Annotated in this window: 44 protein-coding genes and 1 pseudogene; 32 read left to right on the plus strand and 13 right to left on the minus strand. The window is 68.4% G+C overall.

Annotated elements, in window-relative coordinates:
* Nucleotides 1–47: 47 nt before the first annotated feature.
* The 13 genes and pseudogenes from ACE3TL_RS07160 to ACE3TL_RS07220 form a co-directional block, all read left to right on the plus strand.
* A pseudogene (locus tag ACE3TL_RS07160) lies at nt 48–479 on the plus strand (aminotransferase class V-fold PLP-dependent enzyme); the annotation flags it as partial.
* Between the two features lie 12 nt (nt 480–491).
* Nucleotides 492–1,961 (plus strand): Fe-S cluster assembly protein SufB, encoded by a 1,470-nt coding sequence (gene sufB / locus ACE3TL_RS07165; RefSeq protein WP_374578033.1) that lies wholly within the window; start codon nt 492–494, stop codon nt 1,959–1,961.
* A gap of 26 nt (nt 1,962–1,987) precedes the next feature.
* On the plus strand, nt 1,988–2,362 hold the full coding sequence (locus ACE3TL_RS07170) for a hypothetical protein (RefSeq protein WP_374578034.1): 375 nt from the start codon (nt 1,988–1,990) through the stop codon (nt 2,360–2,362).
* Entirely contained in the window at nt 2,362–3,111 is a 750-nt protein-coding gene (sufC, locus tag ACE3TL_RS07175) for a Fe-S cluster assembly ATPase SufC (protein WP_374578035.1), read from the plus strand. Before ACE3TL_RS07170 ends, sufC begins: the two co-directional genes overlap by 1 nt.
* Complete coding sequence (gene sufD / locus ACE3TL_RS07180; RefSeq protein WP_374578036.1) at nt 3,108–4,139, plus strand: Fe-S cluster assembly protein SufD; 1,032 nt, start codon at nt 3,108–3,110, stop codon at nt 4,137–4,139. The genes sufC and sufD overlap by 4 nt, the downstream gene beginning before the upstream one ends.
* Nucleotides 4,139–5,353: an aminotransferase class V-fold PLP-dependent enzyme gene (locus tag ACE3TL_RS07185; RefSeq protein ID WP_374578037.1), complete on the plus strand. Its 1,215-nt coding sequence runs from the start codon at nt 4,139–4,141 to the stop codon at nt 5,351–5,353. The genes sufD and ACE3TL_RS07185 overlap by 1 nt, the downstream gene beginning before the upstream one ends.
* Before the next feature lie 11 nt (nt 5,354–5,364).
* Nucleotides 5,365–5,727: an SUF system Fe-S cluster assembly protein gene (locus ACE3TL_RS07190; protein WP_374534232.1), complete on the plus strand. Its 363-nt coding sequence runs from the start codon at nt 5,365–5,367 to the stop codon at nt 5,725–5,727.
* Between the two features lie 17 nt (nt 5,728–5,744).
* Nucleotides 5,745–6,143, plus strand: coding sequence for a HesB/IscA family protein (locus tag ACE3TL_RS07195; RefSeq protein ID WP_374578038.1), 399 nt, complete (start codon nt 5,745–5,747; stop codon nt 6,141–6,143).
* A 72-nt stretch (nt 6,144–6,215) separates the two neighbouring features.
* The gene (locus tag ACE3TL_RS07200) at nt 6,216–6,806 is read left to right on the plus strand and encodes a 2'-5' RNA ligase family protein (protein WP_374578039.1); all 591 of its coding nucleotides are present in this window, start codon (nt 6,216–6,218) and stop codon (nt 6,804–6,806) included.
* A gap of 147 nt (nt 6,807–6,953) precedes the next feature.
* Complete coding sequence (locus tag ACE3TL_RS07205) at nt 6,954–8,621, plus strand: hypothetical protein (protein WP_374578040.1); 1,668 nt, start codon at nt 6,954–6,956, stop codon at nt 8,619–8,621.
* A 26-nt stretch (nt 8,622–8,647) separates the two neighbouring features.
* Nucleotides 8,648–9,217 carry a hypothetical protein gene (locus tag ACE3TL_RS07210; RefSeq protein WP_374578041.1) on the plus strand — a complete coding sequence of 190 codons (570 nt, stop codon included), beginning with the start codon at nt 8,648–8,650 and terminating at the stop codon, nt 9,215–9,217.
* A complete protein-coding gene (locus tag ACE3TL_RS07215) occupies nt 9,217–10,236 on the plus strand; it encodes a glycosyltransferase family 2 protein (protein WP_374578042.1) in 1,020 nt (339 codons plus the stop codon). The genes ACE3TL_RS07210 and ACE3TL_RS07215 overlap by 1 nt, the downstream gene beginning before the upstream one ends.
* A gap of 3 nt (nt 10,237–10,239) precedes the next feature.
* Nucleotides 10,240–10,602 (plus strand): hypothetical protein, encoded by a 363-nt coding sequence (locus tag ACE3TL_RS07220; protein WP_374578043.1) that lies wholly within the window; start codon nt 10,240–10,242, stop codon nt 10,600–10,602.
* Here the strand turns inward: ACE3TL_RS07220 and ACE3TL_RS07225 are convergent.
* Entirely contained in the window at nt 10,599–11,072 is a 474-nt protein-coding gene (locus tag ACE3TL_RS07225; RefSeq protein ID WP_374578044.1) for an Lrp/AsnC family transcriptional regulator, read from the minus strand. The genes ACE3TL_RS07220 and ACE3TL_RS07225 overlap by 4 nt on opposite strands.
* A gap of 126 nt (nt 11,073–11,198) precedes the next feature.
* Between ACE3TL_RS07225 and alr the strand changes: the two genes are divergently transcribed.
* The 8 genes from alr to panB all read left to right on the plus strand — a co-directional run bounded on the left by alr (nt 11,199) and on the right by panB (nt 16,698).
* A complete protein-coding gene (alr, locus tag ACE3TL_RS07230) occupies nt 11,199–12,338 on the plus strand; it encodes an alanine racemase (RefSeq protein WP_374578045.1) in 1,140 nt (379 codons plus the stop codon).
* Nucleotides 12,335–13,588, plus strand: coding sequence for a D-amino acid dehydrogenase (locus tag ACE3TL_RS07235; protein WP_374578046.1), 1,254 nt, complete (start codon nt 12,335–12,337; stop codon nt 13,586–13,588). The genes alr and ACE3TL_RS07235 overlap by 4 nt, the downstream gene beginning before the upstream one ends.
* A gap of 34 nt (nt 13,589–13,622) precedes the next feature.
* A complete protein-coding gene (locus ACE3TL_RS07240; protein WP_374578047.1) occupies nt 13,623–13,970 on the plus strand; it encodes a RidA family protein in 348 nt (115 codons plus the stop codon).
* 96 nt (nt 13,971–14,066) lie between these two features.
* Nucleotides 14,067–14,414, plus strand: coding sequence for an ArsC family reductase (locus tag ACE3TL_RS07245; protein ID WP_374578048.1), 348 nt, complete (start codon nt 14,067–14,069; stop codon nt 14,412–14,414).
* 105 nt (nt 14,415–14,519) lie between these two features.
* Nucleotides 14,520–14,891 (plus strand): DUF6249 domain-containing protein, encoded by a 372-nt coding sequence (locus tag ACE3TL_RS07250; RefSeq protein WP_374578049.1) that lies wholly within the window; start codon nt 14,520–14,522, stop codon nt 14,889–14,891.
* 24 nt (nt 14,892–14,915) lie between these two features.
* Nucleotides 14,916–15,494 carry an RNA polymerase sigma factor gene (locus ACE3TL_RS07255; protein WP_374578050.1) on the plus strand — a complete coding sequence of 193 codons (579 nt, stop codon included), beginning with the start codon at nt 14,916–14,918 and terminating at the stop codon, nt 15,492–15,494.
* The gene (locus ACE3TL_RS07260) at nt 15,487–15,867 is read left to right on the plus strand and encodes a hypothetical protein (RefSeq protein ID WP_374578051.1); all 381 of its coding nucleotides are present in this window, start codon (nt 15,487–15,489) and stop codon (nt 15,865–15,867) included. The genes ACE3TL_RS07255 and ACE3TL_RS07260 overlap by 8 nt, the downstream gene beginning before the upstream one ends.
* 3 nt (nt 15,868–15,870) lie before the next feature.
* Nucleotides 15,871–16,698 carry a 3-methyl-2-oxobutanoate hydroxymethyltransferase gene (gene panB / locus ACE3TL_RS07265; RefSeq protein WP_374578052.1) on the plus strand — a complete coding sequence of 276 codons (828 nt, stop codon included), beginning with the start codon at nt 15,871–15,873 and terminating at the stop codon, nt 16,696–16,698.
* Here the strand turns inward: panB and ACE3TL_RS07270 are convergent.
* Nucleotides 16,695–16,955, minus strand: a complete 261-nt coding sequence (locus ACE3TL_RS07270; protein WP_374578053.1) for a helix-turn-helix domain-containing protein — start codon at nt 16,953–16,955, stop codon at nt 16,695–16,697. The two genes, panB and ACE3TL_RS07270, sit on opposite strands and share 4 nt — an antisense overlap.
* Before the next feature lie 86 nt (nt 16,956–17,041).
* Here ACE3TL_RS07270 and ACE3TL_RS07275 point away from each other — a divergent pair, with 86 nt between their 5' ends.
* The 5 genes from ACE3TL_RS07275 to der all read left to right on the plus strand — a co-directional run bounded on the left by ACE3TL_RS07275 (nt 17,042) and on the right by der (nt 22,873).
* The gene (locus tag ACE3TL_RS07275; RefSeq protein WP_374578054.1) at nt 17,042–18,301 is read left to right on the plus strand and encodes a dicarboxylate/amino acid:cation symporter; all 1,260 of its coding nucleotides are present in this window, start codon (nt 17,042–17,044) and stop codon (nt 18,299–18,301) included.
* Complete coding sequence (locus ACE3TL_RS07280) at nt 18,298–18,978, plus strand: TetR/AcrR family transcriptional regulator (protein WP_374578055.1); 681 nt, start codon at nt 18,298–18,300, stop codon at nt 18,976–18,978. Before ACE3TL_RS07275 ends, ACE3TL_RS07280 begins: the two co-directional genes overlap by 4 nt.
* Nucleotides 18,979–19,074: 96 nt before the next feature.
* Nucleotides 19,075–19,836, plus strand: coding sequence for a tetratricopeptide repeat protein (locus tag ACE3TL_RS07285; protein ID WP_374578056.1), 762 nt, complete (start codon nt 19,075–19,077; stop codon nt 19,834–19,836).
* Nucleotides 19,833–21,224 carry a PQQ-binding-like beta-propeller repeat protein gene (locus ACE3TL_RS07290; RefSeq protein ID WP_374578057.1) on the plus strand — a complete coding sequence of 464 codons (1,392 nt, stop codon included), beginning with the start codon at nt 19,833–19,835 and terminating at the stop codon, nt 21,222–21,224. The genes ACE3TL_RS07285 and ACE3TL_RS07290 overlap by 4 nt, the downstream gene beginning before the upstream one ends.
* Before the next feature lie 20 nt (nt 21,225–21,244).
* The gene (der, locus tag ACE3TL_RS07295) at nt 21,245–22,873 is read left to right on the plus strand and encodes a ribosome biogenesis GTPase Der (RefSeq protein WP_374578058.1); all 1,629 of its coding nucleotides are present in this window, start codon (nt 21,245–21,247) and stop codon (nt 22,871–22,873) included.
* Here the strand turns inward: der and ACE3TL_RS07300 are convergent.
* From ACE3TL_RS07300 to radA, 5 genes are read right to left on the minus strand one after another with little or no spacing between them, the layout of a single operon-like run.
* Nucleotides 22,827–23,576, minus strand: coding sequence for an SDR family NAD(P)-dependent oxidoreductase (locus ACE3TL_RS07300; protein WP_374578059.1), 750 nt, complete (start codon nt 23,574–23,576; stop codon nt 22,827–22,829). The two genes, der and ACE3TL_RS07300, sit on opposite strands and share 47 nt — an antisense overlap.
* The gene (locus ACE3TL_RS07305; RefSeq protein WP_374578060.1) at nt 23,569–24,561 is read right to left on the minus strand and encodes a bile acid:sodium symporter family protein; all 993 of its coding nucleotides are present in this window, start codon (nt 24,559–24,561) and stop codon (nt 23,569–23,571) included. The genes ACE3TL_RS07300 and ACE3TL_RS07305 overlap by 8 nt, the downstream gene beginning before the upstream one ends.
* Before the next feature lie 55 nt (nt 24,562–24,616).
* Nucleotides 24,617–26,110 carry an amidophosphoribosyltransferase gene (gene purF, locus ACE3TL_RS07310; RefSeq protein ID WP_374578061.1) on the minus strand — a complete coding sequence of 498 codons (1,494 nt, stop codon included), beginning with the start codon at nt 26,108–26,110 and terminating at the stop codon, nt 24,617–24,619.
* Entirely contained in the window at nt 26,107–26,727 is a 621-nt protein-coding gene (locus ACE3TL_RS07315; protein WP_374578062.1) for a CvpA family protein, read from the minus strand. Before ACE3TL_RS07315 ends, purF begins: the two co-directional genes overlap by 4 nt.
* A gap of 3 nt (nt 26,728–26,730) precedes the next feature.
* Nucleotides 26,731–28,095, minus strand: a complete 1,365-nt coding sequence (gene radA / locus ACE3TL_RS07320) for a DNA repair protein RadA (RefSeq protein WP_374533860.1) — start codon at nt 28,093–28,095, stop codon at nt 26,731–26,733.
* A 136-nt stretch (nt 28,096–28,231) separates the two neighbouring features.
* Between radA and ACE3TL_RS07325 the strand changes: the two genes are divergently transcribed.
* A complete protein-coding gene (locus ACE3TL_RS07325; RefSeq protein WP_374578063.1) occupies nt 28,232–29,398 on the plus strand; it encodes a Yip1 family protein in 1,167 nt (388 codons plus the stop codon).
* Between the two features lie 43 nt (nt 29,399–29,441).
* Here ACE3TL_RS07325 and ACE3TL_RS07330 read toward each other — a convergent pair whose 3' ends face one another.
* The 5 genes from ACE3TL_RS07330 to rpsF form a co-directional block, all read right to left on the minus strand.
* The gene (locus tag ACE3TL_RS07330; RefSeq protein ID WP_374578064.1) at nt 29,442–30,929 is read right to left on the minus strand and encodes a replicative DNA helicase; all 1,488 of its coding nucleotides are present in this window, start codon (nt 30,927–30,929) and stop codon (nt 29,442–29,444) included.
* 156 nt (nt 30,930–31,085) lie between these two features.
* Nucleotides 31,086–33,476 (minus strand): TonB-dependent receptor plug domain-containing protein, encoded by a 2,391-nt coding sequence (locus ACE3TL_RS07335; RefSeq protein ID WP_374578065.1) that lies wholly within the window; start codon nt 33,474–33,476, stop codon nt 31,086–31,088.
* Between the two features lie 248 nt (nt 33,477–33,724).
* Nucleotides 33,725–34,309: a 50S ribosomal protein L9 gene (gene rplI / locus ACE3TL_RS07340; protein ID WP_374578066.1), complete on the minus strand. Its 585-nt coding sequence runs from the start codon at nt 34,307–34,309 to the stop codon at nt 33,725–33,727.
* A gap of 13 nt (nt 34,310–34,322) precedes the next feature.
* On the minus strand, nt 34,323–34,601 hold the full coding sequence (gene rpsR, locus ACE3TL_RS07345; RefSeq protein ID WP_374578067.1) for a 30S ribosomal protein S18: 279 nt from the start codon (nt 34,599–34,601) through the stop codon (nt 34,323–34,325).
* Between the two features lie 17 nt (nt 34,602–34,618).
* Nucleotides 34,619–34,981, minus strand: a complete 363-nt coding sequence (gene rpsF, locus ACE3TL_RS07350; RefSeq protein WP_374533866.1) for a 30S ribosomal protein S6 — start codon at nt 34,979–34,981, stop codon at nt 34,619–34,621.
* Between the two features lie 241 nt (nt 34,982–35,222).
* On the opposite strand from rpsF, the gene ACE3TL_RS07355 reads away from it, so the two are divergent.
* Nucleotides 35,223–35,723, plus strand: coding sequence for a DUF2059 domain-containing protein (locus tag ACE3TL_RS07355; protein ID WP_374578068.1), 501 nt, complete (start codon nt 35,223–35,225; stop codon nt 35,721–35,723).
* Between the two features lie 6 nt (nt 35,724–35,729).
* Here ACE3TL_RS07355 and ACE3TL_RS07360 read toward each other — a convergent pair whose 3' ends face one another.
* Entirely contained in the window at nt 35,730–36,275 is a 546-nt protein-coding gene (locus ACE3TL_RS07360; RefSeq protein ID WP_374578069.1) for a peroxiredoxin, read from the minus strand.
* Between the two features lie 124 nt (nt 36,276–36,399).
* Here ACE3TL_RS07360 and ACE3TL_RS07365 point away from each other — a divergent pair, with 124 nt between their 5' ends.
* The 4 genes from ACE3TL_RS07365 to ACE3TL_RS07380 form a co-directional block, all read left to right on the plus strand.
* Nucleotides 36,400–37,371, plus strand: coding sequence for a phosphoribosylaminoimidazolesuccinocarboxamide synthase (locus ACE3TL_RS07365; RefSeq protein WP_374578070.1), 972 nt, complete (start codon nt 36,400–36,402; stop codon nt 37,369–37,371).
* Nucleotides 37,372–37,456: 85 nt separating this feature from the next.
* Entirely contained in the window at nt 37,457–38,248 is a 792-nt protein-coding gene (locus ACE3TL_RS07370) for a thioesterase family protein (protein WP_374578071.1), read from the plus strand.
* A gap of 39 nt (nt 38,249–38,287) precedes the next feature.
* On the plus strand, nt 38,288–38,935 hold the full coding sequence (locus ACE3TL_RS07375; protein WP_374578072.1) for an ABC transporter ATP-binding protein: 648 nt from the start codon (nt 38,288–38,290) through the stop codon (nt 38,933–38,935).
* The coding region (locus tag ACE3TL_RS07380; RefSeq protein ID WP_374578073.1) for an FtsX-like permease family protein at nt 38,928–41,468 on the plus strand (2,541 nt) is incomplete at its 3' end. The genes ACE3TL_RS07375 and ACE3TL_RS07380, both read left to right, overlap by 8 nt.

The raw sequence follows: 41,468 nt of genomic DNA on the forward strand, positions 1-41,468 counted from the left end.
TGCGCCGCCAGCTTGGCGGCGGGCAGTAGCGAGGCCGCCGCGCGGGCACCGAGAATGTCGCCGGGATCGCGGGTTTCGGCGCAGCCGCCCTGGCGGCGCTGAACGACCGCGACATCGATCCGGCGCCGCGCGATGCGGCGGCGTCGCGCCTCAAGGCCGCCGGTGCGGTGGTGATGGGCGAGGGCGCGCCGCGCCTGCCCAACACCCTCTGCGTCGCCAGCGCCGGCTGGGCTTCGGAACTGCAGGTGATGCAGATGGACCTGGCCGGGATCATGGTCAGCGCCGGCTCGGCCTGTTCGTCGGGCAAGGTGAAGGCCAGCCACGTGCTGGCGGCCATGGGGCAGGGCGACCTGGCCGCTTGCGCCATCCGGGTTTCGGGCGGCTGGGCGACCACGCCGGAAGATTGGGCGGCCTTCGCGGCCGCCTGGGAGCAAGTTCAGTCCCGTCACGCCGCGCGACATCGCGCGCCGGCGGCGTGAGGAGGTAAGCGTATGGCCGCCGTCAAGCAGACCGTCGAACACGTCGAGAGCCTGGAGAAGTACAAGCACGGCTTCGTCACCGACATCGACCAGGAGTTCGCGCCCAAGGGGCTGTCGGAGGAAATCGTCCGTTTCATCTCGGCCAAGAAGGACGAGCCGGAATGGATGCTGGCCTGGCGGCTGGACGCCTATGAGCGCTGGCTGGCCATGGACGAGCCGAGTTGGGCCAAGGTCCACTTCCCGCGCATCGACTATCAGGACGCCTATTACTACGCCGCGCCCAAGGCCAAGGAAGGCCCCAAGAGCCTGGACGAGGTCGATCCCGACATCCTGGCGACCTACGAGAAGCTGGGCATCCCGCTGCGCGAGCAGGAGGTGCTGGCCGGCGTGCAGGGCGCGCCGCGCTATGCGGTCGATGCGGTGTTCGACAGCGTCTCGGTGGTGACCACCTTCAAGAAGGAGCTGGCCCAGGCCGGGGTCATCTTCTGTTCGATGAGCGAGGCGATCCGCGAGCATCCCGAGCTGGTGCGCAAGTACCTGGGCTCTGTGGTGCCGGTGTCGGACAACTACTACGCCTGCCTCAATTCGGCGGTCTTTTCGGACGGCAGTTTCGTCTATGTGCCGCCGGGCGTGCGCTGTCCGATGGAGCTTTCGACCTATTTCCGCATCAACGCCGAGAATTCCGGTCAGTTCGAGCGCACCCTGATCATCGCCGACAAGGGCGCCTACGTCTCCTATCTGGAAGGCTGCACCGCGCCGATGCGCGATGAGAACCAGCTTCACGCCGCGGTGGTCGAACTGGTGGTGCTGGACGATGCGGAGATCAAATACTCCACGGTCCAGAACTGGTATCCGGGCGACCCGGAGACCGGCAAGGGCGGCATCTATAACTTCGTCACCAAGCGGGCCGACTGCCGCGGCGACCGCGCCAAGGTGTCGTGGACCCAGGTCGAGACCGGATCGGCGATCACCTGGAAATATCCGTCCTGCGTGCTGCGCGGGAACGGGAGCGTGGGCGAGTTCTATTCCATCGCCATCACCAACGGCCGCCAACAGGCCGACACCGGCACAAAGATGATCCATCTGGGCGCCGACACCCGCTCGCGGATCATCTCCAAGGGCATCAGCGCCGGGAAAAGCTCGAACACCTATCGCGGCCTGGTCTCGGCCCATCCCAAGGCCAAGGGCGCGCGCAACTTCACACAGTGCGACAGCCTGCTGATCGGCAAGACCTGCGCGGCCCATACCGTGCCCTATGTCGAGGCGCGCAACAGCCGGTGCGTGTTCGAACACGAGGCGACGACCACCAAGCTGTCGGAAGACCAGCTCTTCTACGCCATGCAGCGCGGGCTTTCGCAGGAGGAGGCCGTGCAGCTTCTGGTCAACGGCTTCGTCAAGGACGTGCTGCAGGAGTTGCCCATGGAATTCGCCGTGGAAGCCCAGAAACTCGTCGCCATTTCCCTTGAGGGCTCCGTCGGATGACCCTCGCAACGTCAGAGACCCGCTCCATGTCCCTTCGCCGCGCCTTCGAAGCCGAGCACGCCCGCCGCGACGCGGTCCGTCATGCCCGCGAGGAGGCCGAGCGCCGCCAGCAGGAGGAGGATCTGGCCCGGGCGACGCAATTGCATGAGGCGCTGGCCGAGGACGAGGGCTTTCTGCGTGAGAAAGGCCTGTCGCTCGGCCTGCGCCGCTACACGGTCAGCCTGAACCACGACGACTTCCTGATCGACGCCTATTTCGAGGCCGGAGCGATCAGCGTGCGCTCGGCCGACAAGCGCACCGCCACGACCAGCACCGCCGCACCCCGCAAACAGCAGGCCGTGAACACCGTCGAGGAAGCCCTCGAAGTGATGGCCCAATACCTGGCTGACGAGACCAACTGATGCTTTCGATTTCCAACCTGCACGCCGAGGTCGACGGCAACGAGATCCTCAAGGGCCTGAGCCTGGAGGTGCCGTCCGGCGAGGTCCACGCGATCATGGGGCCGAACGGCGCGGGCAAGTCGACGCTCTCCTACGTGCTGACCGGCCGGGAGGGCTATGACGTCACCGCCGGGACCGCGACCCTTGATGGCGAAGACCTGCTGAGCCTCGATCCGGCCGAGCGCGCCGCCAAGGGAGTGTTCCTCTCCTTCCAGTATCCGCTGGAGATTCCGGGGGTTCCGGCCCTCACCTTCATCCGCACGGCGATGAACGCCCAGCGCAAGGCGCGCGGCGAGCCGGAGGTGAGCGCGCCGGAGTTCCTGAAGCTCGCCAAGGCGACGGCCGCTGCGTTGAAGATCGATTTCGACATGCTCAAACGTGCGCTGAACGTCGGCTTCTCGGGCGGTGAGAAGAAACGGATGGAAATCTTTCAGATGGCGATGCTTTCGCCTCGTTTCCTTATCCTGGACGAGACCGATTCCGGCCTGGACATCGACGCTCTGAAGATCGTTTCGGACGGGGTGAACGCCCTGCGTAGTCCTGAGCGTTCGATGCTGGTCATCACCCACTACCAGCGGCTGCTCGACTACATCAAACCCGATCGGGTGCACGTGCTGTCGGCCGGGCGGATCGTGGATTCCGGCGGGCCGGAACTGGCGCTCGAACTGGAGCGCGAGGGCTACGACAAGTATGCGAGGATGGCCGCGTGAGCATCGCCTCCGCCCTGAAGGCCGGCGATCCGGCCCAGCTTCCGTCCAAGCGTGACGAGGACTGGCGCTGGACCGATTTGCGCGGCCTGCTGCGCGTGCTGCCGCCGCCGACGGGGCCGGTCGATCTGGCCGGGCTTCCCCGCGGGGCGTTCGACGGCCTGACGAGCGAAACCCATATCCTCGCCGGGGGGCGTGAAGCCGTCGAAATCGTCGTGCCGGCGCAGGACGAGGCGATGGTCGCCTTGCGAATCGTCTCGCGCGGCGAAGCGGCGTTTTCGGCCCGCGCCTCGATCCGTGTGGAGCGCGGCGCGAAGCTGCGCCTGTTCGAGACCTATGAAGGCGACTCCGCGGCCTATGTGACCCATGTGGGCCTGGAGATCGTCCTGGAAGAGGGCGCGGCGGTCGAGCGCATCGTCCTGGCCGCCGATGGCGGCGAGGGCGTGCTGGTGAGCCAGGCGCAGGTCACGCTGGGCGCGAGGGCCGAGTATGGCCAGACGGTCGTCACCTCCGGCGCGCGCCGCCAGCGGCTGGAGACCGCGGTCGACCATCCTGGCGCCGACGCCAGCGTGCGGCTCGACGGCGCCTATCTGCTGGCCGGCAAGCGCCATGCGGACCTTACCACCATCGTCCGCCACCTCGGCGTCGACGGAACCACCAGCCAACTCGCCAAGGGCGTGGTCCGCGATCAGGCCCGGGCCATCTTCCAGGGCCGCATCGTGGTGGAGGAGGGCGCCGACCGCACCGACGCGCGCATGGGCCACCACGCGCTGATCCTGTCGGACCAGGCCGAGGTCGACGCTCGCCCCGAGCTTTTGATCCACGCCGACGACGTCCAGTGCGCCCATGGCAATACCATCGGCCGTCTGGACGAGGAGGCCCTGTTCTACATGTGTCAGCGGGGCCTGCCCGAAGCCGAGGCCCGCGGCCTCCTGATCGACGCCTTCGTCGGCGAGGTCGCCGACCGAATCTGGAACGAGGCGGCTCGCGAGCCGATCCGCGCCTGGCTCGCCGAAAGGCTGGCCGGCTGATGGCCTTCGACGTCGAACAGGTCCGCGCCCAGTTCCCGATCCTCTCGCGCGAGGTGCACGGCAAGCCGCTGGTCTATCTGGACAGCGCCGCCAGCGCCCAGAAGCCGCGCGCGGTGATCGAGGCGATGACCCGGGCGATGGAGCATTCCTACGCCAACGTCCACCGCGGCCTGCACACCCTGGCCAACGAGACCACGGACGCCTATGAGGCGGCCCGCCGGTCGGTCGCGCGTCTCCTGAACGCCGAGGAAGGCGAGATCGTCTTCACCAAGGGCGGGACCGAGGCGATCAACCTCGTGGCCTCGGGCCTCGGCGCCTCGCTGGGCGAGGGCGACGAGATCGTGCTCACCGAGATGGAGCACCACGCCAATATCGTGCCCTGGCACTTCCTGCGCGAGCGCAAGGGCGTGGTCCTGAAGTTCGTTCCGGTGCTGGACGACGGTCGGCTGGACCTTGAGGCCCTGCCGGGGCTGCTGACCGAGCGGACCAGGATGGTCGCCGTCACCCACATGTCGAACGTGCTGGGCACGATCAATCCAGTGGCGCAGATCGCCAGGATCGTTCATGAGGCGGGCGCGCTGGTGCTGGTCGACGGCTGTCAGGGCGTGGTCCATCTGGACGTCGACGTGAAGGCGCTGGATGTCGATTTCTACGTCTTCTCGGCCCACAAGCTCTACGGCCCGACCGGCGTCGGCGCGCTCTACGGCAAGGCGGAGGCTCTGGCCGCCCTGCCGCCCTATCAGGGCGGGGGGGAGATGATCGGGGAGGTGCGGCTCGACGCCATCACCTACGCCGATCCGCCGCACAGGTTCGAGGCCGGTACGCCGCCAATCCTCGAGGCGATCGGCCTGGGCGCGGCGATCGAGTGGCTGAACACCATCGACCGCAAGGCCGCCGCCGAGCACGAGGCGCGCCTCTACGGGCGGGTGATGGACGGCCTGCAAGGCGCCAACTGGCTGCAGCCCATCGGCCAGGCGCCGGGCAAGGGCGCGATCCTGGCCTTCAACGTCGAAGGCGCCCATGCGCACGACGTCGCCCAGATCCTCGACCGCTACGGGGTGGCGGTGCGGGCCGGCAGCCATTGCGCCGAACCGCTGATGCGGCGTTTCGGCGTGACCGCCAGCGCCCGCGCGTCCTTCGCCCTATATAACACCGAAGGGGAGGCCGACGCCTTCGTCGACGCCCTGACCCGCACCCAGGCCTTTTTCGCTTGAGCATTTGACCCATGGACGACGCCGCTTCCATCGAGCCGACCGCAGCCACGCCGCTTTCGCAGGCCGAACTCGACTCGCTGACCGATCAGCTCATTGAGAAGCTGAAGACGGTGTTCGACCCCGAGATCCCGGTCGACATCTACGAGCTGGGCCTGATCTACAAGGTTGACGTCTCGGACGACAAGGATGTCGCCATCGACATGACCCTGACCGCGCCGGGCTGCCCGGTGGCCGGCGACATGCCGGGCTGGGTGCAGGATGCGGTGCGCGAGATCCCCGGCGTGCGCAACGTCACCGTCGAGCTGGTCTTCGATCCGCCATGGGATCCCTCGCGGATGTCCGACGAGGCGAAACTTCAACTGAACATGTTCTGACCCCATATGGAGCAGGCATGAGCGAGCTCAATCTCACCCCCGCGCCCCGGGCGCGCCGTCCTCGGCCCAAGGTCGTCACCCTGACCGACGCTGCGGCGATGCGTGTGCGCGAGATCATGGCCAAGGCCGAAAAGCCCTATGCGGGCCTGCGCGTCGGCGTGAAGAACGGCGGCTGCGCCGGTCAGGAATACGTCCTGGAATACGCCGAGGAGGCCGGGCCGCTGGACGAGGTGGTCGAGGACAAGGGCGTGACCATCCTGATCGAGCCCAAGGCCGTGCTGTTCCTGATCGGCACCGAGATCGACTACGTCACCTCCAAGCTCTCGGCCAAGTTCTCGTTCCGCAACCCGAACGAGACGGACGCCTGCGGCTGCGGCGAAAGCGTCACCATCCAGCCGGCTCAGGCGGAGTCCTAGGCCGCCGTTCCAGGCTTGGCGCTGCGAGGTCTGCGCGATAATGTTCCTTATTTGTTCTCATCGAGAGCGGATATGGACCAGCAACTCGATCTCGGCTTTCCCACGGCCGTCCGCGAAACCCATGCGGCGGCGCGTGCGGTCGCGTGTTTCGACATCGTGCCGAGCGCGGATGCAGGCGCTCGAATCCTCGACTGCGGAGCCTGGCTAGGGCGGCGTTGGGGACTGGATGGCGGTCTCTATTCCTTGGGTCGGCTGCATCTTTCGCTGTGGGGCCTGGGCCTGGAACCAGGAGAAGCGCAGGCGCTGGAGCAGATGCGGGCGGCGGCCGATATGGTGCGCCGCCCGCCCATCGAGATCGATCTGGTCAAGGCCATGCAGTTCGGCGGCGGCGCGCGGGTGCTGGGCTGCGGCTACGGCGCCAAGGCGGCGCTGAGCGGCCTGCACGACGCGCTGGTCGAGGCCGCCATCGAAGCTGGCCTGATCGCCGACCGCCGGCGCGACTTCGAGCCCCATGTCACCACGGCGCGCGACCAAGCCCCGATGCCGGAAACGATGCTGCCCTCACCGATCTGCTGGCGCGCCGAGGCCTTTGTCCTGGTGGTGAAACGTCGCGGCCGCCCCGCCCGCATGGTCGGACGCTGGCCGCTGCGTGGGACAAGATAGGAGCGATCAACGATCAAGTGTATGAAACACGCAACGATACATCGTGCGTGAGCAGGCGAGCCACTATAGATGGTAGAGGCTGTCTCGCTGCGGTGAGGGACCCGAGTCGCGGCGCGGACGGACGGAAGAGATAATCCGAGGTACGGCGTGTCGGATGCGAAGATTTCCAGGCTGGCGAGGCAGGCAAGCTTATGGCTCATTCTGGTCGCCGGGGCTGGAGTTCTTTTCTTTTATTTGAACCGCGTGTTCGCCGAGCTTCCGCTTTATGCAGGGGATGAAGGCGCCTATCTGATCCGAGCCCTTTATGCTCATCGTCTAGACATCGATCCTGGCCTCTATCCAGGCCTACAGACCGTCGAAAATCCAGTTTATTTCGCACTTGTCCGGCTGGTCGATCTTCTGTCGCTCAACGTACTGCCCTGGATGCGACTGTTGGGTATGGCCGCCTATGCCGGGGGGCTTGCGGCCCTCTACGCGATTGCGGTTCGCGAAGGAGGTAGGTCCGCAGCCAATGCCGTGCTGCTGGTGGCGGCGGCGTTTCCCTACTACCGCTTCGTCGTCACGGCCATGCCGGAAGGGCTCTATATCGGCGGCCTTTGTGCGATCGCCCTGATCGTTCACCGGGCCTGGCTCACCCGCCCGGTTCACGCGGCGTTCGCGGTTGGCGCGCTGAGCGCGGTGCTGGTGCTGATCAAACCGCATGGGGTGGCTGTGATGTTGGCGCTGCTGGCGCTCACGGTGATTGTGGGCATCTGGCGGCGTGAAGGCGCACGGCCGATCGCTTGGCGGCTGGCGCTCCTTGGGACCGCCTTTTTCCTTACCGGGACGCTTATCGAGCTTGCGGTCGGGAAGGAACTTGGCGATGCAATGCGTTTCTTCGCCGGCTCGCCGTACTACGCCAAGCAGATGAGCCATGAGGCGGCGCGGGACGCCCTGCCGCTGGCGACGCTATCGGCTGGCGCCATGATCTCGCTATGCGCGATGTTCGTCGGGACGCCGCTGGTCGCCTGGGTCGCCGACTTGCTGGAGCGTGACGCCGTGCGGCGGCGCCAACCCGACGCGGGGGACGTGGTGCTGTTGTTCGTGACCCTGTGTCTGATCGGCGCCTTGGCGATGGTGACGATCTTCACTTTCAAGATAGCCTATGTGGAAAGCGAGACGCGGCGGCTTTGGGGGCGCTATTTCGAGTTCTTCGTGCCCATGCTGTGGCTGCTGGCCGCGCGTCCGTTAGTGCAAAGGCTTCCGACCGTCCGCTGGATCGCAGCGCTGGTGGTCGCGTTGGGACTGGCTGCGTGGGCTGCGGCGATCATCGGCGGGCGCATGAACCTCCATCCCTGGGACGGGGCGGCGATCAACGCATTCTCGCCTGTGGCGTTGGCGCCCGCCGCAGTGCTGGCGAGCGTGGGCGTGGTTGTCGCCATGGCATTGTGCCCAGCCTGGAATCGAACCTGGGCGATCTACTTCGTCGTGATTGGGTTGCTGTCCACCTGGGCGGACGACGCTTGGGTCGGCGAGATCGCAGCACGCAACATCGCGCTGGAACACGAACTGCATATAGCCGATTCACTATCGGAGAGCCGAACTGGAGAATTGCTTGTAATTGCCGGCGACCAGAATGACGGACACGTGGCGTTTCTGCGCCTGCACGGCCGCCCGCGGGTTGAATTGACAGACCCGAGGAAGGTAGGCCCCAAGCTGATCGGCCAGGCCCGCATGGTGATCGCTTTCAGTGGGCGTGAGCCCGCGGGCCCCTGGCACCCGGTCTTCGACGGAGACGTGTTGTCCGTCTATTTGCCAGAAGCTGAACATCCATGAGGCGGCATGGCATATTGGCGGTGTTGTTGGCGATGAGCCTGTTGGCTGGCTGCGACAAACCCAACTACCCCATCGGACCGCGCAACTGGAAGACTGCGGACTGGGATGGCGAGAGCGCTCGGTTCCTGCTGGACGGGCGGCCCGCTTCGGTCGTGCGGAGCTGGGATTTTGCGCAAAGCGGCCAAGCGCAGGGGTTCGTACCCTCGAACGCGGCCATGACCGCCCAAGGCGGCCAGGGGCTGGTCATCGTGAACGGCGCTGATCCCGGCTTGCGGAGCCCCTCTGGCTTGGGGATCAAAGGGGGTGACGCTGCGATCCTCCTTGTCCGACTGACCCGCCGCACGCCGACGAAAATCTGGGATGGCGCCGTCTTCTATACGACGCCTCGACACGGCGAGAGCGAAGCCTTCGTCAATCGTTTAGCCGCCGCACCAGAGGCGGGCGTTCCTGTCGTTCTGGCCTATCCCATGACCTACACCCGATCTGGCCGTTCAGACTGGGGACGGGGGAAGATTGAGCAAATCCGGCTGGACCTCGAAGCCGATGGCGGCGAGACGGTCGTGCACCAGATCGCGCTCGTTCGGGAGCCCGGTTGATGTACGTGGCTTCTGACGCCAGTGAACCGCATCACTTGTTGCCGGACGCCCGCGTCTGGATCGTCGTGCCCTGTTACAAGGTTCGCGACCATATCCATCGGGTGATCGCCGCCGCTCCGTCCTGGATAGAGGGGATCGTCTGCGTAGACGACGCCTGTCCACAACACACCGCTGATCATATTGAGGCCGTGGTTCGTGACCCGCGGGTCGTTGTTGTGAGACTTTCGGAAAATCAGGGTGTGGGCGGCGCGGTCATGGCTGGCTATGCCGAGGCGGTCCGCCGGGGCGCGGGCATCCTGGTAAAGGTCGATGGGGACGACCAAATGGACCTCGCCTATCTGTCGCAACTCGTAGTGCCGATCATCCTGGGCGAAGCCGACTATACCAAGGGCAACCGCTTCTCGTCAGTCGGACACCTCGGAGGAATGCCGGGCGTGCGAGTCTTCGGCAATGCAGCGCTTTCGTTCGCGGCCAAGGCTTCGACCGGCTACTGGAATGTCTTCGATCCAACCAACGGCTTTACGGCGATTGAGGCGAGCGTGGCGCGGCTGCTGCTGCGAAAGCAGGTGGCGCGACGCTATTTCTTCGAGACTGACCTACTCTATCATCTCGGAACGCTACGCGCGGTGGTGCGGGACGTGCCCATTCCGGCTCGCTACGCCGATGAGATTTCCAGCTTGCGGGTGAGGGCGGTGGTCGGGTCGTTTGCGATGCGACATCTGCGCAATCTTATCCGGCGCGTGCTTGGGCAATACTTTGTTCGGGACTTCAATGTCGCGACCCTGGAAATGGTGTTCGGCCTCGCTCTGTTGTTATTCGGCGGCGGCTATGGGCTGCATTGGTTGGCGGTGCGTGAACCGGGCCAAGCAGCTTCGCCGGGAATCGTGATGACTGCGGCCCTTCCAGTCATTGTCGGCGTCCAGATGCTGCTTCAGTCCATCAACTTCGACGCGATGAACGTGCCGACTCGTCCTATCCACCCGTATTTGCGAACCCTCGAACGCATTGACGGGGAGTAGAGCATGTCCCTTCGCGACGCGTTATTATGCTCGATCTTTGCTTTGGCCCTGCCAATTGGCCAAGTGATGTTCAAGTGGGCGGCGATCTATAATGCGCGTCTGGAGGGCGTATTCCTGCTGCGCGTCGTTCAGAACTGGCCGCTGATTGGCGCCTTTGCCTGGTATGGGGCGACAGCGCTGTTCTGGTTCTACGTGCTGACTCGGGTGCCGTTGTCCCAAGCCTATATCTTCTCACTGGTCGGCTCGGCGTTGGTGCCCGTCGCCGCCTGGGTGCTGTTCAAAGAACCATTCTCCGCCGCGATGGGGGCGGGCTACGCCCTAATCCTGGTGGGCTTCCTGATCGTCGTGAGCCAAGTGCGAGCTTAGCCCCGCGCGCGCCGAGCCGGGCGTTGCTGGAGCACGTTGCGCATCGCCATGCTGGAGTGGATGCGGGCGACGCCGGGCAGGCGGGAGAGGATGTCGGTGTGGATGGCCTCGTAGGCCGAGGCGCTGGCCGCCGAGACGCGCAGGATATAGTCGGCGTCGCCGGTCATCAGGAAGCATTCCTCGATCTCCGGGTGCTCTCGCACGGCGGCTTCGAAGCGGCGGAGATATTCCTCGGTCTGCTTTTCCAGGGTGAGACGGACGATGGCGACGATCCGCTCGCCTTCCTCGGAGGCGGCGATGATGGCGGTGTAGCCGCGGATGATCCCGCGCTCCTCGAGAAGCCGGATGCGGCGCAGGCAGGCGGAGGGCGAGAGCCCGACCTCCTCGGCCAGTTCGCTGTTGGGCCGGCGGCCGTTCAGGCGCAGCAGGCGGATCAGGCTGCGGTCGATGTTGTCCAGGGCGGCGCTCATCTGTTGCCTGTTGCTAGATGAAGATGCTGCTTCCGGGTTTTCATCGCATTTATCGGCGAATTTTCGGCAAATAATTCGAATTATGTTCAAGTAGCATTGGTCGTGACGGCTGAGGTGGAGGAAGCCTTGCGATCGGACGCTTTTGACGCATACGCCGGCGCGCGCCTCACCATCGATCTCGACGCCATCGTCGCGAACTATCTGGCCATCGCCGCCCGGGTCGCCCCGGCGCGGGCTGCCGCTGTGGTGAAGGCGGACGCCTATGGGCTGGGCGCGGCCAAGGTCGCCGTGGCCCTGGCCGAGGCGGGATGCCGCGACTTCTTCGTGGCGGTGCTGGGCGAAGCGCTGGAATTGGGGCCGACCTTGCCGGCCGACGCGCGGCTCTATGTGCTCAATGGATTGCCGCCAGGCGCCGAGCGGGCTTGCGCGGAGGCCAGGTTGCGGCCGGTGCTGAATTCGCTGGCCCAGGCGCGGCGCTGGGCCGAGATGGCGCGCGCGGCGGGCCGGCCGCTGCCGGCTGCGGTCCAGGTGGACAGCGGCATGTCGCGCCTGGGGCTTTCCGCCGAGGACGTGGAGCAACTGGCGGCCGATCCGAGCTTTTTCGCAGCGGTGGACGTCGTCCTGGTGATGAGCCACCTGGCTTGTGCGGATACGCCCGATGCGCCGGCCAACGTCCGGCAGTTGAGCTGCTTCAACGCCCTGGCCGAGCGCCTGGCGCCGGACGCTCCGCGCTCGCTCGCCAATTCCGGGGGCAGCTTCGCCAGCGCGGCCTTTCATGGCGATCTCGTGCGGCTGGGCGTCGCGCTCTACGGCGGCGATCCGCTGGCGCAGGGCGGCGCCGGGCTTCGCGACGTGGTCACCCTGGAGGCGCGGGTCGTTCAGGTCCGCACCATTCCGGCCGGCGCGGGGGTCGGATACGGCCTGACCTATGTCGCGGGCGAGGCGCGCCGCATCGCCACGCTGGGCATGGGATACGCCGACGGTTGGCCAAGGCGCCTGGGCGGTAAGGCGGCGGCCTACTGGCGCGGCGTCCGCCTGCCCATCGTCGGGCGGATATCGATGGACAGCATCGGGCTGGACGTCACCGAACTGGCGGACGGCGAATTGGCCGAGGGCGATCTGGTCGAACTGATCGGCCCGCATCAGCCGCTGCAGGCCGTGGCCGACATGGCCGAGACCATCACCTACGAAATCCTCACCAGCCTGGGGCGGCGCTTCGAGCGCGTCTATCGCCCCTCGACCCATCGCGGAGGCCAAGCCCAATGAAGGTCGCAGTCCTGGGAGCCGGCGTGGTCGGCGTGACCAGCGCCTATTACCTGGCGCGGGCGGGGCATGAGGTGACGGTGATCGACCGCCAGCCCGGGCCGGCCCTGGAGACCAGTTTCGCCAACGCCGGTGAAATCTCTCCGGGCTATGCTTCGCCCTGGGCGGGGCCGGGTATTCCGCGGAAGGCGGTGCGCTGGCTGATGATGAAGCACGCGCCGCTGATCCTGAAGCCGAAGCTCGACCCGGCGACGGTGGGCTGGCTGTTGTCGACACTGCGCAACTGCACGCCGGTGCGCTACGCCGTCAACAAGAGCCGCATGGTGCGGCTGGCCGAATACAGCCGCGACCGCCTGATCGACCTGCGGCGCGAGACCGGGATCGCCTATGACGAACGCAGCCGCGGCACGCTGCAACTGTTCCGCAAGGCTTCCGACCTGGACGCGGTCGACAAGGATATCGAGGTGCTGGAGAGCTACGGCGTTCCCTACGAGGTGTTGGACCGCGCCGGCTGCATCGCGGCCGAACCCGGGCTGGCGCGCGCCGACGAGCCGTTCGTCGGCGGCCTGCGCCTGCCCCATGACGAGACCGGCGACTGCTTCAAGTTCACCGGCGCCTTGGCGGAGATGGCCAAGGCCCTGGGCGTCGAGTTCCGCTTCGAGACCCGGATCGAGGGATTGCGCGTTGAGGGCGCGGCGGTGGCGGGCGTTCGCACCAGCGAGGGCGAGATGAAGGCCGACGCCTATCTGGCGGCGCTGGGCAGCTATTCGCCGATGCTGCTGGCGCCGCTGGGCCTGCGTGTGCCGGTCTATCCGGTGAAGGGATATTCGATCACGGTTCCGATCGCGGAGGCCGACCACGCGCCGGTCTCGACCCTGCTGGACGAAAGCTACAAGGTCGCCATCACCCGGCTGGGGGACCGCATCCGGGTCGGCGGGATGGCGGAGATCTCCGGTTACAACAACCGCCTGGAGCCGCGCCGCCAGCGCACGCTGGAGCATTCGCTGCAGAGCCTGTTCCCCGACGCCGGGCGGGTGGGCGAGGCGACGTTCTGGTCGGGCCTGCGCCCGATGACCCCGGACGGCACGCCGATCGTCGGGGCGACGCCGCTGGCGAACCTCTTCACCAATACCGGACACGGTACGCTGGGCTGGACCATGGCATGCGGCTCGGGCCAGTTGATCGCCGACGTGATCGGCGGCAAAGCCCCGGCGATCGAGCATCGCGACCTGGCGATCGCCCGGTACGCATAGATTTCGACCCCCGACCCCAAGGAAGGAGCGCCGCATGGCGATTGAACGCATCGAATCGGGCCCGCGCATGAGCCAGGCCATCATCCACGGGAACACCGTCTATCTGGCGGGCCAGGTCGGGGCGCCTGGCCAGAGCGTGACCGTCCAGACCCAGGAAGTGCTGAAGCAGATCGAGCGACTGCTGGCGGCCGCCGGCAGCGACAAGTCGAAGATCCTGACCGCCACCATCTGGCTGGCGGACATGGCCGACTTCGGCGAGATGAACGCGGTGTGGGACGCCTGGGTGGGCGGCAAGGACGCGCCGGCCCGTGCGACCGGCGAAGCCAAGCTGGCGACGCCGGCCTACAAGGTGGAGATCATCGTGGTCGCCGCGCGCGACTGATCTTCGGATCGCATCCGGGGCGCCGCCGGCGACCGCTCGGAAAACGCCGCGTCCCGCGCTAAACGGGACGCGGCGCAACCGATCGGATTCGACCCCATGACCACCACCATCTACGGCATCAAGGCCTGCGACACGATGAAGAAGGCGCGGGCCTGGCTGGACGCGCATGGGGTCGACTACGCCTTTCATGACTACAAGGCCGAGGGGATCGACCGCGAGCGCCTGGAGCAGTGGGCCGCCAAGGTGGGCTGGGAGCTGCTGCTCAACAGGAATGGAACTACCTTCCGCAAGCTGCCGGACGCCGACAAGACCGGCCTCGACCAGGAAAAGGCCATCGGCCTGATGCTGGCCCAGCCGTCGATGATCAAACGGCCGGTGCTGGACATCGACGGCAAGCTGCTGGTCGGCTTCAAGCCCGACGCCTACGCTGCAGCGCTGGGCTGACCAACATGACGAACATTTCATCCCCGCAGTTGCATCCATAGAGCTCGGCCGGCGCCTCTTTCGTTTCAGAAGAGCCGCAGGGCTCACGCATCGAGGAGAGTTGTCGTGGAAGAGATTCTGATCCCGCTGGGGTTCTTCGCCATGATCACAGCCATCGTGATCGTGCCGCGTTACCTGAAGAGCCTGGAGCGCCAGCGGCTGCAGGACACCCTGCGCGCCTCGATCGAGAAGGGGGCCGAACTGCCGCCGGAGGTGGTGCAGGCGCTGACCAGCGATGCGAAGCCGCCGCCGTCGCCCTATCGCGACCTGCGCGCCGGGATCATCTGGCTCGGCGTCGCCGTGGGCTTTGCGGCGCTGGGTTTTGCGGTCTCGTTCGAGGAGCCGGACGCGCTCTATCCGCTGCTGGGCGTCGCGGCGTTTCCCGGCTTCATCGGCTTGGCGCTGGTGGCGCTCTCATTCATCTCGCGCGGCAAATAGGCGGCTCCGGGGAGGGGCAGGCCCATGTCGGGCGCACAACAGACACGGCTGGCGGGTTCGCACGACGTCGAACTGGCCGCCCTGGCCGCGGCGGGGGACCGCGCGGCGTTCGGCGAGCTGGTGCGGCGGCACGGCTCGGCGGTTCGCGGACTGCTGCGCCGGATGGGCGCGGCGCCGGCCGAGGCCGACGACGTGGCGCAGGACGCGTTCCTGATCGCCTTCGAGCGGATCGGCGAGTTTCGCGGGCAGGGCGCGTTCGCCGCCTGGGTCCGCAAGATCGGCGCGCGCCAGTACCTGCGCCGCCTGCAGAAGGAGCGGCGGATCGCCAGCCTGGCGAGCGCGGTGGAAGAGGGCGCGGAGGTCGCCGCCCCGCCGGACGCAGCCGGGCGCATAGATCTCGACGAGGCGCTGCGCGCGCTCGGGCCGGCCGAGCGCATCTGCGTCTCGATGTGCTACGGCGCGGGGCTTTCGCATGCCGAGGCCGCTGACGCCTTGAATCTGCCGCTTGGAACGGTCAAGTCCCATGTCAAACGTGGTCTGGAGAAGCTCAGAGCGCGATTGGCGCCCGCCGATCCGGAAGAGAGGAGGCGCGAGAATGGCTGAGCTCGATTTCGAGCGGCGTCTGGAGCGCCTGTTCGCCGAACCGCCCGCCTTCCCCGACGAGAGGACCTTCGCCGCCACGGTCGAACGCAAGCTCGACCGTGGCTGGAACATGCGTCGCTGGATCATTGGCGCAGCGGGCCTGGCCGGTGGGGTGATCGGGGCCAGCCAGCTCATCATGTCGAACTTCGTCCAGCGCCTGGAAGGCGCTTCGAGCGGCTCGACCCGGCTGCTGGAGGCGGGGATGCAGCAATTGGCGCCGCGGGCCGAGCTGCTCTCGGCGCTGCCTTCGGGCGGGACCGTGGTATGGGTCGCCGGCGGGATGGCGGTGCTGGCCGTCGGCTTCCTGATCACTCGCGTCCTTGAGGAGTTTTAAGTCATGTCGTCGCATCGCCAGGACGCCGTTCGGCGTATCGCCGCCCCGGACATCGCCGCCCGCAAGGGGGGTGTGCCTATCGTCTGCCTGACGGCCTACACCGCGCCGATGGCCGAGATCCTGGACGAGCATTGCGACCTGCTGCTGGTCGGCGATTCCGTGGGCATGGTGGTCCATGGCCTGCCCAATACGGTCGGAGTCACGCTGGAGATGATGATCCTGCACGGCCAGGCGGTGATGCGGACCGCCCGGCGCGCGATGGTCGTGGTCGACATGCCGTTCGGCTCCTACGAGGGTTCGCCCGAGACGGCCTATGAGAACGCCGCGCGCGTGATGAAGGAGACCGGCGCCCAGGCGGTGAAGGTCGAGAGCGGGCCGACCGTGGTCGCCACCATCGAATATCTGGTCAAGCGGGGCATCCCGGTGATGGGTCATGTCGGACTGCGGCCGCAGGCGGTGCTGGTCGACGGCGGCTTCAAGGCCAAGGGCAAGGCCGGCGAGGAGCGCGCGCGAATTCTCGAGGAGGCCAAGGCGACCGCCGCGGCGGGCGCCTTCGCGGTCGTGGTCGAGGGCGTGGCCGAGGGGTTGGCGCGCGAGATCACCGAGGCGATTTCCGTGCCGACCATCGGCATTGGCGCCTCGGCCGGTTGCGACGGGCAGATCCTCGTCACCGACGATATGCTCGGCCTGTTCGACTGGACGCCGAAGTTCGTCCGCCGCTACGGAGATCTGCGCGCGGAGATCGGCAAGGCGGTCGGCGGCTACGCCGAGGACGTCCGCGCCCGGCGTTTCCCCGGGCCGGCGGAAATCTACTTCGCCAAGGCGGGCTAGAGCCGGCGCAGGCGCGAGACGTCGAGCCTCGGTTCGAACAGGATGCGGGGCGAGACGTGCAGCGCGTCGGTCAGGGCGTGGACCTGGGCCGAATCCAGTCTGGCGCGTCCGCTCTCGGCCAGGGACAGTTCCGACGACGGCAGGTGCGCGCGGCGGGCGAGGTCGTCGACCTCCAGGCCGCGAGCCTGACGCACCGAGCGTAGCCTCTGGCCGATGACGGCGAGGTCCGCGCGCACTGGCGGCAGCGATATGATCATCGCCTTCCTCCCTTTTTTCAGGAGCTTAGGCTCCCTGCGCGCATCTGCAAGCGCTCTGGGGCGGAAAATGCTCTAGGGTCCGCGCGATGGCGAAGCTTCTCGACATGATCCGCGCGGCGGGCGCCCAGAACACCGTGCGCATCCTGATCGGCCTGGCCGCCGGCCTGGCGGTGGGCGCAGCGCTGGCCGGGCAGCCGGTCCTGGACCGCGTTCTGGCGGTCGCCGAGCCGGTCGGCGGGCTGTGGCTGGACGCCTTGCGCATGACCATCGTGCCGCTGGTCTTCTCGTTGCTCGTGGTCGGCGTTTCGGCGGCCGCGGGCACTGCTGCAGCCGGCGGCGTGGCGGCGCGTGCGCTCGGGCTCTTCGCCCTGCTGCTGACGGCGAGCGCGGTGTTCGCGGCGGTGGCGGTGAGCGGGGTGCTGTCACTCTGGCCCGCGCCGGCCGCGGCGGCGGCCGGCCTGCGCGAGGCCGCCGGCCATGCGACCCAGAAGGTTCCCGATTTCCCGACCATGGGGGCCTGGCTGCGGGCCTTCATCCCGACCAATCCGATCCAGGCGGCGGCCGAGACCAGCATGGCCCCCCTGGTGGTCTTCGCCCTGCTGTTCGGCCTGGCGGCGACGAAGATCCGGCCCGAGCTGCGGGCGAGCCTGGTCGGGGTCTTCCAGGCGGTGATGGACGCCATGCTGGTCCTCGTCCAATGGGTGCTGCTGGCCGCGCCGGTCGGAGTCTTCGCCCTGGCCCTGGTGGTCGGCGCCAAGGCGGGGCTGGGGGCGGCCGGCGCGCTGGGCCACTACATCCTCATCCTGTCGGGCGTCTGCATTTCGGTGGCGCTGCTCTCGTACCTGATCGCCTTGTTGGCCGGCGCGCCGTTGCTGGCCTTCGCGCGCGCCGCGGCCCCGGCCCAGGCGGTCGCGTTCTCGACCCAGTCCTCGATCGCCGCCCTGCCGGCCATGATCGCCGGAACCCGGGCGCTCGGCGCCTCGGAGGCGGTGGTCGGGGTGGTGCTGCCGCTGGCGGTCTCGCTGTTTCGCATCACCAGCCCGGCGGCGAACCTGGGCGTGGCCATCTATTGCGCCCACGTCTACGGGACGCCGCTCGGGGTTGCTCTCCTGGCCGCCGGCGTCGGGGTGGCCGCGGTCATCAGCCTGGCCTCGGTGGGCCTGCCGGGCCAGATCACCTTCTTCACCACCACCGGGCCGATCTGCCTGATCATGGGCGTTCCGCTGGAGCTGCTGCCGATCCTGCTGGCGGTGGAGACGATTCCCGACATCTTCCGCACGGTCGGCAATGTGACGGCGGACATGGCCGTCGCCAGCCTGGTCGGCGGTGCAGGAGACAAGCGATGACGCAGGCGGCCGGGCCGTCGAGGGGGCGGCGGCGAAAGGGCGAGGGGCTGGATCTGCGGCGCGCCATTCTGGACGCCGCCGAGCAACTGTTTTCGGCCCATGGCTTCTATGGCGTCACCACCCGGCAGGTGGCCGCCGAGGCCGGCGTCGACACCGCGCTCATCCACTACTACTTCGACTCCAAGCGCGGCCTGTTCGACGCGGTCTTCGCGCGGCGGGCGGAAATCCTCAACATCGAGCGCAGCGCCGCCCTGTCGGCCTACGAGGCTGCGAACGCCGGCGCGCTCTCGGCCCGCGGCGTGATCGCCGCCTTCATCGATCCGCTGGTGGAACGCGCCTTGCGCGGGGAGGCGGGATGGAAGAACTATTTCCGCCTCGTCGCCCTGGTGAACAACACGCCGGCCTGGGGCGGGGAGACCATGCACCGGTTCTTCGACCCGGTGGTGCACCAGTTCATCGACACCCTGCAACGGGCGCTGCCGGACGCCGAACTGCGCGATCTCTACTGGGGCTACCAGTTCCTGACCGGTTCGATGATGCTGGCCCTGTCGGAAACCGGCCGCATCGACCAGCTTTCGGAAGGCCTGTGCCGCTCGAACGACCTGGAGGCGGCGCGGACGCGACTATTCGACTATTGCGCCGCAGGCTTCGAGGCCATCGTGAAGCATCGTATGTAGACGCCGGCGCGACGGCTCCGGCGTTGCAGGCGCGCGCGGTGCGCTATAGGTTCCGCCGCTCTGAACCGTAACGCCTATTCGCGCGGAGTCCCCGACGTGGTCGATGTCTTTGATGAAGTCGAGGAGGAGCTTCGCTCCGAGCGCTACAAGTCGATCGCCTTCAGGATTCTGCCTTGGCTCGCCGGGATTCTGGTCATCGCCCTGGTCGCGGCCCTGGCCGTGTGGGGCTACCAGCACTTCCGCTCGCAGGCGGCGGCGGAAGCTTCCGAGAAGTACGCCCAGGCGATCGAGGCGTTCAACGGCGGCAAGCGGGACGATGCGATCCGTCTGTGGGGCGAGGTCGCGCAAGGCAAGTCCAAGGCCTACAAGTCGCTGGCCCTGCAGCACCTGGGCGGGCTGAAGCTGATCGACAACAAGCCGGCCGAGGCGGTGAAGCTGTTCGACGAGGCGGCCGAGGCCGCGCCGAGCGACATCATCGGCGACGTCGCCCGCCTCAAATCCGCCTTCGCCTTGCTGGACACGGCTCCGTACAAGGACCTGGAGGCCCGCCTGACCCCGCTGACCGCAGAAGGCCGCCCGTATCGGGCCGAGGCGCGCGAGGCGCTGGCGTTCGCCAAGCTGATGGCCGGCGACCTGGCCGGCGCGCGCAGCGACTTCGTGGTCATCAGCCTGATGGCCGACGCCGGGCAGGACGCGCGCCAGCGCGCCGAGGCGGCCAAGGCCCTCATCGATTCCGGCTCGGCCAAGGCCATTCCGGGCGCGGTGAAGGCGGCGTTGGCCCTGCCGCCGCCGGTCCAACTTCCGCCCGGCGCCGCCCCGCCGGCGGCCCCGCAACAGCCCGCTACCGGAGCCCAATGACCTCCATGCGCCGTACCCGCCTTTTCGCGCTCTTCGTGGCGGCCAGCGTGGCCGTGAGCGGCTGCTCCACGGTCGGTCGCTTGAACCCGTTCAACAAGGGCGACGATGGTCCGCAGGAGACCGCTTCGGAGGGCGAGCGCATCGCCATCGTGGCGGCCGACCAGACGCTCGAAGTCGCCGAAGCGCTGAAGGGCGCGGACTTCTTCCTGCCCACGCCCGAGCCGATGACCGCCTGGCCGTTGCCGGGCGGCACGCCCGAGCAGGCGGTCGGCCATCCCGAGGCTGGCGGCTCGCTGTCGATCGCCTGGAAGCGCGGATTCGGCCAGGGTTCGGGCCGCGGCGCGCATGTGACCGCGCCGCCGGTGGCGGCCAACGGCAAGATCTATGTGATGGACGGCGAGGCGACCGTCACCGCCTTCGACGCGCAGTCGGGCTCGCAGGTGTGGAAGGCCGACCTTCGCCCGCAGTCGCGGCGCGACAAGGAGGCGTTCGGCGGCGGCCTGGCGTTCGCGGACGGCAAGCTCTACGTGACGTCTGGCTACCGCTTCGCCGCGCAACTGAACGCCGACACCGGCGCGGTGCAGTGGCGCACCGTCACCGAACAGCCGATCCATGCGGCCCCGACCGTGGCCGCCGGGCGCGTGTTCGCCGTTTCGGTCGACAACGTCCTCCTGACCTTCGATGCGGGGACCGGCGCCGAGGGCTGGACCTATCAGGCGCTGTCGGAGCCGGCGCGCATCCTGGCCGCCTCCAGCCCGGCGGTGTCCGGCGACACCGTCGTCGCCTCGTTCGGGTCGGGCGAACTGGTGGCGCTGCGCGCCTCCAACGGCAACGACCTGTGGAGCGAGGCGCTGAGCCGCGCCAACCGCAACAACGCGCTGTCGGAAATCCGCGACATTCCCGGCCGCCCCGCGATCTATCAGGGCGACGTCTTCGCGGTCAGCCATTCGGGCGTGTTCTCGGCGACGGACCTGCGCACGGGCCAGGCGCGCTGGAGCCTGCCCGTCACCGGCATCACGACGCCGTGGCCGGCTGGCGACGTGGTCTATGTGGTCTCCAAGGCCGGCGAGGTGATCTGCGTCGCGCGCGAGAGCGGCCAGATCTACTGGATCACCGATCTGGGCAAGGACCGTGAGAAGAGGGGCGGCGGTTTCCTGGGCGTCGGCCGCAAGAACTTCAGCACCCGGCCGGTCTGGTCGAGCCCGCTGCTGGCTTCGAACCGCCTGATCCTGGCCGGATCGACCGGGGAACTGGTCACGCTCAACGCCAAGACCGGCGCGGTGGAGAAGACCATGAACCTGGGCGGGGCCGCCCTGATCGGGCCGATCGCCGTCAACGGGACGATCTATGTCGCCACCGATGAGGCGCAACTCATCGCTCTGCGCTAGGCTCGGGCGGACCTAAAGCCATGCCCATGCGTCTTGCCATCGTCGGTCGGCCCAATGTCGGGAAATCGACATTGTTCAATCGGCTGGCGGGCAAGAAGCTCGCCATCGTCGACGACCAGCCGGGCGTCACCCGCGACCGCAAGTTCGCGGTCGGCCGTATCGGCGACATCGACCTGGAGCTGATCGACACCGCCGGGTTCGAGAACGTCACCGACGACAGCCTTGAGGCGCGGATGCGCCAGCAGACCGAGACGGCCATCGAGGAGGCCGACGTCGCCCTGTTCGTGGTCGACGCCCGCGAAGGCGTCACCCCGATGGACAAGGTGTTCGCCGAGCTGCTGCGCAAGCACGACCGGCCGGTGGTGCTGGCCGCCAACAAGGCCGAGAGCAAGGCGTCCGAGGCGGGCGTGAACGAGGCCTTCGGCCTCGGCCTCGGCGAGCCGATCGCCATCTCCGCCGAGCACGGCGAGGGCATGGCCGATCTCTATCAGGCGCTGCTCGCCATCTGGCCCGAGATCGACGAGGAAGAGGACGAGAAGGGCGACAAGCCGATCCGCATCGCCATCGTCGGCCGCCCCAACGCCGGCAAGTCGACCCTGGTCAACAAGCTGATCGGCGAGGAGCGGCTGCTGACCGGGCCGGAGGCGGGCATCACCCGCGACGCCATTCCGGTCGACTGGACCTGGGAGGGCCGGCCCGTCCGGCTGGTCGACACCGCCGGCCTGCGCCGCAAGGCCAAGGTTCAGGAGAAGCTGGAGAAGCTCTCCACCGGCGACACCATCCGTGCAATCACCTTCGCCGAGGTGGTGATCCTGGTGATGGACGCGACCCATCCGTTCGAGATCCAGGACCTGCAGATCGCTGACCTGGTGGAGCGCGAGGGGCGGGGCCTCGTCTACTGCCTGACCAAGTGGGACCTGATCGAGAACCAGGGCGCGACCCTGAAGGAGATCACCGAGGAGGCCGGCCGGCTGCTGCCGCAGCTCCGCGGCTCGCCGGTGGTGGCGCTGTCGGCCGAGACCGGGCGGCACCTGGACCGGTTGATGCCGGCGGTGTTCAAGGTGCATGGCGACTGGTCGACCAAGGTCAAGACCCGCGACCTGAACGACTGGCTGCAGATGGCGCTGGAGCGGCATCCGCCGCCGGCGGTCAACGGTCGGCGCGTGAAGCCGAAGTACATGGCCCAGACCAAGGCGCGGCCGCCGACCTTCGTGATGTTCGCGAGCCGGGCCGACCAACTTCCCGACCACTATCGCCGCTATCTGATCAATTCGCTGCGCGAGAGCTTCGACCTGCCCGGCGTGCCGATGCGCCTGACGGTGAAGTCGAACAAGAACCCCTATGCCGAGGGCGAGGAGAAGGGCGGGCCGGCGCCCAGGTCGTCCGCGCCGACCTTCGCCCCCAAGCTCGGCAAGAAGGTCGCGACGCCCAAGGGCGTGGCGGCGGTGCGGGCCAAGGCGGCGGGCGGCGCTGCGGAAGCAGTCGAAAAGTCCGGCAAGCCCAAGGCCAAGCCGAAGACCCGGCAGGTCGCGCCGGGCAAGCCGAAGGTCGGGGCCGGCCCGACGCCGAAGGGCCGGGCCGCCAAGCTCAACCGCCCGGGCGTCAAGCCGAAGCGAGCGTCCCGGCCGACTTCCACGCGTCGAAGCTGATATTGCTCTTGGGCAGGCCGAGATCGGCCTGGGCCAGTTCGACGATCAGCGGGCCGATCTCCGACGGATGCGGCAAGGTCATGGGATCTTCGCCGGGCATGGCCTCGGCGCGCATCTTGGTGCGCATGGCGCCCGGGTCGATCAGGGCGGCGCGGACGGTGGTGTTCTCCAGCTCGTCGGCCCACGTGCGGACCAGGTGCTCCATGGCCGCCTTGGACGCGCCATAGGCCCCCCAGAACGCCTTGGGGCGCTCCACCCGTCCGGTGGTGATGAAGATGCCGCGCCCGGAGGCCGATTCGCGCAGAAGCCGCTCGGTGGAGCGGATCAGCCGGTAGGTGGCGGTGGCGTTGGCGGCGAGCACCCTGTCCCAGATCGGCGGGTCGATGTGCGAGACCGGGGTCAGGCCGCCGAGGATCGCCGCAGCGTGGACGAGGACGTCGAGGCGGCCGAACCGCTGGTGGATGGCTAGGCCCAGAGCGTCGATTCCATCGCCATTCGCCAGGTCGAGCGGGACCAGCGTCGCGGCCTTGCCGGTCGCGGTCTTGATCTCGTCGTCCAGCTCCTCCAGCGCGCCCTGGTTGCGGGCGGTCGCCACCACATGGGCCCCGGCGCGCGCGAGGGCCAGGGCGCATTCGCGGCCGATGCCGCGGCTGGCGCCGGTCACCAGGGCGATGCGGCCGTCGAGGGGAAGGGAGTCAGTCATGAACGGGCTCTTCAAGCGGGCGACGGCCATAGCGTTGCGCCAGGGCGGCGCAGACCATCAATTGGAACTGGTGATAGAGCATCACCGGCAAAAGCACGAACCCCACCGTGGCGGCGGGGAACAGGACGCCGGCCATGGGCACGCCGGCCGCCAGGCTCTTGTTGCAGCCGGCGAAGGCGATGGCGATCTCGTCTTCCTTGGAGAAGCCGCGGACCCGGGCGATCCAGATCATCAGGCCGAGCGTAAGGGCCAGCAGGACGAGGCAGATCAGGACGATGCGGGCGAGGTCGAAGGCCGACACCTTCGACCACATGCCGGCGGTGACCGCCCCGGAAAAGGCGTTGTAGACCACCAGCAGGATGGAGCCGCGGTCGACCAGGCCCAGGGTCTTGGCGTTCTTCTGGACCCAGTCTCCGATCCAGCGCCGCAGCACCTGGCCGGCGACGAAGGGCGCCAGCAGTTGCAGCAGGATGGCCTGCAGGGACGAGAAGGACAGCGCTCCCTCCGCGCCTAGCAGCAGGCCGACGAGTACGGGCGTCGCAACCATGCCCAAGAGGTTCGAGACCGAGGCGCCGCAGACCGCGGCGGCGACATTGCCGCGGCCGATGGCGGTGAAGCCGATCGCGGACTGGATCGTCGAGGGCAGGCAGGCGAGGTAGACGAGGCCGGGGGCCAGGGCGGCCGGCAGGAGCCAGGCCGGAAGCGCCGCGGCGCCCAGGCCCAATAGCGGCCAGAAGATGAAGGTGGTCGCCAGCACCAGGCCGTGCAGCCGCCAGTGCAGCAGCCCGCGGACCACCGCCTCCTGGCTGAGCTTGGCGCCGTGGATGAAGAAGACCAGCGCGATACCGGCCTTGGTCAGGTCGCCGACGATCGGCGCCGCCGCGCCGCGGGCCGGAAGCACCGAGGCGAGAACCACCATGCCGACGATGGCGGCGATGTACCAGTCGAGGCCCAGCGCCTTGAGCCAGGCTTTGAGAGCGCCCATCACGCCTCGACGCTTTCGGGGAGAGCCTTTCGGGGAAAGGCCCTGAGGGCCGGCGTCACGCGTCGACCAGGAACGAAAGCTGGCGGTCCGAACCGTCGTTCCGTCCTTCGGCGATTTCCCGGTCCAGGAGGCGGGTGGGATAGTCGCCGGTGAAATAGTGGTCGGTGAACTGCGGGTTGGCCGGGTCGCGCGGCGCGGCCTGCATGGCCTCGTAGAGGCCGTCGACCGACAGGTAGCCCATGGAGTCGACCTCCAGGATCTTGGCGATCTCCTCCACCGACTTGTTGGCGGCCAGCAGATGCTCGCGGTCGGGCATGTCGATGCCGTAGTAGTCCGGCCACTTGATCGGCGGCGAGGCCGAGCGGAGATGCACTTCCTTGGCGCCGGCCTCGCGAACCATGCGGACCACGCGCACGGAGTTGGTGCCGCGCACGATGGAATCGTCGATCAGCATCACCCGCTTGCCGGCCAGGACGTTGCGGTTCGGCGAGAGTTTCATGCGTACGCCCAGTTCACGTGCGCCCTGGGTCGGCTGGATGAAGGTGCGGCCGACATAGTGGTTGCGGATGATGCCCATTTCGAAGGGCACGCCGGTTTCCTGGGCGTAGCCAAGGGCCGCCGGAACGCCGGAGTCGGGCACCGGCACGACCACGTCCACCGGGACATGGCTTTCCTGGGCCAGGCGGCGGCCCATACGCTTGCGCACGTCATAGACGGAACGGCCGTTCACCACCGAGTCCGGCCGGGCGAAATAGACGTACTCGAAGATGCAGGGGCGGGCGCGCTCGGCCGGGAAGGGCTTGAGGCTGCGGATGCCCTTATGGTCGATGACCACCATCTCGCCATGCTCGACGTCGCGCACGAACCTGGCGCCGATCATGTCGAGGGCGCAGGTCTCCGAAGCCAGGACCGGCTTGCCGTCCAGGTCGCCCAGCACGAGCGGGCGGATGCCCAGCGGGTCGCGCACGCCGATCAGCTTCTTGTTGGTCAGGGCGACGAGGGCGTAGCCGCCTTCGATCCGGGAGAGGGCTTCGATGAACCGCTCGACGAACCTGGCCTTCCGCGATCGGGCCAGCAGGTGGAGGATCACTTCGGAGTCCGAGGTTGACTGGAAGATCGCGCCCTCGGCGACGAGCTGGTCGCGCAGGGTCAGGAAGTTGGTGAGGTTGCCATTGTGGGCCAGGGCGACGCCGCCGGCTTCCAGATCGGCGAACATCGGCTGGACGTTGCGGATGAAGCTGCCGCCGGAGGTGGAGTAGCGGGTGTGGCCGATGGCCGAATGGCCGGGCAGGCGCTCGACCAGGTCGGGACCGGCGAAGGCGTCGCCGACGTGGCCCATATGGCGCTCGGTATGGAACCGCTGGCCGTCGAAGACGGCGATGCCGCAGGCTTCCTGACCGCGATGCTGGAGGGCGTGCAGACCAAGGGCGGCGACCGCCGCCGCGGCGGGCGTATCGTAGACGCCGAAGACCCCGCACTCGAGACGCGGGGTGTCGTCGTCAGGGTCTCGGAAGGTGGGCTGGCGCCAGCGATCCTGGTCCAGATTCATCGGGATTTCTCCACCAGATCGTCGAGGCTGCGTATTTGCCGCGGGTCATAGCCTTGAGCGTCGCCGGAGTCACCCCGGTCCGTCGCCGAACCTTCACGAACCGCCTCGCCGATAGACGGCGTGAGCTTGCCAGCCATGTCCAAACCCTTGGGCGCGAAGGCCTTTAGCAACTGGGCCGCGGCGTTGGTCAGGGGGTAAAGCGCCGCACCCGTCATCCATTTGGGAACCCGGTCGGCAGGCGTCGCGGCCTGGAAGGCCAGCATCAGCGCGCCGAGGATCAACAGGGCGCGGACCAGGCCAAATCCAAGCCCGACGGAGCGGTCGAGCAGGCCCAGCACATGGGCGCCCTGCACCCCGCGCGCCATGGCCCCGCCGGTGATGCGTAATGTCGCATAGGTAAGGACGAAGACAACGAGGCCGGCGAGCGCGGTTCCCGCCCAGTCGGGGTCGATCAGGCCGCGTCCGATCGGACCGACCCAGCGCAGGCCGTAGATCGCCAGTATGGCGGCGAGGATGAACGACAGGGCGCGCACCATCTCGCGTGTCGCGCCGCTGAAGAAGCCGAAGGCGGCCGAGGTCAGCAGGACGGTCAGGACGATGATGTCGAACCAGGGCAAGACCTACTCCCACCGGGCCTCGCCGATGCGCCCTATGGCGTCGGCCAGCCTGGCGACGCCGGCGGGCTTCAGGACCGAGCCGTCGATGTCCTGCGGCCCCAGCACGCGCCGGAAGCCCAGCTTGGCCGCCTCCTTCATGCGCGACTCCATACGGCTGACCGGCCGGATGTCGCCCGAGAGGCTGATTTCCCCGAACACCACGCAGTCCTGGGGCAAGGCGACATCGAGGGCCGAGGAGGCAAGGGCCGCCGCCGCGGCCAGGTCCGCCGCCGGCTCGGTGACCCGCAGGCCGCCCGCGACGTTGAGATAGACGTCCCGGTCGCCTAGCGCCAGGCCGCAGCGCGCCTCCAGCACCGCCAGCACCATGGCCAGGCGCCCGGAGTCCCAGCCCACCACCGCCCGGCGCGGCGTGCCGTAGGCCGAGGGGGCGACGAGGGCCTGGAACTCGACCAGCACCGGCCGAGATCCCTCGATGCCGGCGAAGACCGCCGCGCCGGCCGCCCGCTCGCCCGAGGTGTCGAGGAACAGGGCCGAGGGGTTGCGCACCTCGGCCAGGCCGGCGTCGCCCATCTCGAACACGCCGATCTCGTCGGTGGCGCCGAAGCGGTTCTTCGCGCCGCGCAGGATGCGGAAGGGATAGCCGCGCTCGCCCTCGAAGGTCAGGACGGCGTCGACCATGTGCTCGACCACGCGCGGGCCGGCGATGGCGCCGTCCTTGGTGACGTGGCCCACCAGGATCATCGCTACCGACTGCTTTTTGGCCAGGCGCACCAGTTCGCCGGCCGCGGCGCGGACCTGGGTGACGGAGCCGGGCGCGGCCTCGTGCGCGTCGCTCCACATGGTCTGGATGGAGTCGATGACGACGAGGTCGAACTTCTCGCGCTTGAGGCTGTCGAGGATGTCGCGCAGCGAGGTTTCGGCCGCCAGCTTCACCGGCGCGTCGGCCAGGCCCATGCGCTGGGCGCGGCCGCGCACCTGCTCGACCGCCTCCTCGCCGGAGATGTAGGCGCAGCGGACGCCGCGCCGCGCCGCATTGGCCGCGACCTGCAGCAGCAGGGTCGACTTGCCGACCCCGGGGTCGCCCCCCAGCAGGATCGCCGAGCCGGGCACCACGCCGCCGCCGCAGACGCGGTCGAATTCCTCCACGCCGGTCGAGAGGCGCGGCGGGGCGGGGGTCTCGTCCTCCAGGCCCTGGAAGCTGAGGCCGCGGGCGCGCGAGGCGCGGCTGGGCGCCAGCGCGCCCGGCGGGCGGGCCTGCACCTCTTCGACCAGCGTGTTCCAGGCGTTGCAGGCCGGGCATTGCCCCGCCCACTTGCTCTGCACCGCGCCGCAGGACTGGCAGACATAGACGGCGCCGTCGCGGGCCATGCTCGCTCCTGATTCGTGGAAGGCCGCAGTCTAGCAGGCCCGGCGCGGCGCGGAGATTGGCGCAGCCGATCAACGTGGGATAGATTCACATATCGTCGATACGGCGGGATGGATTCTCAAAGGGCTGGAGATCTGGATGAGCACGGTGGAACCGGGGGCGGCGACGAGCGGTCTGGTGGATCGGGTCAAGTCGATACTGCTGAAGCCGTCGGCGACATGGGACCAGATCGCCGCCGAGCCGGTGACGGTCGGCGGCCTCTTCAAGGGCTATATCATCCCCCTGTCGCTGATCGCGCCGGTGGCCGGCCTGATCGGAAGCCTGGTCTTCGGCCATGGCGGCTTCGGCGTGACCTTCAAGCCGTCGATCCAGGGCGCGCTGATCTCCGCGGTCGTCGATTTCGCGATGGGATTGGTCGGGGTCTATGTGCTCAGCCTGATCATCGACGCCCTGGCGCCGACCTTCGGCGGCCAGAAGGACAGGCTGCAGGCGCTGAAGGTTGCGGCCTATTCGGGCACCGCCGCCTGGGTGGCCGGGATTTTCCTGATCTTCCCGCCGCTGATTTTCCTCATGGTGCTGGGGCTCTACAGCTTCTACCTGCTCTACAAGGGACTGCCGCGCCTGATGAAGACGCCGCAGGACAAGGCGACGGGCTATACGGCCGCGGTGGTGGTCGCGGCCATCGTGATCGGCGTGCTGGTCGGCATATTGACCAGCCCGCTGCAACGCATCGGCTTGGCCGACCGCGGTCCGGCGGCGGGCACGATCAGCGTCGGCGGCAAGTCGGTGGACCTGTCCGAGCTTGAAGCCCAGTCCAAGCGGTTGGAGGCGATCAGCAAGCAGATCGAGAGCGGCAAGGCGCCCGAGGCGATCGCGCCCGACGTGCTCAAGACGTTCCTGCCGGCCGCTGTCGCCGGCTATGACCGCACCGAGCTGACGACCAGCTCGGGCGGCGCCGGGGGCGTGAACGGGTCGCAGGCCGAGGGCGTCTACACCAAGGGAGAGGGCCGAATTCGCCTGACCGTGACGGATCTGGGCGCGGCCGGCGCGCTGGCCGGGCTGGTCAACGCCTTCAACGTCCAATCCTCCAGCGAGAGCGACGGCAAGTACGAGAAGATCGGCAAGGTCGACGGGCGGATGACCCAGGAATCCTACGACCGCGAGGCCAAACGCGGACAGTACAGCGTCCTGGTCGGCGAGCGTTTCATGGTCGCGGCCGAGGGCGAGGGCGCGAGCATGGACGACCTGAAGGCGGCGACCGCGGCCATCACCCCTGCGCGGCTGGAAGCGTTGGTCAAGGGCTAGAGGCCGAACCGCCGCCGCTCGCCGCCGCCTGCGCGGCGGGCGGTCAGTGCGGATCGTAATAGCCGTCGCGCGCCAGGTTGCCGAACTTGGTGATGTCCTCGTTGAAGGACAGCTTGACCGTGCCGATGGGACCGTGGCGCTGCTTGGCGATGATGATGTCGGCGGTGCCGCGCACCTTGTCCATCTCCTCCTGCCAGGTCAGGTGCTCGGGCGTGCCTTCGCGCGGCTCGGAGCGGCCGAGGTAATAGCTCTCGCGGTAGATGAACATCACCATGTCGGCGTCCTGCTCGATCGAGCCGGATTCCCGCAGGTCGGACAGTTGCGGCCGCTTGTCCTCGCGGCTTTCGACCTGGCGCGAGAGCTGCGAGAGCGCGATGACGGGAACGGCCAGTTCCTTGGCCAGCGCCTTCATCGACTGGGTGATCATCGAGACCTCCTGCACCCGGTTGTCGCTCTTGCCGTCGCCGCCGGTGACGAGTTGGAGGTAGTCGATGACGATCAGGTCGAGGCCGTGCGTGCGCTTCAGGCGACGGGCGCGGGCCGCCAGCTTGGCGATGGTGATGCCGCCGGTGGCGTCGATGAACAGCGGCGCATCCTGGATCTCCAGCGCCGCGTCGCGGATGCGGCCGAACTCCACCGCATCGATCTCGCCCTTGCGCAGCCGGTCGCCTGAAACGCCCGAGACCTCGGCGAGCAGGCGCATGGCGAGCTGGTCGGCGGACATTTCGAGCGAGAAGAACGCCACCACCCCGCCGCGGACGGTCTTGCGGCTGCCGTCGGGCTGCGGCTCCCAGGCGTAGTTCCGGGCGATGTCGAAGGCGACGTTACAGGCCAGCGAGGTCTTACCCATTGATGGGCGCGCAGCGAGGATGACGAGGTCGGACGGGTGCAGGCCGCCGAGCTTCCGGTCCAGGTCGATCAGGCCGGTGGAGACGCCGGCCAGGCCGCCGTCGCGGGCGTGAGCCTCGGCCGCCAGGGTGACGGCGCCGTGCACGGCTTCGGAAAAGGGCACGAAGCCCTGGTTGTTTCCGCCGCTCTCGGCCAGGGCGAAGAGCTGGGCCTCGGCGGACTCGATCTGGTCGCGGGCCGAGCGGTCGCCATCGCCCTGCTGGGCGGTCAGCGAGATCTCGCCACCGATGCGGATCAGGTCGCGGCGAAGGGCCAGGTCGTAGATGGCGCGGGTATAGTCCGGCGCGTTGGCGGCCGGCGGCGCGCGGTCGACCAGGTCGGCGAGATAGCGGATGCCGCCGAGTTCCTCGAAGGCCGGATCGCGGTTGAACTGCTCGGCCAGCAGGATGGGTTCGGCGAGCTGACCCTTGCGGACCGCGGTCTCGATGGCGGTGAACAGGCGCTGGTGAAACGGCTCGTAGAAGTGACGGGCCTGAAGGAAGTCGCCGATCCGCTCGAAGGCGGCGTTGTCGTAGAGCAGCGCGCCCAGCAGGGCCTGTTCGGCCTCGATATTCGCCGGCGCATGCGGGATGGCGGCGTCGTTCTGAGCGGGACGGAGGTCGAGGGCTGGGACAATGGCCATGGGTTTACAGATACCTAACCGCGGCCGTCCCGGTACGCGCCGAGACATCCCGCCCACAGGAAGATTCGGCGCCTGTGGACGGAAAGCCGAAACGACAGCGGCGCGGGACCCTATGGCCCCGCGCCGCGTCAGTTCCGGTCGTGAGTAGCGGTCAGCCTACCACTTCATGGCCAGGCGGCCGTAGACGAAGCGGCCGTTGAACCCGAACGGCGAGAACGACGAGAACGGCGCCGCCGAGGTCGTGTTCTGCGACGGGATGATCTGGCGCGGATAGACGTCGAAGACGTTGTCGGCGCCGACCGAGGCCGTCAGGCCGATCGGGAAGGTGTAGCGAGCTTCGAGGTCCACCAGGCCGCGGGCGCCCGTGCGGTTGTCGGAGCTGCCGTCGGCCGCCGTGCCCGGCGAGAGGACATCGCCGTAGAAGGTGGTGCGCACGGTGGCGCCCCAGGCTTCGCGGTTCCAGTCGCCTTGCAGGGTCAGCTTGTGCTTCGGCGTGCCGTCTTCGAAGCGCATGGTGGCCTGACGCGCGAAGAGCGAGGTCGGGGTCGGCAGGATCGAGGTCTTGGTGATCGGAGTCTTGGTCACCTCGACGTCGTTGTAGTTGCCGGCCGCTGTCAGGTCGAAGGTGCCGGCCTGGTCGTCGACGATGCGGTAGCGCGCCACCACGTCGACGCCGACGGTCTCGGTGTCGACGCCGTTGATGAAGAAGCGGGCCGCCGTCGCGCCGTAAGGCGCCAGCAGGTCATAGATGGTGCGGGCGTTGGTGCCGGGCGCCGCGGTCGGGCTGCCGGTCAGGGTCTCCGACAGGACGATGCGATCCTTCACGTCGATCTTGTAGCCGTCGACGGTCAGTTCGAACGCGCCGCGATGGAAGACGAAGCCCAGCGCGTAGTTGTTCGAGGTTTCAGCCTTGAGCGGTTCGGCGCCCAGGGCGCGAGCGACCGGGCTGGTCGCCGGATAGGTGCCGGTCTCGAACGGGACGTTGTCGATGTAGAGGATCGAGGTCGAGGTGAAGTATTGCTGCTGCAGCGCCGGGGCGCGGAAGCCGCTGGAGATCGCGCCGCGGATGGCGAAGTCCGGGGTGACTTCGTATCGGGCGGCCAGCTTGCCGGTGGTGGTGTCGCCGAAGTCCGAATAGTCCTCGTAGCGGACGGCCGCCGACAGGGTCAGCCGCTCGGTGACCTTGCCTTCCAGGTCCACATAGACGCCGACCGCGTCGCGATCCACGTCCACCTCGTTGGAGGGGGTGAAGCCGGTGAAGCCGCGCGAGCCGAAGGAGACGCCCGAGATCGGGCCGCGGGCGTAGGAAGCGACCTCGCCCTGGTTGATCTTGTAGGTTTCCTTGCGCGCTTCGAGGCCGAAGGCGACGTTCAGCGGGCCGGCGAGGCCGATGTCGAACTCGCGGCTGAAGTCGGCGCCGAACACCAGTTGGTCATAGGTCAGGCCGCCGGCCTGGAACGAGGTCGGGGAAGAGGCGCCATAGGACGGGTTGATCGTGTTCTGGACGCCGAAGTCGATGTCGTTCTTGCCGTAGACCAGGTTCACGTCGGCCTTGAAGCCGGCGATCTCGCCGCGCAGGCCGACGCCGGCGCTGGTGTCCTCGGTGTCGGTGGTGAGGTAGGGCAGGTAGCCGTTCGGATAGACCGAGGGGATATTCTGCTGGGCGTCGGTCGGCAGGCGGAAGGTCGCCGAGCTGGAGGCGTCGCGATGCTGATAGCCGTACCAGCCGTAGAGGTCCCAGTTCTCGCCCAGCGGCTTGCCGGCGTTGGCGTAGAAGGCGACGTCGTCGACGTCGGCGTCGCCGAAGCGCGAGGTGATGCGGTTCGGGGTGACGCGCTTGTCGATGTCGCTGCGGTTGGTGTGCTCGCGCGAGCGGTATTCGGCCGACAGCGTCAGGAAGCCGTCGCCGAGCAGGGGCAGGCCCTGCCAGCCGGAGACCGTGGTGGTCGCGCCGTCGGTGATGTCGTGGCCGCCGCCGTAATAGCCGTCGAAGCTGGTGACGTAGGAGCCGTAGGTGACCGACAGGCCGCCGCCGCTGGCCGCTTCACGCAGGCGCATGTTGATGACGCCGGCGATGGCGTCGGAGCCGTACTGCGCCGAGGCGCCGTCGCGCAGCACTTCGATGCGGTCGATGGCGGTCGAGGGGATGGCGTTCAGGTCCACGGCAGCCGAGCCGCGGCCGACCGAGCCGTTGGTGTTGACGAGGGCGGTGGCGTGACGGCGCGTGCCGTTGACCAGCACCAGGGTCTGGTCGGGGCCCTGGCCGCGCAGGGTGGCCGGGCGGATGGCGTCGGTGCCGTCGGTGTTGGACGGGCGCGGGAAGGTGATCGACGGGACCGAGGTCGCCAGGGCGGTGGCGAGTTCGGTGGTGCCGCGCTGCTGCAGCGCCTGGGTGGAGATCACGTCGACGGGCGCCAGGGTCTCGAGGCGCGAGCGGCCTTCGGTGCGGGTGCCGGTGACGACGAGTTCTTCGACCTCGGAGCCCGATTGAGCATAGGCCGAGCCGGCCATGAGACTCGCAGCCGAAGAGGCGGCGAGTAGAAGCACGCTATATTTCATTGGTTATCCCCAGTTGTTCCCGTGAGAGGCGGGAATGTGGTTTGTGGCCCTGGCGGTAGACTAGGAACGGCCGCGCATAGTTGAAATGACATATTTGTCACGGTGGCGCTGAAAATCGGCCACAGCTTGGGGCGCAGGCACCCGCAGCGGGGTGATCTCGCCAGGGCCGCGCAAACGAAAACGGCGCAGACCCGAAGGTCCGCGCCGCTCCGAAACAGTCTGGAATCGACTGGCGATCAGTGCTCGCCGAAGTCGCCTTCCTGTTGGCCCGCGCCGCCTTCCAGCATGTCCTGGGCGGCTTGCTCGTCGGCGAGACGGTCTTCCTCGAACTGCGAGGCGATGACGTTCTCACCGCGCGCCTGGCGCTCGGCCTCGTCCGCGCTGCGGGCGATGTTGATGTTGACGGTGATGGTCACTTCGGCGTGCAGGCGCACCTTCACCGGATGGACGCCGAGGGTCTTGATCGGCTTGTCCAGAACGACCATCGAGCGGTCGATCTTGCCGCCTTCGGCGTTGACCATGTCGGCCACGTCGCGGCCAGACACCGAACCGTAGAGCTGGCCGGTCTCGCCCGCCTGACGGATCAGGATGTAGGACGAACCATCAAGGGCTTCGCCGGCCTTGCCGGCGGCGTCCTTGGCCTTCTGGTTGCGGGCTTCGATCTCGGCGCGCTGGGCGTCGAAGATCTTCAGGTTGGCGGCGGTGGCGCGCAGGGCCTTCTGGCGGGGCAGGAGGTAGTTGCGGGCGTAGCCGTCCTTGACGGTGACCACGTCGCCCAGGCCGCCACGGCCTTCGACGCGTTCGAGCAGAACAACTTTCATGTGCCTGTCCCCCTTACTTCACGACGTAGGGCAGGAGGGCGAGGAAGCGGGCGCGCTTGATGGCCTTGGCCAGTTCGCGTTGCTTCTTGGCCGACACCGCGGTGATGCGCGAGGGCACGATCTTGCCGCGCTCGGAGACGTAGCGCTGCAGCAGCTTCACGTCCTTGTAGTCGATCTTCGGCGCGTTGGCGCCCGAGAACGGGCAAACCTTGCGGCGGCGGAAGAACGGACGGCGGGCGCCGGCGGCCGGAGCAGCAGCGGCGGCCGGGGCGGCGGAGGTTTCGTCAGTCATGGTGATCCCTCCCTTTCTCAGGATTGGAAGTCGTCGCGGCGCGGTTCGCGTTCGCGATCGCGGCGGGCGAGAATCGGCGAGAGCTCGAGGTCCAGCTCGTCGACGCGAACGGTCAGGGTGCGCAGCACGTCTTCGTTCAGCGAAAGCTGGCGCTCCATCTCCTTCACCGCCGCCGGCGGGGCGTCGATGGCGAGCAGGGAGTAGTGGCCCTTGCGGTTCTTCTTGATGCGGTAGGTGAGGTTGCGAAGGCCCCAGTACTCGATCTTCGCGACGGCGCCGCCGCCTTCTTCGATCAGAGCCTTGATTTGGTCGTTGAGGGCTTCGGCCTGTTGCGGCGAGATGTCCTGCCGCGAAATGACAACGTGCTCGTAGAGCGCCATGGTTCCTTTTCCCGTTGGGAGGGCGGCGCGTCCAGCGCCGGGGAGCGCCGGAAACGATGGCTCTTGAGGCGCGGCGACCGGGTGTTTCCCGATCCTTTCGCGTTCCGGCCCAAGACCGCCTTCCGTGAAGAGGCGCGCTAGTACGGGAAAAGCGCTTGCAGGGCAAGGCTTTTCCGCCATTGCCGGCTTGCGCCGTGACGGTGCAGGTTGGAGGTGCAGACCGCAATCGGAGGCATGACGCATGCTGAAGCGAATGGCGAACGGAATTCTGGTTGGGGCCGCGGCTCTGCTGGTCGTGGGGGCGGCGAGCGCCCAGACACCGCCCACGGCCCGCCAACTGGAGCTGGCGCAACGCTATGTCGCGGCCATGCAGATGGAAAAGACGGTCGGCGCCACGACCGACGCGCTGCTGCCGGCGATGATGGGAACGGGCGTCGACAAGCTGCCGGAGGCCAAGCGCGCGGAGTTCATGGCGATCATGCGCGAAACCACCCGGGACATGGTCCTGGCCCTCTCGGCGCGAATGGCGCCGATCCTGGCCGAGACCTTCACCGAGAAGGAGTTGGAGGACGTCGTGGCCTTCTACGAGGGCCCCAGCGGGCGGGCCTTCGTCGAGAAGGCCCCGCTGCTCACGGCCAAGATGGCGCCGATCATGCGCGAACTTGCGCCGCAGATGCAGCAGCAACTCCTCGAACGGCTTTGCAAGGACGGCGGTTGCCCGCCGGGCGCGCAGGCCAAGTAGGCGCTGCTATCTGGGATGCTTGGCGCGCCAGGCCTTCACCGCGCCCAGCGTCTCGCTCACGTGCTCGTTGGCCTTCATGTCCGAATAGGCGTGGATGATCTCGCCGGTCGGCGCGACCACATAGGAGGTGCGGCTCGACCAGCCGGGCTTCACGGCCAGGCTGGCGTCATAGGTCGCGGCGATCTTGGCGCCCGGGTCGGCGGCGACCGGAAACTTGCCCGAGCACTTCTCGGTGTCGGCCGAGAAGGAGGCCAGCTTGTCGAGATTGCCGGCGGTCACGCCGATCACCGTCGCGCCCTGAGCCTTGAACTGGTCGATCGATTCGGCGAACAGGCGGGCCTCGAGATTGCAGCCGGCGGTTTCCGCGGCCGGGAAGAAATAGAGGACCACCGGTCCCTTCTTGCGGGCCTCGCTCATCGAAAAGGTCATCGCCTTGCCGGCCTGGAAGCCGGGGGCGGTGAAGTCGGGGGCCTTGGCGCCTTCCTTCAGGGCCGCCAGGGCGGGGGTGGCGGCGAGCGTCGCGAGGGCGGCGGCGAGGGCGAGACGGCGCATGCAGGTTCCTCCGGGAAACCTGCCGAATATAGGCGCGATGGGCGGGCTTGTCTCGGACCTGGGGCTGGTCTGGGCGGCGGAATAGGTTAGAGAACCGTCTTTAGGTCTCCATGCGGAACTCTCAATGGACAAGGCGGCCCTGACGCGAAACGCCCATCGCGTTTTGCGCGATGCGATCATCCCCGAATTGCCGAACCCCTACTACGGCAAGGTGCGGGACAATTACGACCTGCCGGACGGACGGCGGATCATCATCGCCAGCGACCGGATCAGCGCCTTCGACCGCATCCTGGCGGCGATTCCGTTCAAGGGCCAGGTGCTGACCCAGACGGCGCGCTACTGGTTCGAGCGCACGGCCGGCATCTGCCCCAATCATGTCCTGGAATATCCCGATCCGAACGTGGTGGTCGGCCGGCGGCTCGACATCCTGCCGGTCGAGATCGTGGTGCGCGACTATCTGGCCGGCACGACGGGGACCTCTATCCTGACCCTCTACAAGAAGGGCCAGCGCGAGATGTACGGCCACAGCCTGCCGGACGGCATGACCGACAACCAGAAACTGCCGCATCCGATCATCACTCCGACGTCCAAGGCGTTCGATGGCGGGCACGACGAACCCCTGACGCCCCGCCAGATCGTGGACCAGGGCCTGCTGAGCGCCGACCAGTGGGAAACCCTGTCGAAATACGCCCTGGCGCTGTTCGCCCGTGGCCAGGAACTCGCCGCCGAGCGGGGCCTGATCCTGGTCGACACCAAGTACGAGTTCGGGACCGACGCCGAGGGCCAGATCGTGCTGGCCGACGAGATCCATACGCCAGATTCCAGCCGCTACTGGTTCGCCCAGAGCTATCCCGAACGGTTCGCCGCCGGCCAACGGCCCGAGAGCTTCGACAAGGACTTCGTCCGCGCCTGGGTGGGCGAACGCTGCGATCCCTACAAGGACCCGATCCCGGAGATTCCGGCGCAGATGCTTGTCGATACGGCGGCGGTCTATATCCAGGCCTATGAGACCATCACCGGCCAGGCGTTCGCCATCGAGGATGGCGACGAGCCGGTGATCGAACGGGTCCGGCGGAACCTGGCGCGCTTCTTTTAGGCGTTTCTATCGTCAGGTTTGGCGCCAGGCCTTGCAGAAACACGCCGCTAGGCCGGCGTGATGGAATCCGGCATGGTCCCGCGCCATGTCAAACGAACCATTCTTCCGCCGCGACGGCGACCATTACATTCCCACGCCTGCGGGCCGCGGCCCCTGGAACCCCAATTCACTGCACGGCAGGGTCATTATCGGCCTGCTGGGCCAGGTGCTGGAGGAGCGGCACGGCGATCCGGCCTTTATTCCGGCCCGCCTGACCGTCGACATGTACCGGCTGCCCGGCTTCGAGCCGGTCGAGGTCACCACGCGCATGGTGCGCGAGGGCGGCCGCATCCGCGTGGCGGACGCCGAGTTCATTTCCGGCGGGGTGAGCATGGCGCGGGCGACCTGCCAGTTCCTTCGGCGCGGGGACGTTCCTCCCGGCCAGGTGTGGCGTCCGCAGCCCTGGGATGTCCCCGCGCCGCAGGAGATCGAGCCCGACGAGCGCAGCGGCATGAGCGGCATGTGGGCGATGCGCAACATCTCCGGCGGCTTCGGCCTGGCCGAACAGCGCCGGACCTGGATGAGCGAGGTGCGCGAGATCGTGGACGGATCGCCGCTGACGCCGTTCCAGCGGGTGGCTGTGGCGGCGGACTTCGTCAGTCCCATCGCCCATGTCGGCGATCAGGGCCTGGGCTATATCAACAGCGACGTGACCCTCTATCTGCACCGCCTGCCCGCCGCCGAGTGGATCGGGTTCGAGACGACCTATCACGGCGCCGACGAGGGCGTGGCCGTGGGCGAGGCGAGGCTCTATGACGAGCGGGGGCCGATCGGGATCGCAAGTTGCGTCGCCCTTTCGCAGAAGCGTCCGCCACCCCCGCCGCCTCGCAAGGACTGATCCGCGCCGCCCATGCCTCCCGCCCTGCAACTTGCCAGCTTGGCCAAGTCCGTTCCGGGCGGGCGGGTGCTGTTCAGGGGATTGGACTTCACGGTCGAGGCCGGCGAGTTCGTGGCGGTCATGGGCGAATCCGGGGTCGGCAAGTCGACGCTGCTGAACCTCATCGCCGGCCTGGACGAGGCCGATGCGGGCGCCGTCCGCATCGGGGGCCAGGATCTCGCCGGGTTGGACGAGGATGCGCGCACCCGGTTGAGGCGCGATGCGATCGGGTTCGTGTTCCAGGCGTTCCACGTGCTGCCGCACCTGTCGCTGGCCCAGAACGTCGCCTTGCCGCTTGCACTCCAAGGCGTGAGGCAGGGCGAGGCGCTGGAGCGCGCGGAGGCCATGCTGGCGACGGTGGGGCTGGGCGGGCGCGGCGGCGACTATCCCAAGCAGTTGTCGGGCGGCGAGATGCAGCGGGTGGCCATCGCCCGCGCCCTGGTCCACCGGCCGGCGCTGATCCTCGCCGACGAACCGACCGGCAATCTCGACCCGGAAACCGCGGCGCGGGTGCTGGAGGTCCTTTCCGAGCAGATTCGCAGTTCCGGCGCGGCGGCGGTGCTGGTGACGCATTCGGAGGTCGCCGCGGCGGCGGCCGATCGAATGATGGTGCTGGGCCGCGAGGGCCTGGCGGCGGCGCATGCGTAGCGACGGGGCCGCCCTTGCTGCGCGATGGATGGTCCTGGGAGAATGGCGGGCGCATCCCTGGCGGGTGGCCCTGGCCGCTGCGGCCATCGCCATCGGGGTCGCGCTGGGCTTGGCCGTCCATGTGGTCAACAGTTCGGCGCTGAGCGAGTTTTCCAAGGCGGTCAGCGCCGTCAACGGCGAGGCCGAACTACAAATCCGCTCGGCGACGGCGTTCGGCTTCGACGAAGAGCTTTATCCGCGGGTGGCGCGAACCGAGGGCGTCGAGGCGGCGAGTCCGGTGGTGGAGGTCGAGGCGGCGACCGGCCGTCCGGGCGAGACGGTCACGGTTCTCGGCCTGGATGTCTTTCGCGCCGCGCAGGTCACGCCGCGGCTGCTGGCGCGGCCCTTGAGCACCGAGGCCGGCGGCGCGCCGACCCCCACCGCGGTGCTCGACGAGGAAACGATCTTTCTGTCGCCGGCGGCGCTGGAGGGGCGCAGGTCGGGCGAACTCATCGCCCTGACGGCCGGCGGCCGCACTGCGTCTTTCCGCATCGCTGGCGTGCTGCCGGGAGTGGAAGAGGGGCGCAAGGTCGCGGTGCTCGACATCGCCGCCGCGCAATGGCGGCTCGGGCGGCTGGGCCGGTTGCAGCGGCTGGACCTGCGCCTGGCGCCGGGCGCCGATGAAGGCCGCGTGCGAGAGGCCCTGACCCGCATCCTGCCGCCCGACGCCCAGGTCTCGACCAGGCAGGACCAGGCCTATCGCAGCGACAGCCTGAGCCGGGCCTATCGCGTGAACCTCGACATGCTGGCGCTGATGGCGCTGCTGACCGGCGGCTTCCTCGTCTATTCGGCCCAATCCCTGTCGGTCGCGCGGCGGCGCCCGCAGTTCGCCTTGCTGCGGGTGCTGGGGATGCGTCGCCGGGCCTTGTTGGCCCAGGTCCTGGGGGAGGGCGCGGCGGTCGGCCTGGCCGGCGGCGTCCTCGGCGTGGGGCTGGGCTTCGCCCTGGCGGCCGGTGTGCTGCACGTCCTGGGCGGAGACCTCGGCGGCGGCTATTTCGGCGATACGCGGCCGCAGGTGGTCCTGGCGCCGGGCGCGGCCCTGACCTTCCTGGCGCTCGGCGTGCTGACATCGCTGGCCGGAACCCTGGTCCCGGCGCGGAGCGCGGCGCGCGCGCAGCCGGCCGTGGCGCTGAAGAACCTGGGCGATGCGATCGATCCGGCCGAGGTTCCCAGGATATGGCCGGCCCTGCTGCTGCTCGCGCTCGGCGCAGCGGCGGCCTTCGCGCCGCCGCTCGCAGGCATGCCGCTGTTGGGCTACGGCTCGATGGCCCTGCTGCTGGCGGGCGGGGTGGCGGCGATGCCGCGGCTGGCGCGGGAGTTGCTGTCGCTCATCGCCCGGCGCGGCGCGGTGAACCCCGCAATAGGCCTCGCCGTCCAACGGCTGTGGGGCGCGCCGTCCCAGGCCGCCGTCGCGCTCTGCGGCGTGGTGGCCAGCACCAGCCTGATGGTGGCGATGGCGGTGATGGTGACCAGCTTCCGCGGCTCGGTCGAGGACTGGCTGAACCAGGTGCTGCCGGCCGATCTCTATCTGCGGGTCGAGGCGGGCGGAGGCTTCACCCCGCAGGATCAGGCGCGGTTGAGCGCGACGCCGGGCGTGGCCTCCATCGGCTTCCTGCGCACCACGACATTGCAGATGTCGGCGGACCGGCCGCCCCTGGCCCTGATGGCGCGGCCGGAAGGCGGGCTCGGCGCCGGCGCTCCGCCGATCATCGGGCGGGAGGTCTCCGCGCCGACCGGGACGATCCCGGTCTATGTCTCCGAGCCGGCGGCGTGGGTCTATGGCTGGAAGCCGGGAGATCGGATCGCGCTGCCCATCGGGCCGCAGGACGGGGGCCCGTGTTTCTTCGTGACCGGGGTCTGGCGCGACTATGCCCGCCAACATGGCGCGGTCACGCTGGACAGCGAGGACTATACGCGCCTGACGGGCGATGCGACCCGCAGCGAGGCTTCGGTGCTGCTGAGGCCCGGCGTCTCCCGGCGGGAGGCCAAGGACGCCTTGACCGCGCGCCTGCCGCCCGATCTGGCGCGGCGGGTCGAGATCGCCGAACCGCAGTCCATCAAGGCCCAGGCGCTGCGTTTGTTCGACCGCAGCTTCGCCGTCACCTACGGGCTGGAGGCGATCGCGGTGCTGGTGGGGCTGGCGGGCGTCGCCGCCACCGTCTCTGCCCAGACCCTGGCGCGGACCAAGGAGTTCGGGATGCTGCGGCATGTCGGCGTCACCCGCCGTCAGATCATGCTGATGCTGTCGACGGAGGGCGCGCTGCTGGGCGCGGTCGGGGCTCTCGCCGGCGTGGGGCTCGGCCTGGTGATGAGCCAGGTGCTGATCCACGTGGTCAATCCCCAGTCGTTCCACTGGACGATGGAGACGAAGCTGCCCTGGGCGTTGCTGGCCCTGGTGACCGGGGCGCTGGTGGCCGCCTCGGCCGGAACCGCGATGCTGGCCGGGCGGCGCGCGCTGTCGCAGGATGCGGTGCGCGCGGTGCGGGAGGATTGG

The sequence above is a fragment of the Phenylobacterium sp. genome, from assembly GCF_041920015.1.
Taxonomy (GTDB): Bacteria; Pseudomonadota; Alphaproteobacteria; order Caulobacterales; family Caulobacteraceae; genus Phenylobacterium.

Bases quoted from the DNA above. Each gene is read 5' to 3' on its own strand.
- sufB (WP_374578033.1), top strand. From the start codon at position 492: ATGGCCGCCGTCAAGCAGACCGTCGAACACGTCGAGAGCCTGGAGAAG.
- ACE3TL_RS07170 (WP_374578034.1), top strand. From the start codon at position 1,988: ATGTCCCTTCGCCGCGCCTTCGAAGCCGAGCACGCCCGCCGCGACGCG.
- sufC (WP_374578035.1), top strand. From the start codon at position 2,362: ATGCTTTCGATTTCCAACCTGCACGCCGAGGTCGACGGCAACGAGATC.
- ACE3TL_RS07185 (WP_374578037.1), top strand. From the start codon at position 4,139: ATGGCCTTCGACGTCGAACAGGTCCGCGCCCAGTTCCCGATCCTCTCG.
- ACE3TL_RS07190 (WP_374534232.1), top strand. From the start codon at position 5,365: ATGGACGACGCCGCTTCCATCGAGCCGACCGCAGCCACGCCGCTTTCG.
- ACE3TL_RS07195 (WP_374578038.1), top strand. From the start codon at position 5,745: ATGAGCGAGCTCAATCTCACCCCCGCGCCCCGGGCGCGCCGTCCTCGG.
- ACE3TL_RS07200 (WP_374578039.1), top strand. From the start codon at position 6,216: ATGGACCAGCAACTCGATCTCGGCTTTCCCACGGCCGTCCGCGAAACC.
- ACE3TL_RS07215 (WP_374578042.1), top strand. From the start codon at position 9,217: ATGTACGTGGCTTCTGACGCCAGTGAACCGCATCACTTGTTGCCGGAC.
- ACE3TL_RS07220 (WP_374578043.1), top strand. From the start codon at position 10,240: ATGTCCCTTCGCGACGCGTTATTATGCTCGATCTTTGCTTTGGCCCTG.
- ACE3TL_RS07225 (WP_374578044.1), bottom strand. From the start codon at position 11,072: ATGAGCGCCGCCCTGGACAACATCGACCGCAGCCTGATCCGCCTGCTG.
- ACE3TL_RS07235 (WP_374578046.1), top strand. From the start codon at position 12,335: ATGAAGGTCGCAGTCCTGGGAGCCGGCGTGGTCGGCGTGACCAGCGCC.
- ACE3TL_RS07240 (WP_374578047.1), top strand. From the start codon at position 13,623: ATGGCGATTGAACGCATCGAATCGGGCCCGCGCATGAGCCAGGCCATC.
- ACE3TL_RS07245 (WP_374578048.1), top strand. From the start codon at position 14,067: ATGACCACCACCATCTACGGCATCAAGGCCTGCGACACGATGAAGAAG.
- ACE3TL_RS07255 (WP_374578050.1), top strand. From the start codon at position 14,916: ATGTCGGGCGCACAACAGACACGGCTGGCGGGTTCGCACGACGTCGAA.
- ACE3TL_RS07260 (WP_374578051.1), top strand. From the start codon at position 15,487: ATGGCTGAGCTCGATTTCGAGCGGCGTCTGGAGCGCCTGTTCGCCGAA.
- panB (WP_374578052.1), top strand. From the start codon at position 15,871: ATGTCGTCGCATCGCCAGGACGCCGTTCGGCGTATCGCCGCCCCGGAC.
- ACE3TL_RS07270 (WP_374578053.1), bottom strand. From the start codon at position 16,955: ATGATCATATCGCTGCCGCCAGTGCGCGCGGACCTCGCCGTCATCGGC.
- ACE3TL_RS07275 (WP_374578054.1), top strand. From the start codon at position 17,042: ATGGCGAAGCTTCTCGACATGATCCGCGCGGCGGGCGCCCAGAACACC.
- ACE3TL_RS07280 (WP_374578055.1), top strand. From the start codon at position 18,298: ATGACGCAGGCGGCCGGGCCGTCGAGGGGGCGGCGGCGAAAGGGCGAG.
- ACE3TL_RS07290 (WP_374578057.1), top strand. From the start codon at position 19,833: ATGACCTCCATGCGCCGTACCCGCCTTTTCGCGCTCTTCGTGGCGGCC.
- der (WP_374578058.1), top strand. From the start codon at position 21,245: ATGCCCATGCGTCTTGCCATCGTCGGTCGGCCCAATGTCGGGAAATCG.
- ACE3TL_RS07300 (WP_374578059.1), bottom strand. From the start codon at position 23,576: ATGACTGACTCCCTTCCCCTCGACGGCCGCATCGCCCTGGTGACCGGC.
- ACE3TL_RS07305 (WP_374578060.1), bottom strand. From the start codon at position 24,561: ATGGGCGCTCTCAAAGCCTGGCTCAAGGCGCTGGGCCTCGACTGGTAC.
- purF (WP_374578061.1), bottom strand. From the start codon at position 26,110: ATGAATCTGGACCAGGATCGCTGGCGCCAGCCCACCTTCCGAGACCCT.
- radA (WP_374533860.1), bottom strand. From the start codon at position 28,095: ATGGCCCGCGACGGCGCCGTCTATGTCTGCCAGTCCTGCGGCGCGGTG.
- ACE3TL_RS07325 (WP_374578063.1), top strand. From the start codon at position 28,232: ATGAGCACGGTGGAACCGGGGGCGGCGACGAGCGGTCTGGTGGATCGG.
- ACE3TL_RS07330 (WP_374578064.1), bottom strand. From the start codon at position 30,929: ATGGCCATTGTCCCAGCCCTCGACCTCCGTCCCGCTCAGAACGACGCC.
- rplI (WP_374578066.1), bottom strand. From the start codon at position 34,309: ATGAAAGTTGTTCTGCTCGAACGCGTCGAAGGCCGTGGCGGCCTGGGC.
- rpsR (WP_374578067.1), bottom strand. From the start codon at position 34,601: ATGACTGACGAAACCTCCGCCGCCCCGGCCGCCGCTGCTGCTCCGGCC.
- rpsF (WP_374533866.1), bottom strand. From the start codon at position 34,981: ATGGCGCTCTACGAGCACGTTGTCATTTCGCGGCAGGACATCTCGCCG.
- ACE3TL_RS07355 (WP_374578068.1), top strand. From the start codon at position 35,223: ATGCTGAAGCGAATGGCGAACGGAATTCTGGTTGGGGCCGCGGCTCTG.
- ACE3TL_RS07360 (WP_374578069.1), bottom strand. From the start codon at position 36,275: ATGCGCCGTCTCGCCCTCGCCGCCGCCCTCGCGACGCTCGCCGCCACC.
- ACE3TL_RS07365 (WP_374578070.1), top strand. From the start codon at position 36,400: ATGGACAAGGCGGCCCTGACGCGAAACGCCCATCGCGTTTTGCGCGAT.
- ACE3TL_RS07370 (WP_374578071.1), top strand. From the start codon at position 37,457: ATGTCAAACGAACCATTCTTCCGCCGCGACGGCGACCATTACATTCCC.